This window comes from Parafannyhessea umbonata, assembly GCF_900111255.1.
In the GTDB taxonomy this organism is placed as follows: domain Bacteria; phylum Actinomycetota; class Coriobacteriia; order Coriobacteriales; family Atopobiaceae; genus Olsenella_J; species Olsenella_J umbonata_A.
Genome location: NZ_FOGP01000001.1, coordinates 328,386 through 386,056, shown reverse-complemented (window position 1 = coordinate 386,056; position 57,671 = coordinate 328,386). Strand labels below are relative to the sequence as shown.

The window sequence follows — 57,671 nt, the reverse complement described above, 5'->3', positions numbered from 1 at the left end:
TGGATCGAGCGTATGGCCGACGGCGCGGCCTACGTCGAGGTTCCCGCCCGCACGCGCCGGGACGAGCCGGTCGTCGTGGCCGTCACCGACGACAAGCCCTTCAAGGACACCGGCGTCATGGTGCGCGAGGGCGCAAGCGTCCGCATCATCGTGAGCACGAGCTCCCGGCAGGAGGCCACCTCGACCGTGGCCACCACCGCAGCGGCCCTTCGCGTCATCGCAGAGCGTGGCGCCAAGGTCGAGATCGTCCAGATCGTCGCCTCCGGCGAGGGTCGCCAGCACCTCGAGGCCATCGGGGTCGAGGCCGCGGACGACGCGCGCGTCAGCATCCGCCAGTACGCGCTGGGCGGCGCCAAGGTCGCCCTGGGCATCGCCGCGAACCTTGCCGGCAAGTCCTCTCGCATCGACCTGACCTGCCGTTACGTAGCAGGTGGCAGCGAGCTTCTGGACATCAACCACGTCGTGCGCATGCGCGGGCGCGACACCCGCAGCGAGATCCAGTCCACGGGCATCCTGGGCGACTCGGCCCGCAAGACCATGCGCGAGACCATCGACCTCATCCACGGCGCCAAGGGCGCCAAGGGCAACGAGGCCGAGACCGTCCTGGTGACCGGCGACGGCGTCACCAACAAGACCCTGCCCTCCATCCTCTGCGACGAGGAGGACGTCCAGGGCAACCACGGCGCGACCATCGGCTCTCTGAGTCCCGAGCAGATCGACTACCTCAAGGCCCGCGGCCTTTCGGAGGACGACATCGACACGCTGTTCACCCGCGCCCTGTTCGACGACGCCCTGAACCACGCCGAGGTTGCATCCGCCCGCACGGCCGTCATCGCGCGCGGAACCCACGTCCTGGGCGATGCCTTCGAGGACGAGGCCTTGTCCTTCTCCCCCGCCGAGGCAGCAGGCGATGCGGAAGACAACACCGACGCAAGCAGCAACGAATAGACAGCGAGAGGTAGCATGCTAAGCGAATCACAGCTCAAAGATATCGAGCAGAGCCCGTACAAGAAGGACTTCCCCCTGCTCGCCAAGAACCCCGGCATCACGTTCCTCGACAGCGCCGCGACCTCGCAGCGCCCCGAGGCCGTGCTCGCTGCCGAGCGCGACTTCTACGAGACGATGAACGCCAACCCGCTGCGCGGCCTGTACCGCCTCTCGGTCGCCGCGACTGCGGCCATCGAGGACGCCCGCAACCACATCGCGAGCTTCATCGGCGCAACCGACGAGGCCGGCAAGCCGCAGGGCAGCCAGGTCGTCTTCACGCGCAACGCCTCCGAGTCGCTCAACCTGGTTGCCAACAGCCTGGGGCGCTCGGTCCTGCGGCCAGGCGACGAGGTCGTCATCTCGATCATGGAGCACCACTCCAACATCATCCCCTGGCAGCAGGTCTGTGCCGCAACCGGCGCCAAGCTCGTTTACCTGCGCCTGGACGACGACTACGCCATCACCCAGCAGGAGATCGAGGAGAAGATCGGTCCCAGGGCCAAGATTGTCTCGGTCACGCACGTCTCAAACGTCCTTGGCGTCGAGAACGACATTCCCGCCATCGCCGCGCGCGCCCACGAGATGGGCGCTTACATGGTGGTCGACGGCGCGCAGTCCGTCCCGCACCTGAAGGTCAACGTGCGCGAGCTCAACTGCGACCTGATGGCGTTTTCCGCCCACAAGCTGGGCGGCCCCATGGGCATCGGCGTACTGTGGGGCAAGTCCGAGATTCTCGACCAGATGCCGCCGTTCCTCACGGGCGGCGAGATGATCGACTCGGTCACCGAGACCGGCGCCGTCTGGGCCCCCGTTCCGCAGAAGTTCGAGGCCGGCACGCAGGACGCGGCAGGCTCCTACGCCTTTGACGCAGACCTCACCTACCTGGAGGGCCTCGGCATGGAGCGCATCGAGCAGCGTGAGCGCGAGCTCGCCTGCTACCTGTGCGACTCGCTCGCTGCCTTGGACTACGTCGACGTGATCGGCCCGCGCGACGGCTCGCGCCACGTGGGTGCCGTCGCCTTCAACGTTCACGGCATCCACCCGCACGACGTGTCCTCGATTCTGGACGGCTCCGGCATCTGCATCCGCGCCGGCCACCACTGCGCGCAGCCGCTCCTCTCGTACCTCGACGTGCAGATGGGCAGCACCTGCCGCGCCTCAGTCGCGTTCTACAACGACAAGGCGGACATCGACAGGTTCATCAACGGACTCGACACGGTTTGGACGATCTTCAATGGCTAACATGGCTGCCGGCGTGACCGGCCTCTACAACGCGGAGTTCATGGACCACGTGAACCACCCTGACTACAAGTACCAGATGGACGGCGCCACCTTCACGCACGAGGGGGTCAACCCATCCTGCGGAGACGAGCTGACCTTCTCGGTGCGCATGGCAGACGACGGCACCATCGACGAGGCCGCCTACCAGGGCCACGGTTGCGCCATCAGCCAGGCCTCGGCCGACATGATGAGTGACCTCATGGTCGGCAAGACCCCCGCCGAGGCCATCGAGCTGTGCCGCCTGTTCATGGCGATGGTGCGTGGCGAGGAGACCAACGACGAGCGCATCGAGGAGCTCGAGGACGCCGCGATGCTTCGCGACATCTCGCACATGCCCGCACGCGTCAAGTGCGCCGAGCTCGCCTGGCGCACCCTGAGCGAGATGCTCGAGGCAAACGCGTTGCCCACGGTCGCCGCGTCGACGGATAGCGACTCGGAATAGCTCAAGACCATCGGAGAGGATCATGGCTGGCATGTTCTCGACAAAGGGGCGCTACGCGCTCAGGATCATGGGAGACCTCGCGACCCACCCGGGCTGGGTCTCGCTGGGAGACGTCTCGCGACGCCAGGGAATCTCGCGCAAGTACCTCGAACAGGTCGTCTCGCTGATGCACAAGGCAGGCTTCGTGGAGAGCCTCCGCGGCAAGGGCGGCGGCTACCGCCTGACGCGCGACCCCTCCCAGTACACCCTTGGCGCAATCCTTCGCGCGGCGGAGGGCTCGCTCGCACCGGTATCGTGCCTGGACTGCACCAACGACAGCATCTGCCCGCAAATCGACACCTGTCCCACTATCACAATGTGGCGCGACCTGGGCAAGGTGACTGCGTCCTACCTGGACAGCAAGACGCTTGCCGACATCGTCGAGGAGATGATGGAACGCGGCACGCTCGAGGCGGAACGCGCAAAGGAGCAGGGTCGCAGGGAAAAGGAATAGGCAACTCGCCGGGGCTGACGCAGGTAACCCGCCCGAACATTTTTTAAGATTGACCTGCCCGCCGCGAGCGGGCATGTTTTTTGCGGGCTACGCCGGACAGCCGAGGACACGATAGCGCGAAGACACGCGGACGCCCTGAAAGGCAGTGACCACCGTCTCCCAACTGGAGCCAGCCAAGGGAGGTCAAGGATTTGGACCGTAGCGCGTTTTTCGCGGCGGCGTCGCGTACGCCGCGCCTAAGACGGGGAGTCGCTAGGCCTGGCGGTGCCGGCGCCCGTCGTGCCGCGCGCTTCTGAGCAGTTCCCCGACAGGCGAAGCAAGGTCATAGAAACCCTCGGCAAAAAATACAGCTACGGCCTGCACCTGATTCGCTCTTTTCTCACCTACGTGACACAACAGTGGCCCTGTGCCGCATTTTTGCCCCAGGCATGCGCTCGCGATGATTTGTGCGACAGCAAAAAAACCGGCGTCCCGAAGGACGCCGGCCAAGTTCAAGATGCCAAACAATAAGTCGTTCGGCTAACTGTTCCAGACAATCGCTTGCCTAGGCAGCCGATAGCTTAGTTCCAAGCCTTGCCAGTGGAGCCGAACTCCTCGATGAGTTCCTTGGTACGGGCGACGATAGCCTCGCGACCAGGCTTGAGGAGCTTGCGGGGGTCATAGCCCTTGCCCTTGAGGTCAGCGCCGGACTCAACGTACTCGCGGGTCGCCTTAGCGAAGGCAACCTGGAGGTCGGTGTTAACGTTGATCTTGGAGATGCCGAGGGAGATGGCCTTCTGGACCTGGTCAACGGGGATGCCGGTGCCACCGTGGAGGACGAGGGGAAGGTCACCGGTCTCGGCCTTGATCTCGCTCAGACGCTCGAAGGAGAGGCCAGCCCAGTTCTCGGGATAGAGGCCGTGGATGTTGCCGATGCCACAAGCAAGGAAGTCAACGCCGAGATCAGCGATGGCCTTGCACTCCTTGGGGTCAGCGAGCTCGCCGGTGGAGGCGACGCCGTCCTCGACGCCACCGATGCCGCCGACCTCAGCCTCGATGGAGATGCCCTTGGAGTGGGCAAGCTTCACGAGCTCAGCGGTACGGTCGAGGTTGATCTGGAAGGTCTCCTCGTGGGAGCCATCATACATGATGGAGGTGAAGCCGGCCTCGATAGCCTGGAAGCACTGCTCGTAGGAGCCGTGATCAAGGTGAAGGGCGACGGGAACGGTGATCTTCTTCTCCTCGACCAGGTCGTGGACGATGTGAGAGACGACCTTGAAGCTGGTCTGCCACTTAGCAGCGCCACCGGTGCACTGGATGATGAGCGGCGACTGGAGCTCCTCTGCGGCGTCCAGGATCGAGCTGGCCCACTCAAGGTTGTTGGTGTTGAAAGCACCAATGCCATAGTGGCCCTTCTCGGCGGACTGAAGCATAGCAGTAGCGTTGACGAGCATGTGTACCTCCATTGAGATATGGGTGGTTTAACTCAGCTGCAATTCTAACGCGCGTTGTTTAGCTTGTGTTTGGCACGCCCCGAGATGCATGAAGAATGTGGTCTACCTTCAAACTTGATTCTGATTTCGGTTCATTTCTCCATGGGCGCGAATAGATACCAGGTATTCGATACGCATGCAGCCCTCGGACAGTAGCCCCAGACGCAAAAATATAGGCAAGAAGGGCGCGCCCGACGAATCGGACGCGCCCCCATTCGTGCACTCATTGCCCTGCGAGGATTGAGGCGCTCGCCAGCAAGTGGCGGCGAGGAGCCATCGAGCGCTAGTCCTCCTCGGCGACGCCGTACCAGCCGACGCCCTCATCCCTCCAGCCGGCCTTGACCAGGGAGTCCCTCTCGTAGCCGCTGGCAGTGTAGTTGTGGGCACCGGTGCGGGCGTAGGGGTTGTACTGGCGATACAGGGGCACGCCCTGCTCGTCGTCGGAGTACCAGCCGATGCCCTCGTCGTTCCAGCCGGCAGCAACCAGGCTGTCGCGCTCGGCTGGGCTCACCGTGTAGTGGTGGTCGCTCGTATATGGGTTGTACAGGCGATAGACCGGGGTGTTGGAGTGCTCGGGAGCCTCCCAGCCAACGCCCTCGTACTTCCAGCCGAGGCCGACGTTCATGATCATCTCGTCGAAGTTGGCGGTATAGAAGTGCTCGCTCGTGTAGGGGTTGTACAGGCGGTACATCGAGCCCGTCTTCTGCTTGACGGGCTTCTCGACAACCTCGATCTTGGCGCTTTCCGAGATGACGGAGTTGCCATTGTCGTCCGAAACGATAACGCGGTAGAAGGTCGTGCCCAGGTCGGCCGTCTGCGGCGCGTAGGTGTCGCTGCTGCCGCAGTCGCTCCAGTTGCTCTCATCGGTCGACTTCTGCCACTTGTAGCTCAGATTGTCGCTGGAGCCGCTCTTTGCGCTCACCGTCAGGGCAGGCGTGCCCTCGTTCTGGAAGGCTGTCGCGGATGCGGGCTGACGGTCGATGGTCAGGGTGAAGGCGTCGGCGTAGCCCAGCGGCTCGGCGAGCTTGCCGTCGGCCGTGAGGTCCGAGGCGGCAAACGGCTGCGAGAAGTCGCCGGCCCTCAAATAGGCGCGAATCTCCTCGAGCAGCTTGTGGGTCTTCTCGAAGGTGTCGCGCGAGACGACAGCGTGAGCTCTGTTGGCAAGTGCCGTGCGCGCCTCGGTACCCTGAGCCGCGACGACATAGGAGTCGACCGTCTTCTGCTCCTCGATGATCTCCTTCTGCAGGGCGTCGAGGTAGGCGTGGGCACCGGTGGCAACCGTATCGCGGTGATTGTAGGCGAGCGTGTTGATGTCCATCAGAACGTAGTCCAGGTTCACCTGGTCGCCGTCGGCCATCGCCGTCTGCTCGTTCTGGGCGATATTGCCGGCATCGCCGCCCTCTTTCTGGATACCGACGTGCCCGACGGAGAAGTTTGCCTCGTTGGGATACAGCTCGGTGTCGACGTTGGTCAGAAGGTTAGAGTAGGACGGGACGAAGACCGTAAACTCGGAGCGGGACAGACCCTCCCACTGGATGGTCGCGACCTCCGGGTCGCTCGTCGCGTACTCGTCGCGTACCTGGAACATGTGGCTCTCGGTGTTGCGGTTGCTGCCGATGGCGTAGAAGCCCGCGTTCGCGTTGGCGTCGACATCGGTACCCTCGCCGCGGCAGGCGAAGACGCGCAGCGCGGTGAACGTGTCAATCGAGGCATTGGTGGGCGAGAAGAACAGCTGGTTGTTGTCGATGCTCTTCACTCCCTTGCCAGCCACGAGCGTGTAGCCGCCAAGGTTCGCGTCGCCAAAGTACTTGTGGCCCTGGACGTAGCGAATGTTCTGGCCATAGCCCTGCTCGACGGAGGTCTTGCCGTAAGAGGCGGCGACGTTCATCCTGCCGTTGGTCTCGACATAGGTGTTGGCCTTCTGTGCCGTCTGGGCCATGTTGGCAGAGTGCAGGCAGACACTCTGGTCCTCAAGGTCGACGTCAAACTGAAGGTTGCTCATATTCGGGTTGATCGAGACCAGGTTGCTTGCGCACTTGACCGCGCACCACTGGTGCCCGGAGAGCTGCATGAAGATCCAGGTCTCGTTGGCATCGCCGATAACGATCTGGTTGCAGTCCTGGGAGCCCTGCTGATCGATGACCTTGCCCAGGAGCTCGACGCCCTCGCGAGCGGTGGTCGCCTGCGACAGGACGAAATCCGCAATGCTGTACTCGCCGATGCCGGGGTCGACGCACGGGTCGACAGCCGCGACGGCGTCGTTCATGTTCGTGGTCAGCGTGGAGGAAAGGCTCACGCCCTTCTCGTTGGTACCCGCCTCCGAATAGGCCTTGGCGTCAGGATCGCCCTGGCTGGTCCAGTTGTCGGGCGTGTCACGCACATAGGTGTAGCGGAACGTGGGGCCGGTAATCTCGTAGCGGAACGAGTCAGCAGGTTTGCTATCATTCTCGTGGCTCTGGATGACCTTGCCGTTATCGGTGGCGGGCTCGATGCCGAACACCTTGCCGTAGCGGTTCGAGTAGTCCTCGGAGCGGCCGAAGTAGGTGTCCCCGTCGCTCGTCAGCTGGTTGCCGATGGTCACCTGCGTGCATGCGAGCGCCTGGACGGCCGGGAGCCCCGCCATGATCGCCGCGAGCGCCGTTGACGTGACAAGCTTTGCAATTCTTCCCCTCTTGTACATACCTGTCTCCCTCCGGCGGACGTGGTCCGCCACGCTGCATTTCAGAAGCAATCGTTACAATAAGGTAACAATCCTTAAAGAAAGCTAATCCGCTTGCGAGCGTTGCGTTTTTGCCGCCCAGCGTCCGAATGCGAGAAGTGCAGAGGCCACCGGGCAGAACCGTCGTCCGTCCGCAGGTTCTTAAATGCTCCCTCGCAAGTACAAATAACAGGCGGGAGACTAGAGCTTGTTATGTCTTCGTGTAATTGCCGAGAGCGCGAGACGCGAACCTATAGTGGGGTATCCAAATTAGAGGTATGTTCCGGGCACCTAGCCCGAGCCAGAGCGAAAGAGCAAGGAGTCTTTCTCGTGGGAAACCAGCAAAACCAGTCCGAGCGACAGACACAGGAGGCGTCCCGGGCGCAGGACGACGAGCCCAAGAAGGGCGTGTTCTCGGAGTTCTCGATGACTTCCGTTGTCGCAAGTGCGCTCGCGGCGGTTACGTCCTTCGCGCTGCAGAGCAAGATCGGCCTTGCCGGATCGATCATCGGAGTCGGCGTCGCGGCAGCGGCGACGGCCGTGGCTACGCAGGTGTACAAGGGCATGCTCGCCGCATCGGCCGAAAAGATCAAGGCAATACCTGACCAGGACCGCCTCTCGCCCGGCATGACCCAGAGGATGCAGGCGACCGACGCCGGCAACAGAAGCGCCGCAGACCAGAGCGCCACCTACTACGACACCGTCACCGGGCAGGACGTCACGGCAGACCAGATCGACCCCGAGCACACCGTCATCAGGCACCTTCCCCACGAGCTGGAGCAAGACCTGACGCCCTTGGGCGGCTCCGGCGAGTACGCCGAGACCGGCACCCCCATCGCCTCGGACGACATGAGCCAGGCCGCGGCCCAGCGTCGTGCGAAGAGGCTGCGCAGAGGCGCCGCCATCGTGACCGTAATCGTCGCCATCGCCGCGGTGTTGGCGTACGCGCTGGTCATCACCGTAGCAACCTCAGGCCAGGGCATCGGCAGCACCGAGCCAATCATATCCCCCACCACTACCGACCCGACCGAGTCCGGCCCCTACGAGCCTCTGAGCAAGGCGACCGGATCCTCCAGCGAGGAGGGCAAGTCCGAGGCGACGGCTTCCGAGGGAGAGAAGACTGCGGAGAACAAGTCCGAGTCTGAGAGCACGTCCTCCAACTCGAGCAAGGGCGAGGGCACGAGCGAATCCGAAGGCGCCTCCGCGTCCAACGGCTCGAGCTCGCACTCGAACGGCAAGGGCGAGTCCGGAAGTGGCTCCGGCAGCTCGAACGGCACCGGGTCAGGCAGCTCGGGCAGCGGCTCCAACAGCGGCTCCGCCAGCGGAAACACAGGCAGCTCCTCGGGCAGCAAGGGCGAGTCCGGAAGCGGCTCAGGCTCCGCGAACGGCTCCGGCTCGACCAGCGGCTCGGGCAGCTCCACAGGGTCATCATCTGCGGGAGGCACCACAAGCTCCGCCTCGAAGGGTTAGGTAGACTATGCTAGGCAGCGCAATTCGCGTGCAAGCGCCTCTCTTTTGGGTGTGCGGCCAGGCGGCTCCGCGACCCGCGACCGCATCGGTCCGGACGCACCAGAGCCACCACCCGCAGGGAGCGCACGACGCAGAGTGCCCCTGGCAATAGCACGGTTGTTAAGTGCGGCGCGGCCGGCATTGTGCCAGTCGCGCCGCTTTCGTAGAAAGGCAGTGCAAGCATGCAGCGTCCCAACGCATGGAGCGACTACTCCGAGCAGCAGCTCGAGGCGGTCCAGAAGTTTGCCGGCGAGTATCGCCAGTTCATCTCGGACAACAAGATCGAGCGAGAGATCTGCTCCGCGTCCATCGCCATGGCGCGCCAGGCCGGCTACCGCGACCTCGCGGAACTCGTCGAGTCCGGCGAGCCCCTCAAGGCGGGCGACAAGGTCTACGCCTCCAACCACGGCAAGGGCGTCCTGCTGGTCCAGCTGGGCACTATGCCCCTCGCCGAGGGCCTCAACATCCTGGGCGCGCACATCGACTCGCCGCGCCTGGACGTCAAGCAGAACCCCATGGACGAGAAGAACGAGATCGTCACGCTCGACACCCACTACTATGGCGGCATCAAGAAGTACCAGTGGGTCACCATTCCCCTGGCCCTGCACGGCGTCATCGTAAAGACCGACGGCACCGTCGTGCCCGTGACCATCGGCGAGGCGGCAGACGACCCCGTGTTCTGCGTCTCCGACATCCTCATCCACCTCTCAAAGGACCAGATGGGCAAGACCGCTGCCGACGCCATCGAGGGCGAGATGCTCGACGTCATCATCGGCAACCGCCCGGTCAAGCTGGACGACAAGAAGGAGAACAAGACACCTGTCAAGACCGCCCTCCTCGACCTGCTCAAGACCAACCTCGAGATCGAGGAGGAGGACTTCCTCTCGGCAGAGCTCGAGGTCGTGCCTGCGGGGCCCGCTCGTGACATGGGCCTGGACCGCTCGATGATCCTAGGCTACGGCCACGACGACAGCTCCTGCGCCTACCCCAGCCTCGTCGCCCAACTCGAGTGCGAGGCTCCGCAGAAGACCGCCGTCACCATCCTGGTCGACAAGGAGGAGATTGGCTCCGTGGGCGCCACGGGCATGACCAGTCGATTCTTCGAGGACGCCATGGCCGAGATCCTCGAGCTCGCGGGCGAAGGCGGCGAGCTCAACCTGCGCCGCTGCCTGCGCAGGTCCCGCATGCTCTCCAGTGACGTCTCCGCGGCGTTCGACCCCACCTTTGCCTCGGTCTTCGAGCTCAAGAACTCCTGCTTCATGGGCCACGGCCTGACCTTCAACAAGTACACCGGAAGCCGCGGCAAGAGCGGCTCCAACGACGCCGACGCCGAGTACATGGCCGAGATCCGCGGCTGCATGGACAAGGCAGGCGTCCACTACCAGACCGCCGAGCTTGGCAAGGTCGACGCCGGCGGCGGCGGAACCATCGCCTACATCCTCGCGAAGTACGGCATGAACGTCATCGACTGCGGTGTGCCCGTGCTCAGCATGCACGCACCCTGGGAGACCATCAGCAAGGCCGACGTCTACGAGGCCTACAAGGGCTACGAGGCCTTCCTCAAGCTGGCCTAGCTTGGCAGATGGCCTGGCTCGACCGGCCGGCCCGGCAAGTCGAGCCACCACCATCCACCCTCACTATCCGCATGGGCGAGAAGGACAGACGCCACGTCCTTCTCGCCCGAAAGACGACAAGGCACTCCCTCATGAATCTTGGAACGTTTCTGGCGGCGCTCATACCCCTGGTCGGCATCGGTGCGCTCGCCTTTCTGATTCGCTGGCAGACGCAGGAGGGCGAGGGCGGCGTCGACCGCTCCCCCTCCAGGCGCGCCAGGGCCTGGGCCATCAGCTTCATGGCAATCCTCCTGGTGGGCTCCGTGCTCCAGCTGGTGGGACTCTACAGCGGTGACCCCGGCACGCTCGCGCTCTTCTCGCTCGCCGCCACCGTGGCCGGCTCCGCCGCGCTGCAGCGCGACCGCATCGGCCGCAAGATCGACGGCTTCCTGGGAAGCGGCCTGCGTCGCGGCGCCATCCTCCTGGTGCGCGACCTAGTGATCGTGCTCCTGGTCTCGGCCATCGCGTTCTACGCCCACGAGATCTCGTGGAACGACAGCATCTCGTGGATGGACGCCACCTCCCGCCTGTGGGAGCAGGGCATGATCACCCTCGCCATGCTCATGATGTACTTCCTGTTCCAGCACCGCAGCTGGGGCTGCAACTTCCTGCTGGTCGCGCTGTTCCTGATTGGCGTCGCCGAGTACTACGTCATCGTCCTCAAGGGCAGCGCCATCATGCCCGGCGACCTGTTTGCGCTGGGCACCGCGGCCGCGGTCAGCGGAGGCCTGAACTTCTCGTTCGGACCGAGCGTCCTCCTCGCCGCAGCCATCACCTGCCTGGGCCTGGGCGTGCTCGCCTTCGTCTCGCCCGTCGCCAGTGCCGAGTCCGGCTCCACGGTCGGAGCCGCTGCCAAGGCCGGCTCCGATGCCGAGGACGCCGCCGCCAAGGGTCGCATCGCCCGTCGCGTCCTGGCCCTCGTGCTCAACCTTGTCCTTGCGGCCGCATGCTGCATGGGCACCGTCGCCTGCACGCAGGGCGCGCACGGCTACATTGCCGGCAACAAGACCAAGTTCTGGGAGCCCGTCAAGGCATATCGCGCCAATGGCTTCCTGACCAGCTTCGTCTCGATAGCCTACGAGATGCCCATCCGCAAGCCGGAGGGCTACAGCACCGAGGCCGCCGAGCAGATCCAGAGCACCTACGCCTCGAAGGCCGAGGCGGACGTCGCCAGCTGGAAGAAGTACCAGGCCGCCAACGCTCAGTTCGGCACCAAGCAGCCGGCGATCGTCTGCATCATGAACGAGACCTTCGCCGACATCAGCGTCCTGGGCAACTTCGGCTACACCGGCCCCGCCTTCTACAACTCGATGGACGACTGCCTCATGCGCGGCAAGCTCTACACCTCCGTGCTGGGTGGAGGCACCTGCAACTCCGAGTTCGAGTTCCTGACTGGCAACAGCATGGCCTACGTGGGCACCGGCAAGTACCCTTACAACCTCTACAGCATGGACAAGGTGGAGACGCTCGCCAGCCAGCTGAAGGACCTGGGCTACAGCACCACCGCCATCCACCCCAACCTGGCCAGCAACTGGAAGCGTGACAAGGTCTACCAGCAGTTCGGCTTCGACCAATTCATCGACATCAACGGCTTCCAGAACGCTCCGTGCTTCCACAGCGGCGTCACGGACGCGGCGACCTACGACAAGGTCCTCGACATCCTGAAGAACAATGACGGTCCGCAGTTCATCTTCGACGTCACGATGCAGAACCACACGGGCTACGACCAGTTCAACATTCCCCAGGAGCTACTGACGAACTACTCGATCCCCAACCAGTCGGACTATGACAACGCGCAGCTCAACGAGTACCTCACGTGCATCCAGCAGTCCGACAAGGACCTGCAGTACCTCATCGGTGAGCTCAAGAAGCTCGATCGCCCCGTCATCCTGCTGTTCTTCGGAGACCACCAGCCGTCAATCTCGCAGTGGGAGAACGATCGCATCACCCCCGCCGAGAATCCTGACTCGCTCGACCACATCATGAAGACCTACCAGACGACCTACATCGTCTGGGCCAACTACGACGTGGCTGAAAACAGCCAAACCAGCGAGAACAGGGCAACGAGCGTCAACTACCTCAGTGCCATCCTCGCCCAGCAGGCCGGCATCCCCCTGACCGACTACCAGAAGGCCAACCTGGGCATGTCCCAAACGATGCCCGCAATCTCGGCAATCGGCGCCATGGACGCCGACGGCCACTACTACGAGACCACGGACACCACGTCTCCCCTGGCCTCGCAGATCTCCGACCTCGAGAACATCAACTACCTCAACTTTGGTTCGAGGGTCTAAGGACGGATTCGCTCAACCGTGCCGACCAAGCGGTCTGGCGCATCACAAGCGAGCGCCGGCTCCAATACCACGGAGTCGGCGCTACTTCTTTTTTTCGCTCCCGTCGGCGTCGGTGCGAAGATCGTCATGGGTGGAACTTGGCGCAGCGCGCCGACCGGCCACCCCTTCGGTCACCCAAATCGGCTCGTGGCAGCTCTCTGGGCTTGGTTTTGCCAGGCAATCATGGAAGGAAGAGCTGCTTCTGACCGATTATGGTGACCGCAGGGGTTTCCGACGGCCGATTAGGGTGACCGAGAGCTGCTTCCAGCCGATTCGGGTGACCGCCCGCACCGCTCGGCATTCCTCGCGCAGAGACAGCAACCAACAGGGGCTGGTCCGTCACCGGACCCGCCCCCTCTCCTACGCCCCCAGCGCCTCCAACACCTCGCGCTTGCACGCGAGGAACTCATGCGACAACGCGAACTCCTCGAACGAGACGCCCTCAGGGCGCCCCACGCGAACCTCGGCGCTCACGCGGCTCGGCACGCCGGCGCGCGGATCGCCCGTCAGGACGTAGATGCGCTGCGCCATGCCGACGGCCTCGTCCACGTCGTGGGTGATGGTCAGCGTCGCCAGACGCAGCTCGCGGGCCATGTCGCAGTACCACGAGCGCATCTCCGCGCGCGTGATGGCGTCGAGCGCCGAGAAGGGCTCGTCCAGCAGCAGCACATCATTGCCCATCAGATAGGTCCGCAGGAACGCAGCGCGCTGGCGCATGCCGCCAGAGAGCTCGCTCGGCCAGCTGTCCTCGCACCCCTCCAGGCCGAAGCGCCCAAACAGAGGGCGGGCCTTGGCTCGCGCCTCTCCCACGCTCTCGCCAGAGAGGACCAACGGAAGGCACACGTTGTCGATGATGCGCTTGCTGGGAAGCAGCAGGTCCTTCTGGAGCATGTAGCTGACGTCCCCCGGCACGCCCGTCACGTCGCGCCCGTGCAGCAAGACGCTGCCCGCGCGCGGCCGCGTGAGCCCCGAGAGCGCATGCAAGATCGTCGTCTTGCCGCAGCCGGATCGGCCGACCAGGCAGACGGACTCCCCCACGCCCACATGAAGGCTCACGCCACGCACGACGGGAGCCTCGTCTCCGGACCATGCCAACGTGAGCCGGCGCGCCTCAAGCGCAGGCACCTCGTCCACGACGCCCCTCATTGTCGTCTCTTCCTTGCCCACTACTGCTCCAGATAGTCCATTGTCCAGCCTGCGCCCGTGTCGAGCTGCTTCTCGACGAGACCCTTCTCGTTAAGCCACAAGAAGTACCTCGCCCAGCGGTCCGCATCGATGACTCCCCACGTGGGCGCGTCCGCCTGGTACTGCCCCGCCAGGAACAGCGCACTCTGCTTCGCCAGGGCGGCGTCCATCTCGGGAACGGCGGCGCACAGGAGGTCAGCGCTTGCCTCCGGGTCCTTGATGGCGTCCTCGTAGCCGCGGCGTACCGCGCGCAGGAAAGCCTTCACCACGTCCGGGTTCTGCTGGGCATAGTCGCCGTTGGCCGCGATGACCGGGGTGTAGAAGTCGAACACGTCGTCCATGTCGCGAAAGTTGAAGTAGTTCACGTCGTAGCCCTGGAGCGCGGCGTTCTGGACCGCCCATCCCTCGTAGACCCAGACGGTGTCGAACATGTCGCCTCTCAGGCCGGCGACCTCGTCGTCCACGCTGTAGGGAACCATCTTCACCTTCGAGTAGTCACCGCCATCGTCCTCGACGATCTGCTTGATGGTCGCCTGCTCGATGGGCATGTCCCAGGTGGCGTACACGTGGTCGCACATGCCGCGCGCCGAAGTTATCCCATCGGCCTTGCGACTCATGATGCCCGAGGTGTTGTGCTGGATGATGGCCGCCACGGCGACGATTGGCACCGGGCTGTCCGAGGCTAGCACGTTGGCGATGTAGTCCTGGTAGCTCACGCCCAGCTGGGCCTCGCCGGAGCCGATCATGGCCTCGGCGGTGTCCTCAGCCGGCTGGACAATCTCAACCTCGAGCCCCTCGTCGGCAAAGTAGCCCTTCTGCTGGGCAACGTAGACCCCCGTGTGATTGGTGTTGGGGGTGTAGTCAAGGCAGAAGGTGAGCTTGGTCACCGAGTCCTTCCCAGACTTCGCGGACGTATCCGAGCCGCCGGTCGCACCCGAGTTGTCGTAGGCTCCGCAGCCCGCAAGGCCCAGCGCCGCGGCAAGCGCCGTGCCGCGCACGAACGCACGGCGAGAAATGCGCGAGCCACCCGCCCCGCAACCGCCTGCTCTAATGCCAGCCACCTGCTCGTTCCTAGTCTTCATGGTCGTTCCTTTCCGCCCGCTTCCAGGGCATGAGAGCGCGCTGCAGGAGGCTCACGAGCCCCATCAGCGCAAGGGAGAGTGCAGAGATGATCACAATCACCGCAAACATGCGGTCGTACGAGAAGGACTTGCGCACGCGCGTCATATACACGCCCAGGCCCGAGAAGCCACCCAGCCACTCGGCAATCACCGCACCCACGATCGCGTAGGTCGCGCTGATGCGCAGTCCGCTAAACAGATGGTCCATCGCCGCGGGCAGTTTGACCTGCCAGAAGATCTGCCAGCGCGTGGCCCGCATGGTGCGCATCAGGTCGATCATGTCGGGGTCGACCGACCTGAAGCCCGTCACCAGCGAGACGGTGACGGGAAAGAAGGTCGAGAGCACCACGAGCACGACCTTGGGCGCGAGCCCATAGCCAAACCACAGCACCAGCAGCGGAGCGATGGCCACCGTCGGGATGGTCTGCGACACCGTCATGAGCGGGTCCAGCGCCAGGGCGACGGTCTGGAACCGGTCCATGGCGACGGCCACCGCGAATCCCACGGCAACGCCGATGGCCAGGCCAAGGGCGGCCTCGACCAGCGTGGTCACGGCATGCGAGAAGAGCAGGCACCTATCGCCCGCGATAGCCGACAGCACCTGCGTGGGGCTGGGCAGCAGATAGTTGGGGACGAGTCCGACCACGACCGCCAGCTGCCACAGCACCAGCAGGGCCACGACGGTCAGGGCAGGAATCACGACACGGAGCGCGCGGCGGGACGTGCGCGCCACTACGCCACCACCGAGGAGTCTCCGCCCGCGAACTCGGAGTCGGTCTGGTGGTACTTCCCGATCTTGCGCTCGGTGGTCATGACTTCGCCCTCGGGGCGATAGCTGATCTTCACGTACGAGGCGCTCTCGGCGCATCCCGCAGCGGCACCCGCCTTGAGGCAAGTCTTGATAAGGTCCATGCACGCGTCAAAGTCGCCCTCGACGGTGGTCTCGAACGGGCCTACGTAGTAGTCGAGCCCTGAGGCATCGATTGCCGCGATCACCTCGTCGACGATGCGACACACCTCCTCGTCGGACCCCGCGTTCATGGGAAGGTACTGGATAGCAACGGAACAGTTCATCTTTCTCCTTCCAGGCACCAAAAAAGGCGCCACGACTTCGTAGGCGCCCGAACATGCGGTGCTCTGGTCCCTACGCCGGCATTACCCGGATCAGGTGGAGGGTCGGGCCCGCAATGGGACCCCTCTCAGCCGGCGTGCGCCAGCTCCCCTATCAGGTTGTAATGGTAGCGCAACGCGGCTTTGACGTCCACGTGCGTCGACCTCGCGCGCGAGAGCCGCGAAGCGGCTCCGCGTGTTAGCACGTATCCTTTCGAACGTGACCCCGCCTGCATGGCTGAAACGATATTGCCGCAAAGCACAAGGTCGAAACGACAAAGCTCTCGCAACAACTTGCTCTAAGCTGCTCTAAGCTGCTCGCCCACAGGACCTCCATCTATTAGAGGCAGCGCAGTCATTTCATATCTGACAACCGAACGGGAACACCCAACCGACTCGCCCCGTCCAGGTACGTATATATGCGCATACATCAGCGAAGCCGTCCAAAGATCAAAGCCCGTAGACCCCCTTCAGAAAGCTGGCCGCCTCGAGAATCCTTGGTCTCTCCTTGCGCCTCACAGTGCGTGCGTACCCATCGAGTCCATCGAGAAACTCGATCACATCGGCCACGATGGCATCGGGAAGGGCGCACGAGTCCCCGTCCGTTAGCAAATCAGAAAGACTTAAGACGTCTGAGCGATGCTTCGTGAGGTTTTTCCTCCTCACATGCTCACCGGCATCATGACGCCTATTCAGGTCCATATGGGCCCGCATCTTCAGCGGGATGATGTGGAGGACATCCGGCACGGGTACGCCATGCCTGTTGACGATTCCCTGGCGGACGAACTCGAAGTAGTTTTCATCAAGTAGGATGGCAGAGAGGCTCGAGAGGTCGCCGTCGAAGGGCATGGGGACAACTTCAACCCCCTCATCCACGGGCCATGGGGCTTTCGAGAACAGCTCTATCTCTGCGGGCAGCTTCGCCTCCGCACCGTCAACCTCTGCGGGCAGGGTGAACCGATAGTACCGCATGCTGCCATCCTCGCGGACGCCGCATGCGTAGCCTCCCGTGCGGACGAACGACCATAGCGCCCTCCCAAACGCCACGTCATCGGTGGCGGCCATGACCACCACGTCGAGGTCCTTCGTCGGGCGAAAGTCCTGCGGCGTCCCCTCGAAGAGCAGGCTGCATGCCCCGCCGCCTATGAGCACGTACTTGTCCTCGAAGCCAGCCATGGCGTCGCGGAACGCGTCTATCCCGGCCACTACCGACATATCTCCTCCCTCAGCTGGTCGACTGCGTCCGCCACCCGCACGTCATCCTCGTACCTGCCCTTAAGCGACAGGTAGAGGGACAGCGCGCCGACGGAACCAAGTCCCCCGATGGAGTGGGCTCGCAAATCAATCGGGAAGTCGTCCCAGTACCCCCACGCCTCGACCTCCGTCCCTTCCTCGTCCCACCAGGGGAGCTCAACGCCCGCATCGCCTAGAGAGGCCATCATCCCGGCCAAGCCCTCCTGGGGGATGGCGACGGTCGGATAGGCCTCGGCAACAGAGAGGTCACTCATCCGCCCTAGCGCCGAGAGGCCGGAGAGGCGCGCACCCACACCGCGAAGCTCGTCAGGACCGACTCCATACGAGATGCGGAAACGACGCGACACGGGAGACCTGAGATACGGCTCGAAACGGTCGAGGAGTGCCGCCTTTCCCATTCCGCTGGAGCAAAGCTTCGTCGAACGCCCCGCACGCCTCACCACCTCCGGGCATATCGCTTCGATCTCCGCCAGGTACTTGCTGACGCTCGACCGGCTCTTCCCCACCCTCTTTGAGAGCTCGCCCGCGCTTACGTCATCCCAGCCCCCCTCGATGAGGTTGACGACGACCCGCTGGGCCTGGGGGGAAAGCGGCGACGGCCTCCTCCCCCGCGATGCCTCCTGCACGACGAGGCCTGCGAACGGCAGGTAGGCATTCCTCTCGTCCTGGACGAACGGAATCTGCCTTGATGCGAGCCATTCCTTCTGCCAGTAGTCCAGCGACGGGCTGACTGCCACCACAGGTAGGTCGCACACCGAGCGAAGCGAGTCGATCGCCCCCTTCAACAACTTGAGGTCGGGCCTAGCTCTCGACCCGACAGCAACGAACCTCACATTCGAGGCGACGCCGTTGAGGGCGAACGTCCCCGTCTCGAGCTCGCGCGTATACATACGTGGCAGCGGGGGCACCTCCGCGTCACCGACGGGGTCAACGTAGAGGGCAAGTAGCTCTTCTGGCATATAGTCAAGCATGTCTGCTCCATCTCGATATTTCAACGTTATTTTACTTATAAAGTGAAATGCGCGTCAACCAACGAAACGAGCCGCCAAGACGACCGTCCAGTCCAATTGGCACGGCATTCCCTTGACCAACTGCGATCCGATAATCTAGCCACGGACATGTAGGGCACTGGGGCTCGGGGCTCCAGCGGTCTCCTTTGCAAATTGGCAATATCGGGCGTGCGCCAACAATCTTGATCAAGTTGAGCGACGCCATCAGATACATGAAAGCGATTGGCTCTTGTTACGCTGCGCCAACCGAGCCTTCCTCAGCGTCAGAGCATACCGTCCGCCGATTCGACGTTCCCTCGAAATGAGCGTTCTTTTGTCGGCTGGACCGATTTTTGGGAATCGGCTGGACTGCGCATAAAAACAGCCGCTCTACCTGCGGCTGAAATACATAGTCGAGTAATGCGCATTACCCAGATCAGGTTGGAGGGTCAGGGCCGCGATGGGCCCAATCTCAGCCGGCGTGCGCCAGCTCCCCTTTTCGGAACGTAATGTAGCACTCATTTCGCAAGGCACGGTCCAGGGTGCCCCGAGATTAACGGTGCGTTACCCCGCAACGCGCCGCCGTCTCCCACAATGAGTTAGCCTAATCTTACAAGCGTCGCGACAAGTAGCTTCGAGCGCCATCGCCGCCGCATTCGCCCCGAGGGCCAAGCGCTTCTCCCCTGGCGCTACTCGCAACGCTTCCTCTCGGGAAAGATCCACCAGCAGGAGACGACGGCGACCACGACGTAGGCCACCACGGGACAGAGGCCGCCGAAGAGGGCGGCAAGTGTGTACGTGAGCAGGCTGATGACGTTGCGCGCGCTCAAGCGGAACTCGCCCCTCTTGCCGGCCTCGCAGACAATGAGGTAGTACATGAGGTGGAAGGCGACGCAGGCGAGCGCCATGTCGGCGAAGTAGAGCGAGACCGGCACCCACGAGGTGGGATACGCGCCGACCCACGCCGTGGCGAACGGGATGAACGACATCACGAGCAGCCACACGTTGTTGCACCACAGGATGCCCAGGTTCACCTGCTCGGCGTCGTGCAGGATCTGGTGGTGGTTGACCCAGTAGATTGCCACGAACGCAAAGCTGAGTACGTAGCTCAGGATGGTCGGCGCCAGCGCAAGCAGGTCCGCTAGCCTGTCGCCCGAGGGAATGCTCAGCTCGAGCACCATGATGGTGATGACGATGGCAAGGACGCCGTCGCTGAACGCCTCGAGGCGGTTCTTATCCATGGGGTCCTCCTTACAACGAGCTGGTGGCCAAAGCAGGTCGGCGGCCAGTGCAGGCCGGCAGCTATATTAAGCCGGTGGTCTCGTCGAGACCGAGCGCGATGTTCATATTCTGCACCGCAGCGCCGGACGCGCCCTTGCCAAGGTTGTCGAACAGTGCCGTTACGGTGGTCTGGCGGTCGTTTCCGCACACCACGATGCGCAGCTCGTTGGTTCCGGCGAGCTCGTTAGCGTACAGGGTGGGCCCGTTCTGCCCCAGGGGAACGACGCTCACCAGGCGATGGCCGGCGTAGTGGTCCGCCAGGCAGGCGTGGACCTCGGCCGTGGAGGGCGAGCCGGAAAGCAGCTCGTTGCGCAGCATGACCGTGGTCGCCATGCCCTTGTAGTAGTCGTCGACCACAGGAAGAAACACGGGCTCGTCGGAGAGCCCGCAGACCTTCTGCATCTCGGGCAGGTGCTTGTGGGCGAGCGTCAGGCCGTAGATGCCCGGGGCGTCAAAGCTCGCGGGGCGCCCCTCCTGCTCGTAGGCGGCGATCATGCGCTTGCCGCCGCCCGAGTAGCCCGTCAGCGAGAAGCAGGTGAGCGGATAGTCTGCGGGAAGGGTCCCCGCCTGGACGAGCGGCGCCACGCAGGAGATGAAGCCCGTGGCGTGGCAGCCGGGATTCGCGATGTGCCTCGAGGCGGCAATGGCGGCGCGCTGCGCGGAGCTCAGCTCGGGAAAGCCGTACGTCCAGCCGTCGGCGGTGCGGTGCGCCGTAGATGCGTCAATCACGCGGACGTCAGGGTTCTCGATGAGCGAGACGGCCTCGCGCGCGGCATCGTCCGGAAGGCACAGGAACACGACGTCCGCCTCATTCAGGAAGCGGCGTCGCTCCCCAATATCGTGGCGCTTCTCATTGGAAATTCGCAGGAGCTCGAGGTCGTCGCGCGCGCCGATGCGCTCGAAGATCTGCAGCCCCGTCGTCCCGCTCTGCCCGTCGATGTACACCTTCGCCTTGGCCATGGGGCCTCCCGTCTCGAAGCGGCTCGTTTCGCCCATTCTAGGGCGCCAGGCGGCCACCCGGAGCAAGCGGATTCATCCCGAAACATGGCACCGGCGCCCCTACCTCGCGTTCCGAAGAAATGAGTCAGGTTTGAAAACAAACGGAGAAAATCGTTGCATCCTCCGTTCGCTAAAGTATTCTTCAGATTCACATACGCGGTATAAGTGCATATTCGATACTGTAGATGCAATAACGGAGATGTTCTACGAGTATGGAAATACATATTAGTTTCTGGAGTCAGACAATCCCGGCGAGAATCGCCTCCCTACGTGGCAGAGACCCGCGACGACGATCCTAACGACCTTCGGCCGGTCGGCCAGAGTGCACGGCCTGGCCCGGCCGCAACACGTAACAGGACAGCGCAGTACCACAACGGAATCGAGACTCCATGGGCAGCTACTCCACAATAACCGTACCGCCAACCATAACCGACCCCGCCTCCTTCGGGTTCGCCAGCTGCGAGGGCGGCGTCTGCGCCGCAGCGGGAATCAAGGCGGCAGGCGTGCACGCGAACTTCCGCCGCAACCCCAACTTGAAGGACCTAGCGCTCGTCGTCGCAGATGAGACCTGCGTCTGCGCGACGACCTTCACCAAGAATCGCTTCTGCTCCGCACCGGTCCAGGTCTCGCGTCAGCGCGCGGCATCCGGCCACGCGCGAGCGATCGTCCTCAACTCGGGCAATGCCAACGCCGCCACCGGCGAGCAAGGCCTCGAGGTCGCCCGCGCCTCCGCAGAGATCGTCGCGCGGGAGGTCGGCTGCGACGCAGAGGAGGTGCTCCTGGCATCGACGGGCGTCATCGGCAAGCCGATGAAGCTCGAGCTCTTTCAGAGGGGCGTCCCCGCAGCGGCGGCAAGGCTCGACCACTCCCCCAAGGCGTCGCACGACGCGGCCTGCGCGATCATGACGCGCGACACCGTGCCCAAGGAGACCTCGATGGTCGGCGAGGTCTTCTGCGGCAAGGGTGGCGAGCCGGTAACCGTCCACGTGGGCGGCATCGTGAAGGGCTCGGGCATGATCGAGCCGAACATGGCGACCATGCTCTGCGTCCTCTCCACCGACGCGGCACTCACCGTCGAGGCGGCGCAGGCGGCGCTCTCCGCCGCAGTCAACGTGACCTACAACAAGGTCACCGTCGACTCGGACACCTCCACCAACGACTCCTGCTTCCTTTTGGCCACGGGCGCGGCAGGCGTAGAGCCCATCGAGGTGGGTACGCCCGCCTTCGAGCAGCTTGCGGCAGCGGTGCGCTGCGCCTGCGAGGACCTCGCCCGCAAGATCGCCGCGGACGGCGAGGGCGCGACCAAGCTCGTGACCGTCGACGTCGTGGGCGCCAAGACCGAGAAGGACGCGGACACCGTGGCCCGCGCCATCGCGAACTCGCCCCTGGTCAAGACCGCCATCTTCGGCCACGACGCCAACTGGGGCCGCATCGCCGGAGCTGCCGGCAAGTGCGGCGTCGAGTTCGACCAGTCGGACGTCGACATCGACTTCATGGGCGTACCCGTGTGTAGGGGCGGCCTCACCGTCCCCATGGACGAGGACGACATGCTGCGGCGCTTCGAGGAGCCCGAGATCACCATTGCCGTCGACCTGGGCATGGGCAAGGAGAGCGCGCGCATCTGGACCTGCGACCTCACCCACGACTACGTGGCCATCAACGGCGCCTACCGCAAGTAGCGCCGCGCGCAATACGACGGCAGACCACCCACCAAGGAGGAATACATGCGCAAGCATGCGGCACAGGAGCGCGCGAAGGCGCTCACGAAGGCAGAGGTCCTGGTCGAGGCCCTGCCCTGGATCCACAAGCACAGCGGGAGGACCATCGTCGTCAAGTATGGCGGGGCCGCCATGGAGGACGAGGAGCTCATGCGCCAGGTTGTCGGAGACCTCGAGCTGCTCAAGCTCGTGGGCATGCGCGTGGTGCTCGTGCACGGCGGCGGCAAGGCCATCAATAGCCTCCTGGGCGACCTTCAACTTCCCGTCGCCTTCAAGAACGGGCTGCGCGTCACCGACGACGCGACCATGGAGGTCGTTCAGATGGCGCTCATCGGCAAGGTCAACCAGCAACTGGTCTGGGAGCTCAACCGCTACGGCAACGTCGCCATAGGCGTATCTGGCGCCGACGGCAAGACCTTCGTCGCCCGCCAGGCCGACCCCGAGCTCGGGCGCGTCGGCGAGGTCGAGAGCGTGAACACCCATCTGATCGAGGCCATCCTCAACGACGGTTACATGCCCGTCGTCGCGAGCGTGGGCTCGGGCGAGGACGGCTTCTACAACATCAACGCCGACGTCGCCGCAAGCAAGGTCGCACAGGCGCTCGGTGCGCACACCATCGTCTACCTGACCGACGTCGACGGGCTCTACGGCGACCGGTCGGACGAGAACAGCCTGGTAGCAACGATGACCAAGGCCGAGGCACACGAACTTCTCGACAGTGGGACGCTCGAGTCGGGCATGATCCCCAAGATGCGCTCCATCGTCGAGGCACTCGACTCGGGCGTGAGCGACGTGCGCATCCTGAACGGGACCTTCCCGCACGCGCTGCTGCTCGAGATCTTCACCAACGAGGACGTGGGCACGATGTTCGTGCAGGGAGAGGAGTAACCATGGACCAGAGGAACGCAGCGGGCGCAGGCTCCTTCGAGACGGCCAAGGCGCTCGACGACACGTACGTAATGAACACCTACGGTCGCCTTCCCGTCGAGTTCGTCAGGGGCTCGGGGGCGGAGCTCGCAGACAGCGCCGGCAAGACCTACCTGGACTTCCTGGGAGGCATCGGCGCAGCGAGCCTGGGCCACGCCAACCCCGTGGTGGCGAGGGCCGTAAAGGACCAGCTCGACCGCGTGTGGCAGGTCGGCAACTACTTCTACGTCGAGAACCGCGGCGAGCTCGCGCAGGCGCTCTCGGAGCTGCTCTCGACCACGACCGACGAGGTCGGGCATCCGACGGGCTCCACGGGCAGCACGTGGAAGACCTTCTTCAGCAACTCCGGTGCCGAATCGAACGAGGGTGCCATCAAGGTGGCACGCCGCTGGGGCGAGCGCAAGCTTGACGGGGCCGCGACCATCGTCACGGCGCGCAAGAGCTTCCACGGCCGTACGCTCGCCACGCTTGCGGCGACGGGGCAGGACGTGTTCCACAAGAGCTTCAGGCCCCTGCCCGAGGGGTTCTGCTCGGTCCCCCTGAACGACCTCGCGGCGCTCGACCAGGCGCTGGGCTCGACCAGCGCCTGCGCCGTCATGCTCGAGTGCGTCCAGGGCGAGGGCGGCGTCTGGCCGGCCGACCCCGACTACCTGCGCGGAGTTCGCGAGCTCTGCGACGGCCACGGCGTCCTGCTGGTGATCGACGAGGTCCAGACGGGCTTCTTCCGCTGCGGAGCGCCGTTCTCGTACCAGCTCGCGGGCATCGAGCCGGACGTCGTGAGCATGGCCAAGGGCATCGGCGGAGGCTTCCCCATGGGCGCAGTCGCCGCAAGGGAGAAGTGCGCAGACCTCCTGGCCCCGGGCGACCACGGCTCCACGTTCGGCGGCAACGCGCTTGCGGCCGCCGCAGGAAGGGCAACGCTCCAGCAGATGGCCGAGCTGGACATCGGCGAGCACGTCATCGAGGTTGGCGCGCACCTGGCGGAGCGCCTCGCCAAGCTCCCCCACGTGAGCGAGGTCCGTGGGCACGGCCTGATGCGCGGGGCCCAGCTCGACGTGCCCATCGCCACGCCGATCGTCGAGCGCGGGCTCGAGCGCGGGCTCGTGCTCAACCACATCGGCGACTCCATCCTGCGCTTCCTGCCTCCGCTGGTCATCACCAGCGAGCAGATCGACGCCGCGATGGACGAGCTCGAGAGACTCATCGGTCAGATGGCCTAGATTCGTCCGCGAGCGGGGTCGGCGCATCCGTGTCGGTCCCGCTTTTGTAACCCGTCTGTTAACGCACTTGCCAAATTGTCAACGCTTGTCATACTTACCCACAAGCCACGGCCCCCTTTGGAGGATCACACCATGACCAAGAGCCCCGACATGCTCTCTTGCGCCGCGCCCGTGCGCTGCGCCGGTCGATGGTGGCACGGCGAGGCCTGATTCGGGGTACTGAGGCTGTCGCCATCGCGCGCGTAGGGCCCTTGGTATTCCGAGGGCTTTTTTCATGCCGCGCGGGCGTGGCGCCCGATTCCAGCACTTCTCCTTTACGTCTTCGCGGCATGCGGCACGAAAAATCGCGCGCAACCCATCACGGCAGCCCGCCGACGACGAAAGGAACGATCATGGCACAGACGACTCCCTACCGCACCTACCTCGACGAGGACCAGATTCCCACCGCCTGGTACAACCTGCGCGCAGACATGCCCACCAAGCCCGAGCCCATGCGCCTGCCCGACGGCACCGTGGCGCAGTTCGAGCACATCGCGCCCGTCTTCGCAGACGAGCTCGTCCGCCAGGAGCTTGACGACCAGACGGCCTTCTTCGAGATTCCCGCAGGCGTGCGCGAGATGTACAAGGTCTACCGACCGAGCCCGCTCTGTCGCGCCTACAACCTAGAGCGCGCGCTCGGGACGCCCGCGAGGATCTACTACAAGTTCGAGGGCAACAACACCAGCGGATCGCACAAGCTCAACTCGGCGCTCGCGCAGGCCTACTACGCCCACGAGCAGGGCCTCACGACCATCACCACCGAGACCGGCGCCGGCCAGTGGGGCACGGCCCTCTCCGAGGCGGCCGCGCACTACGGCCTGGACTGCGACGTCTTCATGGTCCGCGCGAGCTACGAGCAGAAGCCCTTCCGCCGCAGCGTGATGCAGACCTTCGGTGCCAACGTCACCCCCTCGCCCTCGCAGGAGACCGAGATCGGCCGCAAGATGTACGCCAACGAGGCCAACCGCTCCGGCTCGCTCGGAACCGCGATATCCGAGGCCGTCGAGCGCGCGCTGCACGTACCCGAGAACCGCGGTCGCTACCAGCTGGGCTCCGTCCTCAACCAGGTCGTGCTGCACCAGTCCGTCATCGGCCTCGAGAGCTACACGGCACTCGAGCGCCTGGGCGAGTACCCCGACGTCGTGGTCGGCTGCGCAGGCGGCGGCTCGAACCTGGGCGGGCTCATCGCGCCGTTCATGCGCGACAAGCTCGACGGCACGCACCCCGACACCCGCTTCATCGCGGTCGAGCCCAAGAGCTGCCCGAGCCTCACCCGCGGCCGCTTTGCCTACGACTTCGCCGACACGGGCCAGACCTGCCCGCTCGTGAAGATGTACACCCTGGGCAACGGCTTCATCCCCAGCCCCGACCACGCGGGCGGCCTTCGCTACCACGGCATGAGCCCCATCATCAGCCAGCTCAGGCACGACGGCCACCTAGATGCCGTCGCAGTGGCCCAGACGGAGGTCTTCGCGGCGGCCGAGCGGTTCGCGAAGCTCGAGACCATCCTCCCCGCCCCCGAGAGCAGCCACGCCATCAAGGTCGCGATCGACGAGGCGCTCAAGGCAAAGGAGAGCGGAGAAGAGAAGGTCATCCTCTTCGGCCTCACCGGCACCGGCTACTTCGACATGACCGCCTACGAGTCCTTCAACAACAAAACGATGGTGGACCACGTGCCCAGCGACGAGGAGCTCGAGGCGGGCTTCTCGACCATCCCCGCCATCCCCGGCGTCCAGGCTGCCGGAGGCCTTCCCCTGGAATAGCGAGCGCGTCAACAGGAACTGGCATTAGGCAAGCGGACGGCGTCACCCCCCCAGGGTGGCGCCGTTCCTCGTGTACGAGGCGGGCATTTTGCTCCCAGGCGGCCTCTTGTCTTGCCGATTTAATACCAGTAACTGAAATACTAATGGTTATGACAAATCGAATTAACCAAGGCGACACGTCGGGACAACCCAGCCCCGCATATCCTAAGGCACAATCGGTGAGCAAGAAACATGCCGTTTTTAGTGCAACGAAGGCGTGGTGATTGGACGAATGGGCAAGTTTTCCCGACAAGCGCACGACCCCTAACTTAACGCTGACACTATTTAGGATTTGTGCAATCATGCGATTGTGCGAATGAACTTGGTCTGTGGTTGCAACCAGTCTTACGCCTCTCGAGGGCAACGAAAAGAGAGGGCTGGGTCAGATGGCAGGTCGTCGCGCCGGAACCTTGCGCGGAACGATTCCGGCATCTTGGGCAGGGGACCATCCGAGCCGCAAGGCCTCGTTCCAGGGGACGAGAGAATGGAGCAGCGAATGTCCGAACCAAACATCTACCTCACCAGAATCGACAACAGGCTCATCCACGGCCAGGTGGGCGTCACGTGGACGCGCACCCTGGGCGTCAACCTCATCCTCGTCGCCGACGACGAGGCGGCCCACGACGAGGTCGTGCAGGAGATCATGAGCATGACCCTGCAGACCGCGGGCGTAGGCGTCAGGTTCTGGACGGTCGAGAAGACCATATCGACCATCCACAAGGCGGCGCCGAGCCAGAAGATCTTCATCGTCGTCAGGACGCCCCGCCAGGTGCGCCAGCTCGTCGAGGGCGGGGTCCCCATCAAGGAGCTCAACGTCGGCAACATGCACTTCTCGGAGGGCAAGCGCGCAATCACGAAGAAGGTCTACGTCGACGACCAAGACCTCGAGGACTTCAAGGCCATCGAGGACGCCGGGGTCGACGTCTACATCCAGGACGTTCCGGGTGCCGCGAAGGAGCGCATCCGTTACGACGTTTAGTTCCACGCAGGCAGTTCCAGAAAGAAGGAGGTACGAGCATGCCAGTCACGCTCGAGCAGGGATTGGCCCTCACCTTGATGGCCATCATCTGCGGAATTGACTTCTGGCTTGAGGGCTTCTACATCTTCAGGCCAATCATCGTCTCGTCGGTCACCGGACTGATCCTGGGTGACCCCACGACGGGAATCATCTGCGGCGGCATCACCGAGCTCGCGTTCGCGGGCCTCACGCCCGCCGGCGGCACTCAGCCGCCCAACCCGGTCCTGGCAGGAGTGATGTCGGTCGTCATCGCGCACACGACGGGGACCGAGCCCGCGGCCGCGATGTCGCTCTCGCTTCCGTTCAGCTTCCTCATGCAGTACGTGATCCTGCTCTGCTACTCGGCGTTCTCGTTCTTCATGGGACCGACCGACGCGGCGGCCAAGAGCGGTGACACGGCCGGCGTCGTGAGGGTGAACGTCATCTGCACGGCAATCGTGGCCCTTCTCTACGGCATCGTCGTCTTCCTGTGCGCCTACGTCGCCCAGGACGCGATGAAGACGCTCGTCGAGAACCTGCCCGAGTGGCTCGCGCACGGCTTCGCGGTCACCGGCGGCGTGCTTCCCGCAATCGGCTTCGCGATGCTCCTGAACGTCATGTTCACCGTCGAGTTCCTGCCGTTCCTCCTGATCGGATTCGTCATGGCATCGTTCCTGAACTTCTCGAACCTGCTGCCCGTGGCCATCGTCGGCCTCGCCCTCGCGCTGTTCGTGTACACGATCGACGACAGCCACGACAAGGCGATAAAGGCAGCGCTCGCAACGGCACGTCAGAGCTTTGGTGGGGAGGATGAGGAAGATGGCATCTAGCGAGAAGAGGCTCGTGGAGGACTCCCCCGCCAAGGAGGAGGGCAAGGTCCTCACGCACGCAGACATCACGAAGATGGCGTACAGGACGGTCTTCCTGCAGGCGTCATTCAACTACGAGAGGATGCAGGCCGGCGGCTGGCTGCTCACCATGCTGCCCTACCTCAAGCGCATCTACAAGGACGACCCGCAGGGACTCGCCGACGCAATGTCGGACAACCTCGAGTTCATCAACACGAGCCCGCACGTCGTCGGCTTCCTCAACGGCCTGCTCCTCGCGATGGAGGAGGCTCACCAGCCCCGCAGCACCATCAGGAGCATCAAGGTGGCCCTCTTCCCGCCGATCGCGGGAATCGGCGACGCCATCTTCTGGTTCACGCTCCTGCCCATCCTGGCAGGCATCTGCTCGTCGATGGCCATGGAGGGAAGCCCCGTCGGCCCGGTCCTGTTCTTCCTGGTCTACCTTGCCCTCTTCCTCGTCAGGCCGCTGTGGGCCCACATGGGATACGGTCTGGGCGTCAAGGCCATCGGAAAGCTCAGGGAGGCATCCGCCAAGGTCGGCAAGGCGGCGACCGTGCTGGGCTGCACCGTGCTGGGCGGCCTCATTGCTTCGTACGTGAGCATCAGCATCCAGACCGTCGCGACCATCAACGAGGGCGCGAGCGTGGCCATCCAGACCGACGTGCTGGACAAGATCTTCCCCAACATGCTGTCCTTCGGCTACGTCTTCCTCATGTACTACTTCATCAAGAAGCGCCAGGCCAACCCGGTCGTCCTCATCCTGGTGACCTTCGCGCTCAGCATCCTGCTTTCGTTCTTCGGCATCCTGTAGGGAGACAGGAAGAATAGAGCGGCTCTCGCCTGGGCGAGAAGAGCAAGGCGGCACCGGCCGGATGGTCGGTGCCGCCTTTGGCATATGGGTTCGCGTCGAGCGCGGGCCGCGATTACTTGTTCGAGAGCACGACGCTGCGAGAGGTGACGTAGGTCACGACGAAGTACGCGCAGTAGACGCCGATGAGGGCAACCACGAAGGGCACGAGGGCGACATCGAACGAGCGGATGCCGGTCTCCTCCACGACGAGCCCGACCTGCCCCAGGGCCACGAGGGAGTGGCAGCCCGCAATGACCAGGGGAATGAGGAAGAACGCCAGGCTCTGGACGAAGAGCGACTTGGACATCATGGACCTAGAGCAACCCAGCTCTGAGAGGACACGGTAGTTCTGGGCGGAGTCGGCGCAACCGGAGAGCTGCTGGATCGCCAGGATGGCCGCCACGGCGATGACGAGCACGAAGCCGATGTAGACGGCGAGGTACGCGATGATGCCGCTCAGGCCCATCGCGGCTTCCAACTGACCGGTGAACGTCACGAACTCGTGGCCCGTGTAGAAGTTGGTGCCGGAATCGGTCTCGTCGATCACGTCCGTCAGGGCCTCATCGGCCTTGGCTCCCCAGTCGTCTCCCGCTTTTGCATCCACGTTGTAGCGGCACGAGAGCGAGGAGCCGGCTGCCCGGGCGCCTTCGAGGAGGTTGTCGGGGACGACGACGATGCCCGTGTTGAAGACCGCGCCGCACATCGCGGCCGACCTGTCCACGAGAGGTTCGGACTCGACGGGGGTAAGCACTTCTCCCCCGACGGTGAAGGTGAGGCCCGAGGCGAGGGCGGAGCGGTAGAAATCCTTCAGCGTGTTGGAGCCATTCGAGGTGAGGATGTAGCCGCTCTGGCCAAGCGAGACCTCGGGCAGGCCCAGGTAGCGACGCTGGGCATTGAACTCGGACTCCTTGACGAACCAGATTGGGTAGTCGCCGAAGGTGAAGCTCGAGTAGTCGACGCCGGGTACGGGCAGGCCCGTGGAGTTCGCGACGTCGGCGACCGTGACGGCCCCGGTCTCGGGGAGGCTCTCGTAGTACGACATGCGCAGGACCGTGTCGGAGACGTCAGAGACGCTCATGCCACGCGACGCCAGCATCGCGTCGATGTCGGGAGTGGCGGGGGCGCCTGCGGGAGGAGTGCCCTGGGGGTCGCTCCTGACGTTGAAGTAGAGGTCGACTGGCATGTTCTGGCGGATCGCCTCCATCGCGGACTGGCAGATAGCGAGGCCACCGGTCATGCTGGTGATCGCGAGGAACAGCACCATGGAGACAACCGCCATAGAGGCGGAGACCGTGTTCACGCGAGAGGAAATCTGCCTCAGCGTGAATGTGTTGATGCCCCGCAGGTACGATCCGCGGAACGCCTTGCCCACGTAGAGCAGCAGGCCCGAGAGGGCGAAGCAGAGCGCTACGGTGCCCACGGTGACCATGAGCGTGGTGACGCCGAAGGCGGGCATCTCGTCTCCGCCGCCGACGGGAAGGCCGTCGTGAATGAGCCTGACGTACGACCAGCCGATGAGGCCGATCCCGATGACGCCCAGGACGATGCTCGCGGGCAGGCTGCGCACGCGCGAACTCTCGTTCTGGCGATGGGCGCCCATGAGGTCGATCAGCTTGACCTTGCGCAGGGCACGCAGGTTGAACAGCAGCGTGACCGCGAAAATCAGAAGGAAGCAGAAGAGCGTGAAGAGGGCCGCGTCGGTCGAGAACATGAAGCTGAAGTTGGTCACGCAGTCGTTGAACAGCGCCGCGGTGACGAAGACCAGCAGCTGCGACAGAAGGACGCCCAGGCCCAGGCCGACCAAGAACGACAGGGCCGACGCGGCGATGGTCTCGAAGAAGAGGATGAGGGACACCTGCCCCCTCGTGCAGCCAAGAAGCTGGTACAGGCCGAGCTCGCGCTTCCTGCGGCGCACCAGGTAGTTGTTGGCGTAGACCATGAGGAAGCCCAGCACGCACGCAAGGAAGACCGTCACGTAGCGTATGAGTATCCCGATGGACTTCACCATCTCGCGCGTGTCCTTCGAGAGGAAGCCCGCCTGGTTCGCGATGGTGTTGAACGCGTAGAACACGCAGACGCCCAGGACGAGCGTCACGAAGTAGACGGCATAGTCGCGCACGGACTTGCGGACGTTGCCCAGGGCAATCTTAAAGAGCATCGTCCATACCTCCCCCGATAGTGGCAACGACGCCCATGATCTGCGAGAAGAACTCCTTGCGCGACTGGTTGCCGTGGCGGAGCTCGGTAAAGATCCGACCGTCGCGGATGAACAGGACGCGCTGGCAGTAGCTCGCCGCAAAACTGTCGTGCGTGACCATAATGATGGTCGAGTTCAGCTGCTTGTTGAGGGCGTCGAAGCGCTCGAGCAGGAGTTTGGAGTTCTTGGAGTCGAGAGCTCCGGTGGGCTCGTCGGCCAAAACGAGCGTGGGATTTCCCACCATGGCGCGACAGGCTGCGACGCGCTGCTTCTGGCCACCGGAGACCTGGTAGGGGAACTTGTCGAGCACCTCGCTCACGCCGAGGGCGCGCGCCATGGCCTCGATGCGCTGGTCTATCTGCGGCACGGGGACGCGGGCGATGGAGAGGGGCAGGGCAACGTTCTCGCGGCAGGTCAGGGTGTCGAGGAGGTTGGAGTCCTGGAAGACGAAGCCAAGCTGCTCGCGGCGGAACTTGGCGAGGTCGCGCGACCTCATCTTCGTGACGTCGACACCACCCACGCTCACGACGCCCGACGTGGGACGGTCGATGGTGGCAATGCAGTTGAGCAGCGTGGTCTTGCCGGAACCGGAGGGTCCCATGATGGCGACGAACTCGCCGCGGTCCACGTCGAAGCTGACTCCGTCGAGAGCGCGCGTGGTGCTTCCGCGCTTGCCGCCGTACACCTTCTGGACGTCGGCCACTCGCAATGCGTTTGTCATCGTTAAAGCCTTTCTGATGTCGGTAGTTCCAGATGGCACGACATCATGATGCACGGAAGCGCGGCACGCTGCCATCGATGCTCCTTACGCCTTGGTGACACTTTTGTAAGGAAGCGTCTCCGCAGGTGAAAGGCACCGAGAATGCCAGCCTAGTCCAAGTAGTCCACGTAGTGGGACCTGTCGGCGGGAAAGGCCAGCGTGACGCGCGTCCACGAGCCGGGCTCCGACTCGATCGAGACGCCCAGTCCCATCTTGCCGCAGAGGCGCCTGGTCAGGAACAGGCCCAGACCCGTCGACTTGCTCTGTCCGCCCAGGCGACCGTTCTTGCCCACGAAGCCCTTGTCGAACACCCGCGGAAGGTCCTGGGGCTCGATGCCCAGTCCGTTGTCCTCCACGCGCAGAAGGACCAACTCCCTCGCCTCGCCGACTGAGTCGCGCGAGGCGAGGAGCCTCAGGCTCGGCGTACGGCTCGAGCCCTCCGGGGCACGGTACTTGGCCGCGTTCTCGAACAGCTGTCCCAGGATGAACGCAACCCACTTGGGATCGGCGAAGACCGGGACGTCAAGCCCTTCTCGCTCGACGGACATGCCCGCGTCGATAAGGGTGCGCGCATGGGCGCGCAGCGCATCCGAGACGATGTCCCGGAGCATGACCTCGCGGATGGAGTAGTCGCGGTCGACGGTGGCGGAACGGGCGTAGAAGAGCGCCTGCTCGACGTAGCCGTCGATGCGGATGAGCTCGCGGGATATGTCGGAGGAGACCTTGCCGGGGTTGTTGTCGACGATGAGGCGGGCGGCAGCTATGGGGGTCTTGGCCTCGTGCACCCAGGCCTCGATATACTCGCGGTACTCCGAGGCCTCCCTCATCGCGGACGTTGCGCGGGCGTAGCCCTCGCGCGAGACGGCGTCGAGCGCCTGCCAGCAGACCTTGCCCTCGGCAAAGCCAGGCTCCTCCACGAGGTCGCTCACCGCAAGGGCGTCGTCCGCCGCGTCGCCTACCGCGCGCGAAACCGAGCGCCAGAAGTCGGAACGCCTGCCGTAGTCGAGCACGAGCCCGAAGACCAGCGCGGCCAGCATGAGGGCGAGGACCAGGACGCGCACGTCCCTCTCGACCCCAACGCCCACGAGCACCACCCAGACCAGGAAGGCCGATAAGAGCGTGGGAACGACCATGAGAGTCCTGTCGCCCAGGTATCGGAAGAATCCCCAGCGCATGCTACACCGAGTAGCCCTGGCCGCGGTGTGTGACCAGATAGTCGGTGACGCCCAGTCTGGCGATCTTCTGGCGCAGGCGGTTCACGTTGACCGTGAGGGTGTTGTCGTCCACGAAGGCCCCGGAGTCCCAGAGCTCCTCCATCAGGGTCTCGCGCGGGACGATGGTCCCGCCAGCGCGCATGAGGGTGCAGAGTATGCGCAGCTCGTTCTTGGTGAGCTCGACGCTCTGGCCGTTCGCGCTTGCAAGCGAGCGCAAGGCGTCCACGCTCAGGCAACCGCTGGTGAGGACGGCGCCAGACATGCCGCCGGCACGGCGCAGCAGCGCGTCGATGCGCGCCAGGAGCACGTGGCTGCTGTAGGGCTTGGCCACGAAGTCGTCGGCGCCCAGCGTCATGCACATGACCTCGTCGACCTCGCCGGTGCGGCTGGTGACGACGATGATGGGGACGTCGGAGCGCGATCGGAGCTCCCGGCAGACCAGGGTCCCGTCCACGCAGGGAAGGTTGAGGTCAAGAAGGACCAGGTCGGGCGAGAAGGACAGTGTCGAGGCCGCGACATCCTCGGTCACGTCGACGGCGACGGCCTCGTGTCCGTTCTTCTGGAGCAGCTCCGCAAGGGCAGCGCGAATGGGCTCGTCATCCTCTACTATCGCGATGCGCGCCATGGTCCTCCCGTCAGTCGCCTGTTCGCAGCAATTATGGCACAGCGCGCAGGCGCGGCAAGGCGCGGGACGGGACGATCCGATGCTGCCGTCAGAGCGCCTTGCCCTTCCTGCCGTCATGCGGGAATCCGTCCATGCAGTAGTGGCGGTAGTACGAGGCGAGGTCGTCTCCGAACACGGCACGCAGGTCGGCGTTGTTGGCGCGGTAGTAGTTGACGTCGAAGTTGCGGCTCGCCGTCCTGCCCTCCGCCATGCCGTACTGCACGAAGTGCTGAAGGGCCTTGCCGTCATCGCCCTGTGCGTAGGTGCGGACGTCGGGGTTCATCTGGAGGTAGTAGCGTGCGTCGAAGACCAGGCCGTAGTCGAAGCCGTCGTAGCGCGTGCCGGTGTTGGCGGCCACGCGGCTGGTGAGCTTGGAAAGGCTCTGGTCGAACCAGGCCATGCGGTTCGAGAGCCAGTCCTTCAGGTACAGCACGTTGTCCTGCCACGTCGCCAGGGGCTTCATGGTGTTGCCAAAGTGGCTCAGGCCAAAGACGACCTCGTTCATGCGTTGGGACGCGGCAATCTCGCTCTGATAGCTCGAGATGCTGCGCAGGATCCCGGACGGACCCTTGGCGTCACCCGCGCCCAGGAGCACGTCTGCGACGAGCGGCCTGAGCTCCTGGGTGTAGAGCGTTCGCACCCGCGCCATGATCGTGGGGTTGCTCACCACCCACTCGCCACTCAGCAGGACGAGGTTCTGGTAGGAGCCGAACGCCGAGTCGCCCAGGTCGGTGCGGATGCCGTAGGCGCCGTCGAAGTCCCACAGGGGCGAGGCGACGAGGACGTTGCCGGAGCCCGTGGAGTCGGACGCCTTGTAGAAGTAGGTCGACGAGCAGAACGCGTCGATGTTCTTGGTGAACTCGCTCACCAGATAGGTCCTGGCAAGGGAGTCAAGTTCGAACGAGAAGCCCTCTCCCAGGTTGAACCTGCCGGCGGAAGCATTGTTGATGGCCTCCTGGACGGCCTCGCTGATGTAGCGCACGACGTTCTGCGAGGCGACCTCGGGACTCTTTACCACGAAGGTGCCGACGCTCGTGTCGAACCAGCACTTCTCGTTCTTGCCGTAGGCGGAGTCGATCTCGAGCAAGTAGCCGCCCGTGATGTCATCGGGATCGGCCACGCCCTGGGCGTAGTGGTACTCGTATCCGTACTTGTTCTTGGCGCTGGCAATCGGGGCGGCGTCGAGGTCAAGCGAGCCGTTGGCCTTCTCGATGGCCTTCTCGAGGTCGTCGATCTCGACGCGGCCGTCACCAATCTCGACCTTCTCGCACAGGACGTAGGTGCCGCGGTACTCGCCGTCGTAGTAGAGGTCGACGGGCTTGCTTTGCACCCCGACCATTCCCAGCTCGAGGGCAAGGTCGTACGAGATGGTGTTGTGCAGCAGCGTGGCATCGTCGGCGTTGGCAAGGAGGACCCACTTCTTCGCCTTGTTTGACTTGTCGCCGGTCTGCAGCAGGTCGGCCTTCTTGCTCAGCTTGACCTGGTAGGGTTTCTTGTCGCTGAAGGCCCAGGTTGAGTTGCCGCGCCCCTTGATGGTCGAGGCCTTGTCGCTCGCGGGGTCGTCCTCGTCGTAGACGACCTTGCCCTTAGCCGTGACCAGCCGGACCGAGACGGAGGCGCTGGTCGCGTGCGACGGGGACCCGTCGACGTAGGGACGCCCCTCCCCGTCGAGGTCGGCACTGCTTACGAAGAGCGCGTCGATGTTGGCGGAGCGCATGACCACGAGCGGGAACGCATAGCCCTTCTCGCCCACGCGCATGCTCAGGCTGAGCCTGCCGTCGGAGCCAAAGGAGCCCAGGGCATCCAGGCCGACCTCCGCGCCCGGCGCGACCTCGAGCCAGCCACCCCTCCCCTTCAGCTGGACCGTGCCCGCCCCGCAGCCCGGCAGGAAGGCGCTCAGGCGGACCGAGTCGCCCGCGAAGCTGGGAAGGAAGAGGTAGGTGACATTGTCCTTGACGGTCGAGACGACGCTGCGCGCCTCACCGGTCTTGGTGCTGACCTCGGCCACAAGATAGGCAGAGCGCTCGGCGTCGGCCGTGTCGAGCGCATACCACGCGACGCCCTCGAGCTGCCAGCCGCTGGCCTTCAGGCTCTGGTGCTCGAAGAGGCTCTGCGTGAAGTTGTGCGAGCCCACGGTCGCGTAGGGGTTGTACTCGCGGTAGACGGCAAGTCCGTCGGCACCGGCGGAGCGCCAGCCGACTCCCTCGTAGTTCCAGCCGGCGTCGCGGAGCATGTCGCGCTCGGCAGACGAGAGCGTGAAGTGGTGGTCGCCGGTAAAGGGGTTGTACAGGCGATAGACCGCATCGCCCTCCTCGGGCGCGACCCAGCCGACGCCCTCGTAGCTCCAGCCGATGCCGTGAAGGTGGTCGCGCTCGAGGGTGCTGGCAGTATAGAAGTGCTCGCCCGTATAGGGGTTGAAGAGTCGGTACATGTCGACGCCGTACGGAGCGACGGCGCGCTCGGGCTCGGCGACAGGATCCGAGGTCGCGGCAGAGGCGGAGCCGTCGGAGGCGGTAGCAAGCGGCGCGGTCGCTTGGGGTGTTTGAGACGCGGCCTTCGCATCCGCTGCGGCGGCAGGCTCGAAGCCGTCGTCCGGGGAGGGATCGCCGGCCGTGGGGACCGAGTCCTCCCGTGCCGTGGGCAAGCCCTTCTCTTCGGACTCGCCCGCATTGCCCCGATCGGCCGCGGCCTGCGCGGCGGGCGTCGAAGCGGATGCGTCAGGGGCGGCCGCTACCTGGGCCGGTGCGGTGAGGGCCTGCTGCGACTCGACGGAGCCCGCCTCGGCGGCGCGTGCGGGAGTCGCGGCAAGCGCGCCCGTCAGGCCGACGGTCGCTGCGAACGTTACGGGAATGACAACGCGGGCGACGCTGGCCGTGGGACGGCGGGGCGCTGCGGCGGAGGGACGGACCATGGAAAGAGCTCCTCAGACGGATAACGCGTGCGTAGCAAAGCCCCATAGAGACTAGCGCATGCGGGGCGTTTGCACACGTAAAACTACGCAAACGCAGATACTCGACAATGCTGGGAGCATACTTTTTGGGCGGCGCCCATGGCCTTGGGGTATGGTAGGGAGCGAACACACGCCCGCAAGAGACAGGAGCGCCATGTCCGATCAGCCCACCAACGCCGAAAAGACGGCCCAGCAGGCCTACGACGACTGGAGGAGGGGAGTCCGCTGGACGCTGGGATGCCTTGCCGCGTTCCTGTTCGTGGCCCTCATCGGCTGGGACAGGGTGGAGGTCGCCACGCATGGATGCTCAGGCGTGGTAACCGTCTGGGTGTGGTGCGCTCCGCTAGCGCTGACGCTGCTGGGCTGCTTCATGGCGATGGCGTTCCTCGCCATGCTCAAGAACGGCATCCGGAAGGTCCTCGACGGGGACTGCGATGCCCAGAAGATGCTCGAGGTCGCCGCCATCTGCCTTGACCGCACGCACCTCCCGGCCTCGCGGCGCAGATCCAAGTGCCTCTACGCCGTCTGCTCGCACGAGCTCGGATACAACGACGTCGCGTTCCAGTGGGCCAACGAGGTCATCTGCGACGCCGGGGCAAGCCTCTCGCAGAGGCTCTCGGCCCTCTCGGTAATCGGGGCCGTATACGGGGCCGCCGGCAAAGCCGAGGAGCTGCGTCGCGTCCGTGACGACGCCGCGGCATGCGTGGCGCGCAGCAGGGTGAGGGGCCAGGCGCTCGAGAGCCGCCAGAACATCGTCCGCGCAATGGATGCGCGCCTTGCCCAGCTCACCGGAGACGCCAACGCCTGGCGCACGCACCTTGAGCGCGAGAGCATGGGAGCGTCACAGCAACGCATGCGCGTCCACGCGACGTTCCAGCTCGCGATCCAGTACGAGAGGGACGCCCGGGAGGCCAGGGCCACAGGCGACGAGGCGCGCGCCCGCGAGCTCGAGGCCATCGCAGGCGAGAAGTACGCCCGCGTCGCGCGCTTCGGGGGCACCCTTGCCTGCGCACGACAGGCACATGCCTGGCTGGACGCCAGACAGGCGTAGGCAGAACCGATCGCGGGCAGGCAGGGCTGGGCGCTTCTCCCCTGGCGGCACGAGAGCCTCTTCCCTAGCGCTCGAGGTCTTCGGGACCGAGGTTCTTACCGATAAGGCCCACGTAGGCGCCGGCCGTGGCGTCGTCGGTGCCCTCGCAGGTGACGACCCACTTGTCGTTCTTGAAGAGGATCCTGCCGTCGCCGTAGCCCGGCTGGTCAGCGGGGTCGCTGAGCCCCGTGCCCTTGGGCAGCGCCGCGAGCATGGTGAGCGCGCCTTCGGGGTTGTCGCCCATGGGCGCGTAGTGGAGCGTGCCCGCAAAGAGCTCGACCATCGTGTTGGCGGGGACCAGGTACGCCACGGCGTCCTCGGTACGCATCGTAAAGTCGGGACCCAGCTGGTCGCGCGTGCCCAGGAACATGATCACGTCGCGCGACGGCAGGTTGAACTCGCTCGCGCGATGGTACTCCAGGCTGTTCATCCGCAGGTTGTGGCCGGATATGAAGCCAAGCTGAACGGGATTCTCGCCAAACAGGGCACTTGCCAGCTGATGCGCGCCCGGAAGGGCCCAAAGCTCGGGCGCGTCGGGAACGTAGCCCATCCCCTCGGGCACGGGATGGGCCTCCATCACGTCCACGATGCCCCTCACCAGGTCGGACGGCACGTCGTTCCAGACCCTGCCATAGCGCGCGAAGCTCTTGTCAAAGCACGAAGCGACCCTCATGTGCTCTCCTCTCGGCCGTAGCGAAACCAAGGCAGAGCGTAGGGCACGCGTCCGTGTCGCCTCCCGCGACATTTGTCAGCGTCCGCTCGCGCAAGGCGGGCGGCGTCGGATGCCTAGACGACCAGCTCCACGGTGAGTCTGCCACCCACGCACGTCGCCGAGACGCGGCCGCCGTGGGCTCGGGCGATCCCGCGCACGACCGAAAGGCCGATGCCGTGCCCGCCCGCGTATGAGCGCGCGCCGTCCGACTTGTAGAAGCGGTCGAACAGCTCGGGATGGGGGCCCTCGGCCATGCCCGCGACGTCGTTGGTGACGGCGATGCTCGCCAGGCCCGAGGCGGAGCTGACGGACAGCTCGACGCGTGCGAAGTCGGGAGAGTGCTTGAACGCGTTGTCGAGCAGGATGGACAGCGCCTGCTCCATCATGGCGGTGTCCGCGTAGGCGACCACGTTGGGCTGGATGGCAAACGAGAAGGACTTGCCCTTCGACTGCGCGACCGCCTCGAAGTCCTCGGCAAAGCCCATGGCCACGGTCGAGACGTCGACGTCGCCCAGGCTGAGGGAGCGCTCCCCCTCCTCCACCTTCGCGAGGGCGACCAGCTTGTCGGTAAGGTCCTCGAGACGCTTGGCCTGGTGGTGGACGCTGCGGGTCCATTCGCTCTCGCCGCTCTCGATCTCGATCACGTCCATGGCCGAGGTGATGACGCTGATGGGTGTGCGCAGCTCGTGGGAGGCGTCGGTCACGAACCGCCGCTGGCGCTCCTGGGCCTCCTCGAGGGGCCGGGTGACCCAGAGGATCAGGGGAATCTCCAGAAGCGCGAAGATCAGCAGACCCAGAAGGCCCATCATGATCGAAGCGTAGCGGAACGAGTCGAAGTAGAAGAGGTCGTCGTAGGCAAAGTAGAAGATGATCATCGTGCCGTCGCCCATGGGGACGACGCGATAGCGGTAGACGCCGTCGAAGCCCTCCATCTGGCCGCTGGCGATCACCTCGTTGGCCATGGCCTCCGCGGCGTCGGTGTCCACCGACGCGATGCTGCCCATGTTCGCGTCGACGATCTCGCTGCCGTCGTTGAACGTAACGGTGAAGTACCGGGCGTTGTAGGGAATCTCCTCGAGCGCGACGTCGTTCAGGCGCGTATTGAACCCCTGGTTGGCGTCAAGGTCGTCGTCGGTGATGCCGGCATCGGCGCTCAGGACGCCGCCCTTCGCCTCGATCAGGTCGACGACCGTGTCCACCTGGACAAGGACGTTGTTCCAGACCACCAGGTCGAGCGCCGCCACAACGACTGTCAGGACCAGGGCCGTCGCGACGATGGCCGTCAGGTGCATCTTGCGGCGCATGCGCCCGATCGATCCGCCGTAGTCGCGCTTGAGCCACTCGATGAGCCTACTGCGCATGGTCGTCCCCCTCGGGGGCGCTCAGGCGATAGCCCAGGCCGCGCGCGGTGACGATGTCGACCGTCGAGCCCAGGGAGCGCACCTTCTTTCGCAGGTTCGAGACGGTCACGTAGATGGCGCTCGACTCGGTGTCGCTCAGAATGCCCCACACCTCGCGACGAAGCTGCTCCAGCGTCGTGAGCCCCGAGCCGTGCGCGAACAGGATGGCCGCCACCTTGAGCTCGTTGGCGGTCAGGGACTCGCTCGCAACCCCGCACAGGAGCAGCGAGTCGCCCTCGTCGAGCCGAAGGTCGCCAAAGGCCGGGCGCTTGCGTACGGCGCCGGGGCTCGTGTGGGTTATCGCGCGGATGCGAGCCAGGAGTTCCTTGGCCGCAAAGGGCTTTACCAGGTAGTCGTTGGCTCCGGCGTCGAGGCCCGTAACGCGGTCGTCAATCTCGGCACGGGCCGTTAGCATCATGACGGGAAGGTCCCTCCCCTTCTGGCGCAGCGTCCTCAGCACGGTGAGCCCGTCCACCTTGGGCATCATGATGTCCAGTATGGCCAGGTCGTAGCTCTGGCAGTCAAGCTTGTACAGGGCCTCCTCGCCGTCGGCGGCAGCATCGACCTCGTAGCCCGCGTGAGCCAGGATCGCGCACAGCGCACGCGAGAGCTCGGCCTCGTCCTCGGCCAGCAGCAGCCTCATCGGCTCCATGGCGCCTCCCATCACTATACCGTCGCATGCGCGTCGGGCAGCCCGCCGGCATGCGCCTCCTCTCCACCATCCTACCGTGAGAGTGACCATATTTGTGGACGTGCGCACACACATAGATTCGGCTTAGGTTCGTTCCGTAGCATGGCCAATCGTCGGCGGGACATCGCTGCCCCCGACAAAGCGACCCTCCGCCTACGAGTCAGGAGCAAAGATGAACAACGCAGCAGAGAAGAACGTCAACGTTCTGCTCGACAGGGTCTGCCAGACCGCCCAGACGACACCCCAGGCTCCGGCATACCGCCGACTGGGCTCCGAGCCCGTCAGCTACGCGTCCCTGTGGGAGACGTCGGGCAAGGTCGCGGCACTTCTCGCCCAGCTCGCCCCCAACCGCATGCCCGTCGTGGTCTTCGGCAGCAAGGGCCCTCTCATGGTCGAGGCCTTCCTGGGCTGCCTTCGCTCCGGCCACGCCTACGTGCCCGTCGACGGCTCCATGCCCCTCGCGCGCCTGACCGACATCGCCGCGCAGCTCGAGGCCTGCTGCCAGAGCCCCGTCCTGGTGCTCGCCTGCGACCAGGCCTGCGCCCGTGCCGTCAGCGAGACCGAGCTCACATTCGCCGACCTCGCCAGCTGCCTCGACGGCATCGAGGCCCCCTCTCCCGCGCAGGCCGGGGGCGAGCGCGACCAGTGGGTCGGCGGCGAGGACACCCAATACCTCATCTTCACGTCGGGTTCGACCGGAAGGCCCAAGGGCATCGAGGTCAGCGCCACCGACGTCGACAACTTCGTGGGATGGCTCGAGGGCTTCCCCACCATCCGCGAGGGCGGGCGCACCTTCATGGATCAGGCCCCCTACAGCTTCGATTTGAGCGTGTACCAGCTGGCGGGTGCACTGGCGACCGGCGGGTGCCTGTACGCGATCTCGCCCGAGGCCTCGCATGACTACGCCCTCCTCTTCGAGGAGCTGCGCGACGCCGACCCCGACGTCTGGGTCTCCACCCCGCCCTTTGCGGACCTCTGCCTGGTCGACCACTCCTTCGGAAGCGAGCTCATGCCCAACGTGGGACTCTTCCTCTTCTGCGGCGACACGCTGCGCCACCGCACCGCGCAGAGCCTGAGGGAGCGCTTCCCCAAGGCCCGCGTCGCCAACACCTATGGCCCCACCGAGTCGACCGTCGCCGTCACCTACTGCGAGATCGACGACGACATGCTCGCCTCCAAGGACGCCCTGCCCGTAGGCTTCGCGCGCCCCGGCACCGAGCTGCGCATCATGCGCCGCGCCGAGGACGGCGTCCTTCTGGACGAGTGCGAGGCCGGCGAGACCGGCGAGATCGTCATCGTGGGCGACACCGTCGCCAAGGGCTACCTGGGCGACCCCAAGAAGACCATGGCCGCCTTCGACGAGGACCGTCTCTCGGACGGCACGACCTGCCGCAGCTTCCGCACCGGCGACCTGGGTCATCTGGGCCCCGACGGCAACCTCCACTACGAGGGCCGCATGGGCTCGCTCGTGAAGGTCAACGGCTTCCGCATCGAGTTGGGCGACGTCGAGAACTCCATCGCCGGTCTGGGCGGCATCAAGTCCTGCGCCGTCGTCCCCGTCGAGCGCGGGGGCAGCATCACCTCGCTCAAGGCGTTCGTCGTGCTCGACCACAAGGTGCCCGCGGCCGACGAGTCTCCCCGCGAGCTCCGCCGCCGCCTCGCCGAGCGCGTCCCAGCCTACATGGTCCCGCGCTCCATCAAGGTGCTCGACGACATGCCCCTGACCAACAACGCAAAGATCGACCGCAAGACCCTGATTGCAGGCTAGAACATGACGCTCTTCTCGGACCCCTCGTTCTTCATACTTCTGTCCGGCATCATCGCCGGCGCCGCCGCCCTGGGACTCACGGGGCACTCGCTCAAGCGCTACGGCCTGGTGACCTCCCTGCTCATGCTGGGCCTGGCCTTCTTCCCGACGCCCGTGCAGGGGCTCGCGGCCGCGCTGCACGTGGCAATAGCACTCGTGGCACTGCGCGTCCTTTTGCGCGACCCAAAGGGCAAGGCGCGCTTCCGCCTCTGTCTGGCCGCCGTGCTCGCCCCGCTGGTCATCTACAAGGTCGGCGCCGTCTTCGGCCAGAACCTCCTGGGCTTTTTGGGCATCTCGTACCTGACCTTCCGCGCCGCCCAGATGCTCATCGAGGCCCACGACGGGATCATCAGGGAAGCGTCCCAGCTGGACACCCTGTACTTCCTCGTGTTCTTCCCCACCTTCACCTCGGGGCCGATCGACCGCAGCCGCCGCTTCCAGGAGGACCTCGACCGCCCCATCGAGCGCTCGGAGTACGCCGAGATGCTCGCCAAGGGCATCCTGCTCATCATGGGCGGCATGGTCTACAAAATCGTGTTCGCCGCGGTGTGCAACCGCTACAACGTGGCCGAGGCGTGGGATGCGACGAACTTCTGGTTCTCGCTGCTCATCCAGGTCAAGAACTGCTACGCCTACGGCCTGTACCTGTTCTTCGACTTCGCCGGATACTCGATGATGGCCATCGGCACCAGCCTGTGCCTGGGCATCCGCACGCCGCGCAACTTCCACGCGCCCTTCCTGGCGACGAGCATCAGCGACTTCTGGAAGCGCTGGCACATCACGCTCTCCGAATGGCTGCGCGACTTCGTCTTCATGCGCCTGCTGCGCGGCCTCATGCGCCGCAAGACGTTCAAGAGCCGCCTGACCACCTCGCAGGTCGCCCTGATTTGCAACATGACACTCATGGGCGCCTGGCACGGTCTCACGCCCGACTACCTGCTCTACGGCCTCTACCACGGGCTGCTCCTGGCGGCGAACACCGCGTGGGAGAAGGGCGCCTTCCACAAGCGCCACCGTCACCAGACGTGGTACCGCGTCTGCTCTTGGTTCGTCACCATGCAACTTGTATTCTTTGGCTTCGCCCTGTTCTCCGGGCAGCTGTCCAAGCTCGTGAAAGGAGCATAACCATGTCTGAAGCAACCGCATCCGCCGAGACGCTAGACAAGATCATCGACCTGCTCGAGGAGGTCAGCGGGGAGGACGACGTCCGCGACCACCTGGACGAGGACCTCTTCGACCTCGGCTACCTCGACTCCATGGGGGCCGTCGAGCTCCTGCTCGCCATCGAGGACGAGATGGGTGTCTCCATCGCCCCCACCGAGGTCCCGCGCGAACAGATGAACACCGCGAATCTCATCGCATACCAGGTCGAGCAGAGGCTCGGCTAGGCAGCGCGCACGCAACGATCCAATTCGCATCGGAGTTTCCATGAGCACCACCGCCACGAACACAGACAAGAGGCAGGACGCGGCCGCGGCCCCGGAGGGCACGCCCCTCTCGCCTGAGCCCTCCATGGTCCGCAGGACCTTCCTCGCCGCCACGGCAGGGGGCCTGGCAACGCTGGGGGCAGGCCTCGCCGCCACAAACGCCCTCGTGCTCCCCCAGGCCGTCGAGAACTACAACGACGGGGTCGACGCGGACCAGTGGCGCCTGTTCGACTACGTCTACGGCAACACCAAGTCCGAGTCCTGGGAGTTCACGGCCACCAACATGTCGCGCACGGGCAGGCTCTGCTTCGGCTCGTCTGAGTTCCACTACTCCGCGCCGCTCATCCCCCAGTGCCCGCAGGCCGTGTTCGGCGAGCACAACACCGGCGTCGACCTGACCTACGTGGGCGAGGCCTACGACCAGTCGCTGTGGAACGCCATCGCCGCCGGCGCCTACGCCCAGGCCGACATCCCCAATCGCGACGTGGCGCTGTTCGTCTCTCCGCAGTGGTTCTTCAGGGGCAACGGCGCCCAGAAGAAGTTCAAGTCGAAGTTCTCCTACGAGCTCTACCGCGCGTTCTGCGACAACACGCAGGTCTCCGAGCAGACGCGCTCCTACGTGCATGACCGCCTACTTGCCCTGGGCATCGACAAGGCCACCCTGGCCGACTGCGAGCAGGCGACCCCCATCGACGAGCTGAACGACCTCGTCATCCACGCGCAGAAGGACGCCAAGCTGCGTCTGGGCATCAACGACCTCGTCAGCCAGGCGCCCCTGTTGTCCGAGGAGCGCAGGAGCGGCACCTGGTCCGGAGAGCCCGACTGGGACGCGCTCCTGGCACAGGCCGACGAGACGGGCTGGCAGATGAGCGCCAGCAACGACATGGGCATCTACAACGACTACTGGAAAGCGCACTCTAAGCAGGTCGGCGAGTACAAGCAGAGCTTCGACGACGCCGAGCTCGAGTTCGCGGACTTCCAGGCGCTGCTGGACGTCTGCCGCGAGGCGGGCCTGAGTCCCATCGTCGTGCTGATTCCAATGCACGGCGCCTGGTACGACGACCGCGCCTACATCGACGTGGACGAGCGCCAGGGTTGGTACGACCGCATGATCGACATCTGCGACCAGAACGGCCTGCCCTATGCCGACTTCCAGAGCTGCGAGTACGAGCGCTACTTTTTCTGCGACACGGTCCACCCCGGCTGGAGGGGCTGGGTTCGCATCGAAAAGGCCCTCTACCACCACTTCCTGGGACAGGACGACGAGTTCCTGGGCGGCAAGGGCCACGGGCAGGTGACGGGCCAGGGACTCGTCACCATGGGCGACCAGGCCAAACAGCAAGAGCAGCAGACCGCAGCCGACGGCTCGGACCGGCAGTAGGAAGAAAGCGAGAAGGACATGTCATCCTCGAAGGAGTTCACTCCCCTTGCGGACGCCAAGGAGCGCGTCCTGGCCTATGGAAACAGCCACTGGCGCCTGAGGTGCCTCGGGGCGGCGCTGCTCGTGGTCCTCATGGGAGCGCTGCTGGTGTGGTTCACGTCACTCTCCGGCTTCAACGAGCCCGCGCAGTTCGTCTACGCGGGGTTCTAGGGCGCGCGACGGCCACGGGGCCGCGCACCCATCGACAGGCACGCCACTCGGGGCCGCCTCTGCGCGGCTCCTCTTCATGGCGCGTCCCCGCATCGCTTGCCATGGCGCACCCACCGGCCGTCTGGCATTAGACGCGGCGCCCAACAGCGCTTTTGGCATGGTACATTTGTAAGAAAGTTACATAGCGGCGTTTTCGTCAATCATCTGGCGAAGGCCGTCCAGACACGCAACCCCCACCGCAAGAGGGAGGGCATCATGTCGGCTCGACACATGGCGCAGGGCACGCGACCCAAAGAGACCGCTCGGCTCAACCCCCACGCGAAGCACCCCGCAGCAGTAGAGCCCAAGATGCCCATGCCAGGCCTGCTCAAGTTGATCGTCGCGCTGATCGCCCTTAACCTCATTGCCTGTGCGACGTCGATCGCACTCTGCGTCCTCCAGGGGGAGGCCGCCGCGACCCTCCCCGACGCCATCGTGGGATGCGTGCTCGACCTCGGCCTCCTCGTCGGCGTGATCAGGCGCCAGCCCAACGCGAGGACCATGGGCGTGACGCTGCTTGCCATGAGCATCACGTTCTCGGTGGCGTCCTACGCGGGGACCGCCTCCCCCAACCTCCTGGAGATCGTGGGCGCCAACATTCCCGACCTGCTGCTCCTGCTCTACTTCGCCACGTCGACCAAGTTCAAGATGTACCTGGGCATCATTCCGTCGACCTATAGGGTCGACGGGCGCGGCCTCAGGATATCGCCCAAGACCGGCCGTCCCTATACCCCCGGCATATTGAAGGCGTTCTGCGTCTACCTCACACTGGGGTCGTTTTTCCTGCTCATGACCCTCGTTGCCACCTCGCGCGACATAGTCTCCTACAGTCCCACGCTCCTTCTGCGCTTTGCCGACCTCGTCTTTACGGCGCTCTTCCTGTGGATGACGGTCAGGCACCTGCGCGTGGGACGCGCATGGATCGTCTTCTTCACGCTGTTCAACATGGGCGTCGGGACGCTCGGCCTCTTCGTCACGGGAGAGCTCGAGCCCATCACGCAGGCCGTCAGCATGGTTCCCGACGCACTTCTCCTTGCCTACGCGCTCTTCTCGAGGAAGCTGCGTGGATTCTACACCGAGGACTTCACCCTCGAGCTCGACCGCGAGCTGAGCGAGGACTCCAGCGACCCATGGCACTACAAGATCAGCCGGCGCGGCTGGCCCTTCGTGCGAAACCTGGCAATCTACTACTGCGTGTTCTCGCTCATGGGCCACTGGATGGAGTGCGCGTTCTGCACGCTCATCCGCCTGGGCCTGGTGCACGGCGACTTCGACCCGTCCAACACCATGCTGTGGCGTGACTGGTTCTACCCCTTCCCCATGGAGGGCCTGGCCGTGGTGGGCATCGCGCTGGTGCTCCACCCGCTGTGGCAGTGGCTGCGTCAGCACATCCGCAACAACGTGCCCGTGTACCTGCTGAGCTTCCTGGCGAACATGGCCTTCTGCACCGCCATCGAGTACGTGATGGGACAGTTCGTCAACGCAGACCTGCAGCTCTGGAACTACTCCGACATGCCCTTCAACTTCCAGGGCATGATCTGCCTCCAGAACGCCGTGGGCTTCGGCCTCGTCGCGAGCCTCATCGCCTGGATCGTCTACCCGGTCATGGAGTGGTACATCGCCCGCATACCGCACAACGTCATGAGCGTGGCCTTCGTCGCCATCCTGGCCGCCTATGCCATACCGCAGACGCTCTACCTGACAGACCCGCCCGTGCCCGCAGAGGTGTCGCTCCGGCAGATACTGGACGACCCCGACTCGACGGACGAGGAACGCGCCGAGGCGCAGAGGGACCTTGACAAGCTCGGGGAGCTCGAGCGCCAGAAGGAGGAGGCGCACGCGCAGATCGAGGCGCAGAAGGCAGCCGAGAAGGGCGCGGGCAACCAGCCCTAGCGCCTCGCGCAGGCGCGCGCTACAGCTTGCTCGCGAACGGTGGCAGGAGCCTGAGGAGGCGCGTCAGGACGACGGAGCCCGCGACCCCCACGACGACGATGGTAAGCTGCAGGACGGGAAGCGGCAGCGTCACGAGCGCCGGCACGCGCAGGATGACGTGACCGAAGAGCGGGTGCAGCAGGTAGATGCCGAAGCTGTCACGAGCGAGGGCGCGAGCGAGCCCGCGCTCGCGCATCGGCCGCTCAAGAAGGGACCTGATCGCGACGAACGCCAGCACCGAAAAGGGCAGCGCGAACGCGTACTCCGGAAGCGCCAGCTGGCTTGCCAGCTCGGGGTCGAAGGCGAAGGCCACGAGGTTCGCGGCGAGCGCGAGGGCGCCCGCGCCGATCACCTTGGCGTCGAGCTCAAGATAGTTGCTGGCGTAGTAGCCCGCCAGGTAGTAGACCACGGGCGAACCCGTGCCCAGGAACGCATAGAGCTTCGTTCCCGCCACGAGGTCGATCGTGGGCGCCACGCACAGCAGCGCATAGCCCACGAGCGCGACTATCGCAAGGTCTCGCTGCGTGGCGACCCTGACGTAGGCAGAGAGGATCGGCGTTATCAGGTAGAGCCCGATGAGCGCGTAGACGTACCAGAGGTGCCCCCACGAGAGCCCCTGGAGCAGGTTCAGGAAGGCCGCCTGGAAGGTCAGCAGCCCGTAGAAGCCGAAGCTCGCGACCAGTTCCATGACGCAGAAGGCAAAGCCTATGGTCAAAAGGATGAAGGCCATTCTCCAGACGTAGCGCCCGACCTTCTCGAGCGTCATCTGCCGGCCCGGGTCGAGCAGGAGCGCACCCGACACCATGAAGAACACCGGGACGGCCCAGCGCGTCAGGGGCACGCAGAGGACGTCCTCCGCCAAGAAGAGCGCGGCATTCCCCTGATGAAGCTCGGGCACGAGCCTGGTGGCCACGACCGCATGGAGACATACGACGGCGAGGGCACCCAGTACCCTCGCCCACTCGTAGCTCTGTATTGTCTTGCGCTCGGACATCGAGCCTACTTCAGGCCGCCGTGCTCGGCGACGAAGGACTCGACCTCGTCCCACGTGGGCATTGCCGCCTGGGAGCCAACCTTGCCGACGCAAAGCGCGGCGCAGGCGGAGGCGTAGACCATGCTCTCGCGCAGGTCGCCGCCAAAGGCCAGGTGCGCGACGAGCTCGCCCAGGTAAGCGTCGCCCGCACCCGTGGTGTCGACGGTGTCCACGCGGTAGGTCGGGATCTTTACGTACTTGTCGTCGATGAGGGCTACCGAGCCGCGGCGGCCGAGCGTGATGACGGCGTTCTTGACGCCCTGGGCGTCGAAGTACCACAGGGCGTTCTCGCGGGCCTCGTCGTTGGTGGGGTCGATGCCCGTCAGGAGCTCGCACTCGCTCTCGTTGACGCAGAGGAGGTCGAGGGCCTTGTAGACCTCGGCGGGGATGCTGCGGGCGGGGCTTGCGTTGAGGACCGTGTAGAAGCCGTTGCGCTTGGCGCACAGGATCGACTGCATGGTGGTCTCGAAGTCGCCCTCGAGCTGGGTCAGGAAGATGTTGCCGGTGCCGGAGAGGCCGTGGATGGCGGCGCGAACCTCCTGGTAGGTTATCGAGGCGTTAGCTGCGGGATCGACGACGATGCGGTTGTCGCCCTCGGCGCGGATGACAACCGCGCGGCCCGTCTGCTCGGTCTCGGAGACGCTGACGTTGGTGCAGGCCACGCCGTGGCGCGCGAGGGAGGCCACGAGCGCGCGGCCCTCGGGGTCGTCGCCGACCTTGCCGACCATGAAAGTGTCGGCGCCCATGCGCGCCGCGGCGACGGCCTGGTTGCCGCCCTTGCCGCCGGGCGTCGTGAGGAACTTGTCGCCGATCTCGGTCTCGCCGCGACGAGGGACGGTGCGGCACTGGACGGACATGTCCATGTTCAGGCTACCGAACACGATTACCTTATGCATAGCTACTGCTCCTCTACCTCGCCCGCCATCAGGCGGTCGTACATTGCCTTGTTTGCCGAGAGTTCCACCGCGTCGTCGAGCGGCTCGAGCTCATCTATACCATACTTCCGCTCCATCGCCCGCGCGATGAGATAATCCACGACGCCCGGGTTCTTGGGGAAGAGCGGTCCGTGCACGTAGGTTCCCACGACGTTGTGGTACAGGCAGCCCTCGAAGCCCGAGACGCCGTCGTTGCCGTGGCCGTAGACCACCTTGCCCAAGGGCTCGACGTCGGGTCCCAGGTGCGTGCGGCCGCCGTGGTTCTCGTAGCCCACGATGGGCTGCTCGCAGATGCGGCTCTCCACCACGATGTTGCTTATCAGGCGTGGGTCGCCGCGATCGGTGTAGAGGTCCACGAGCGAGAGGCCGGGGACCTTCTCGTCGCCCATGAGGTAACTCTCGCCCAGAAGCTGGTAGCCACCGCAGACGGCCGCGAGTGCACCGCCGTCCTCCACGAACGCCTTGAGCTCCGCGCGCTCTGCCAGGAGCTTGTCGCAGACGATCTTCTGCTCGCGGTCGGAGCCACCGCCGATGAAGACCAGGTCGACGTCGGCGAACGAGGGCCTGTCGTCTACGTGGACCTCGACGACCTCGGGTATGATGCCGCGCCACTCCAGGCGCTTCCTGAGCACGAGGATGTTGCCGGAGTCGCCGTAGAGGTTCAGGAGCTCCGGGTACAGGTGGGCGATGCGCAGCGAGCGCTTGCCATGCCTAGTCATTGCTCACCCCCACCCTCTCGAGCGTCGCCTTGGCGGGCCAGAGCGCCGAGTAGTTGGTCAACACGTAGAGCGGACGGTCCTTGGGCAGGCTCGCCGCCTGGGCAAGGGCACCCTCGACCAGGGGCGCGATGTCGGCCTCGATGCCGGCGTACTTCATGCGCACCTGGACGTCGCCCGCGCGCGTGCCGCCGCAGATGGCAGTGAGCTCCGCCTGCCCGGCGAGGCGCTCGAAGTCGACGTCCCAGATCCAGGAGATGTCCTTGCCGTCGTTGAAGTTGTCGTTGATGGCGAAGTAGAGCGCCTTGGGGCGCTCGTCCGCCAGAAGGAGCGAGAGGTTCTGGTTGAAGCCCGTGGGGTTCTTCGCCAGGTTCAGGATGACCTCGCGGCCATCGACCACGAAGTGCTGCAGTCGGCCGTTGCGCGGGTTGTAGTCGTCGATGGCGCCTTGGAAGGAGCCTGCACCGACGCCCGCGAGACTTGCCGCGGCGAAGGCCGCGAGCAGGTTGTAAACCATGTACACGCCACCGAAGCCCGCACTGATGTGCGAGCGTTTGCCGTCGTGCACGACATCGAACTCGACGCCCTCGCGGGTGACGCGCACGCCCGTGGCGCAGAAGTCCAGCTGCGGTCGGCAGAAGTCGCACTTGGGGCACGAGAACTTGCCCATCTGGGCGTAGGCGCGGTACTCGTACTCGAGCTCGGCGCCGCAGGCCTGGCAGAAGCGCGCCTCGGGGACGCGGTCGGCCGGAAGGTCAAGGTCTTCTCCGATGCCGAAGGTCAGGACGCGCGTGCCGCTCTTGCGCGCACGCAGCGCGACGCCCATGCACAGCGGGTCGTCGCCGTTGGCGACCAGCACGGTGTTGGGAGACGATGCGAGCGCCGCAGCGATGGTGTCCTGCACGTGGTCGATCTCGCCCGCACGGTCAAGCTGGTCGCGAAAGAGGTTGAGAAGGACCATGTACCTGGGCCTGAGACCCGGAAGGATGTGCACGGTGGAAAGCTCGTCGGCCTCGATGACGGCCCAGTCGGCGGAAGATCCGGGAAGGAGCGCCGAAGCGACGCCGGCGGCCATGTTGGCCCCAGCGCGGTTGCACAGCACGCGCTGGTGGCAGGACTCGATGGCCGCAGCAAGGACGTTGTTGGTGGTCGTCTTGCCGTTGGTGCCGCAGACGACGATCGCGCCCCTGCCCAGCTTGTGGGAGAGGTCGGCGATCAGGTTGCGATCAAGCGCCAGGGCGACGCGGCCCGGCAGCTGCGAGGCGTTGCGGCGAAGCACGCCGTGCAGCCCCCAGTGCGTCAGGCGCCCGGCGCCGACGGCTATGGCGGTGCTTAGACTCACGGCTACTCCTCGACCTCGGGCTCGACGGCGGTCTCGGGGAGCTCGCCGGCGGGCTCGTCGCGGGCCTCGCCGCGACGGGCGGCGACCTCGTCGGCAGTGAGGACGTCCTCGATTCGCAGGTTGACGCCGGCGACGGAGAGCCCCGTCATGCCGGTGACCTCGCGCACGACGGCCTTCTTCACGTCCTCGAAGACCTGCGGCGCATAGGCGCCGTACTCGATCAGCACCGAGATGTTCACACGAACGGCGGCGTCGGGGGTCACCTCGACGGTGACGCCCTTGCGCGGGTCGGAGGCGCCAATGGCGTCCTGCACGCGGTTGAGCCAGCCGCCCTTCATGCCGATGACGCCGGGAACCTCGCGCATCGCGATGGCCACGATCTTCTCGATGACGCCATTGGAGAAGGTGAGCGAGTCCTCGCTGTCCTCGTCGGCATCGACGTCCTCATCGTCCGGCTCGGCCGCGGGGACGACGCCCTCGTCGACGGGCTCGGCGGAGGCCTGGGTCAGGGTCTCGACCTCGACCTCGGGCTCGGCGGGGGCCTCGGCTGCTGGTGTTCCCTTGAGCTCGACGGCCTCGGACTTGGCGGACTTTGCTTTGTTACTCATGCAATCCCCTCTCGGAGGTGATGGTGTTTCCGCTCGGCCGATCGGCTTGGGCGCCGTCGGTCACGCGCGGCTAGTTGTTGTCACCGAAGAACTTGCGGACGGCATTGGCGACGGTAGGGTCACCGTCGACGTACTGGCCTATGGCGAAGCCCACGACGATGCAGATGGTCACGAACAGCGCCTGCCAGAAGCCGATCACGAAGATGAGCACGGCAACGAGCAGGCCGAGAAAGGCGCCGAAGACCGCGTGCTCGTGGCCGGGGAAGTTCTGGCTCAGCCAGTCGCCCACTGCCGTGCGCGCGCCCTTGAACGGGTTGCCCTTGCGTGACGGGCCCGCGCCGGGATCGCCACCCTCGTCCTGGTCGACGTACTCGGCCTCGACCGCCACGGTGGCGTCAGCGGCCTTGCCGCCCGCCGCGGTGGGCTTGGACTCCTTGTGGCCCTCGTCGCCGCTCTCGATAGAGAGCTTTGGCTTCTTCTCTGCCATGGCTACTCCTCCCCCATGGGTGTGTCGTCTGCGTTTGAGCTGTTGTAGCGTGCCATGGGCACGGTGATCTCAGAGGTGTCGGAGGGAGAGGCGGCCACGGCCGGTCCGTCCCCATCCTGCGCGACTGCGGGAACGTCCGCGGCGGGCGCGTCCACGCCGCTGGCGTCGGCATCTGCCTCGGCCTCGATCTCGGAGGTCGGCACGTACTCGACGGCGTCACCGAACTCGAGGTCGACGGCATCGACGTTCTCGCCAACGATGGTGGTCAGGCCCTCGACCAGGCGCTCGTGAAGCTCCGACCCTGCCTCGACGACGTCAACGGTGGCGCTGGGCTGGACGCGGGCGGCAACGCACACGTGGCCGTGCTTGCGGAAGCGGACGCTCACGCGACGGGCGACGAAGGTGCCGTCCTCCTCGATCACGTGCGTGGCCTGGGAGGCGATGGCGTCGCGGGTGACCGTGACCTGGTCGCCGTCGGCCTTGGAGACGATGACCGTCTTGCGGTTGCGCGTGAAGATGGAGCGCAGCAGGCAGACAAGAAGCCCGAATGCCGTGATCGCGACGAGCACCTGCGCCGCGACGTAGTACTCGTCGACGCTCAGGAGCGCCGTTGCCTCGTCTTGCCAGGGTCCGTACCACGGCAGCACGAGGGCGGCAAGCGCCAGCAGTCCGGCCAGGCCGAAAACGAACAGGCTCAGCCGCTTGAAGAAGCCCATCTTCGATACCTCCAAGTCCCCAACCGAGGAAGACCGACCCCCTCGGTGCACATCACCCATTAGGATACCGCACCGCAGGGAAGCATATTCACTCCGCACAAGATGGGCGGCCCCGCGGGGCCGCCCGAAACGTGGCGCTATTCGATTTGAAGCAGCGAGGCTACAGCGCGTTCATGATGTTGAGCAGCTTCGATGCGTACTTGGGGTCGGTCGCCCACTTGCCGTCGCCCAGGTCGGACACGCACGGGGCCGAGCCGCGGCCGAAGGCCTCCACCGCGTTGTTGAAGCGCGGGTCGACGCAGGGGTTGTTGAGCGGGTCTGCCGAGGCGTAGACCTTGAGGTGCTGGGCCTGGGCAAGAAGGCCCGTGGCGACGTCGGGGAAGGTGGCGCCGTGGGCCCCGTCGTCGGTGGCGCCCAGACCGCCGAAGTTGCACTGGTGGGGCTCGACCTGGCCGCCGAACTGCAGGTAGCCGGTCTCGAGCATGACCTGGGCGTACAGGACCTCGGCACGGATGCCCTCGGAGTTGGCCTGCTGGGTGAGAATCGTGCAGAAGGTCGTGATGTCAGGTGCGCCGTACTGCGCGTAGACGTCCGCCGGGTAGGCCGCGCCCTTGGCCGCTACGGTCTTGTTGTAGTGGGCGACCATGCGGTCGACCGAGACCGTGGTCGAGCCCATGATGCTATCGGTGACGGGGTGGCCGACGGCCACGGCATCCCAGCCGACACCCTCGTTGCTCCAACCCGCCTTGACGAGGGAATCCCTCTCGAACGAGCTGCAGGTGTAGTTGTGCGAGCCGGTGCGGGCGTACGGGTTGTACTGGCGGTAGACGGGGACGTCTCCGCCCGAGTACCACTTGATGCCCTCGCCGGACCATCCGTCCTTCTGGAGCTCGTCGTACTCGGCCTTGCTCTGGGTGTAGTGGTGGTCCGAGGTGTAGGGGTTGTACAGGCGATAGACGGGGTCGCCTGAGCTGGGGGCAATCCAGCCCACTCCTTCGTACGTCCATCCGACGCCGCACAGGTGGCTCTTCTCTACCGGGCTCGAGGTGTAGAAGTGCTCGCTCGTGTACTTGTTGTACAGGCGGTACATCTCCACGCCGTTGGTTTCCGCCAGGGCAGGTGTGGCCACGCCCATCGCTCCCACAAGGGAAAGTGCAAGCGCGGCCGCAACAGCATTTGTCTTCTTCAACGTGGCGCTTCCTCTCTGATTGTTCAAACCAAGCGATCAGTTACCAACAAACCATTCCAACCGAATCCTTCGCAGCGTCCCGTTCGCCTCCTTTGTTTCCATGCTGCTGATGCGAACATATCAACAGCTGCCGCCACAGGGAAAAACTGACTGTGACCTTGTCAAATGATGCTCACGAAATCTACCGTCCAAGCCCCAACCCATGCCGTTCGTGGTGGTTGGTGCCGTTCTCGTAACTTTGGCTTGCAAAAAGGGCGGCCCCGCAGGGCCGCCCAAAGAAGGCGTTATGTGGCCAAGTGGCAGAGGCCTACAGCGCGTTCATGATGCGGAGGAGCTTCGAGGCGTAGTTGGGGTCGGTCGCCCACTTGCCGTTGCCCAGATTCGAAACGCGGGGGGCACTGCCACGCTTCACGTACTTGAAGCGACCGTCGACGCAGGCGTTGTTGAGGGGGTCGGTCGAGGCGTAGGCCTTGAGGTGCTGGGTCTGCGCACGGAGCCCCGTCCTCACGTCGGGGAAGGTGGCGCCGTGGGCCCCGTCGTCGGTGGCGCCCAGGCCGCCGAAGTTGCACTGGTAGCTCTGGACCTGCCCGCCGAACTGCAGGTAGCCGGTCTCGTGCACGACCTGTGCGTAGAGTACCTCGGCGCGCACGCCCTCGGCGTTGGCCTCTTGGACCAGGATCTGGCAGAAGGTCGTGATGTCGGGTGCGCCGTACTGCGCGTACACGGCAGAGGGATATGACTTGCCCATTGCCCGGACGGTCTTGTTGTAGTGCTCGGCCATGCGCTCGACCGAGACCGTGGTCGTACCCATGATGTTGTCGGTGACGGGACGCCCCTCGCCGACGGCGAACCAGCCCACGCCCTCGTCCTGCCATCCGGCCGCGACCAGCGAGCTGCCCTCGTAGGAGCTGCAGGTGTAGTTGTGCGAGCCGGTGCGGGCGTACGGGTTGTACTGGCGGTAGACGGCAATCGATCCGCCCGAGTACCACTTGACGCCCTCGCCGGACCAGCCCGCCCTCTGGAGCGCCTCGTACTCGACGAGGCTCCTGGTGTAGTGGTGGTCCGAAGTGTAGGGGTTGTACAGGCGATAGACGGGGTCGCCCGAGGTGGGGGCGACCCAGCCGATTCCCTCGTACGTCCAACCGACGGAGCACAGGTGCCCCATCTCCTCGGAGCTGGCGGTGTAGAGATGCTCGCTCGTGTACTTGTTGTACAGGCGATACATGTCGGCACCGGCCTCCTCCGCCTTGGCGGCGGTGGCCAAACCCATAGTTCCCGCAAGCGAAAGTGCGAGCGCAACTGCTGCGATTAGTCTCTTCTTCACGCGGCGCTTCCTCTCTGTTCAAGTCGCCAGGGCGACGTTTTTCTAAAGACCATACCAGCCGATGCCCTCGGAACGCCATCCCGCCCGGATGAGCGCATTATTTTCGTATGCGCTCGCGGTGTAGTTGTGCGACCCGACAGACACGTAGGGGTTGTACTGGCGGTACAGCGGCGTCGAACCACCCGAGTACCAGCCCACGCCCTCGTAGTTCCAGCCAACCCCGCGCAGTGCGTCCCTCTCGCCCGCCGAGAGCGTGTAGTGATGGTCGCCCGTGTAGGGGTTGTACAGGCGATACACCGGGTCTCCCGTAGACGGTGCCTTCCAGCCCATGCCCTCGTACCTCCAACCGATCGAGGACAGGTGGGCGGACTCCACGGCGCTGGCGGTATAGAAGTGCTCGCTGGAATAGGGGTTGTACAGGCGGTGCATGATGATGCCCGAATCGCTGATCGCGAAGTTCGCCCTGACCGATCCCTCATAGCCGCCCATGCCGGTTATCGTCGCGGTCGCCGTCCCGGGGTTCACGTTGTTGGCGTACGAGACGCTGTAGTCGCGGTTCTGCGTGAGCGTCACACCGTTGAGCACCACGACCGGCGCAGGCGTGAGCGCGGAGCCCGTGTAGCTCTGCGCGACGACGGCGACGTTGGCCGACGAGATGTTGGCGCGCGCGATGGAGAAGTGCACGCTCTTCGAGCCCGTCATGCCGCCGGTGCCGGTTATGGTGAGCGTGGCCGTGCCAGGCCCCACGTTGTTGGCGTACGAGACGTTGTAGTCCCTCCCCTGCCTCAGGGTCGTGCCGTCGAGCCTTACGGTGGGGGCGGGCGTGAGAGCCGAGCCCGTGTAGGTCTGGTTCGCCACGCTCACCTCGGCTGAGGCGACGTTTCGCTGGACGATGGAGAAGTGCCCGGCTGCCGAGTCCTTGTAGTTGGCGAACCCGGAAATGGTGACGGTGCCCGTACCGACGTTGACGTTGTCGGAATACTCGACGGTGTAGTCGACGTTCCTTTGCAGCGTCACGCCGTCCAGGGTCACGGTCGGCTCGGGATACAGCTTCGAGCCGGTGTAGGCTTGGTCGGGCACGCTGACCTTGGCGCCGGCAATGCTCTTGGGCGCGATGGTGAACGCCCCCATCACGAAGCTCGCGTAGCCGCCCTTTCCGTCGACCCTGACCAGACCCCTCCCCGCTCTGACGTTGTTCGAGTACGAAAGCGCGTAGTCCGTCCCCTCCCGCAGGGTGACGCCGTTCATCGTCACCGTCACTGCAGGCGCGAGCTCCGAGCCCGTGTAGGTCGCGTCCGCGACGCTCACCTGCGCAAGCGAGATGTCTCCTCGCGCAATCGTGAAGCCCTTGGTCAGGGTGCCCTGGTAGTTGCCCGTGCCCGTGACCGTGCAGACGCCCGTCCCGGGGTTCGTGTTCCCGCTGTACGAGACGGTGTAGTCGACGCCCTTGCGAAGGGTGACCCCCTCCACCACCACCGTCGGTTCAGGCTCCAGGGCGCTTCCCGTGTAGCTCTGGTTGGCAACCTCGATCGAGCCGGCAGAGACGTCGATCTTCCTCGTGTTGAAGTCGACCGCCTTCGTCCCGCGGTAGTTGCCCCTGAAGGCGACGGTCACCGTGCCCATGTCGCCAGAATAGGAATAGCCAAGGCCATAGTCGGTGCCCGGGGTCAGGACGCGGT

At 65.0% G+C, this 57,671-nt stretch carries 49 protein-coding genes and 1 riboswitch (2 of these 50 cut by a window edge); of the genes, 21 read left to right on the top strand and 28 right to left on the bottom strand.

What is annotated here, in order from left to right; all coding sequences use genetic code 11:
* The 4 genes in view from BMY31_RS01650 to BMY31_RS01635 are tightly spaced (at most 22 nt apart) and all read left to right on the top strand, a layout consistent with a single transcriptional unit that may run on beyond the window.
* A protein-coding gene (locus tag BMY31_RS01650) for a SufB/SufD family protein (protein ID WP_091007662.1) crosses the window boundary here: on the top strand, positions 1 to 948 show its 3' portion. Its footprint begins 207 nt before the window's first position; only the last 948 of its 1,155 coding nucleotides appear in the window; its start codon lies beyond the left edge, outside the window; it ends in the stop codon at positions 946 to 948.
* 15 nt (positions 949 to 963) lie between these two features.
* On the top strand, positions 964 to 2,229 hold the full coding sequence (locus tag BMY31_RS01645) for an aminotransferase class V-fold PLP-dependent enzyme (protein ID WP_091007659.1): 1,266 nt from the start codon (positions 964 to 966) through the stop codon (positions 2,227 to 2,229).
* Positions 2,222 to 2,710 (top strand): Fe-S cluster assembly sulfur transfer protein SufU, encoded by a 489-nt coding sequence (gene sufU, locus BMY31_RS01640; RefSeq protein WP_091007656.1) that lies wholly within the window; start codon positions 2,222 to 2,224, stop codon positions 2,708 to 2,710. Before BMY31_RS01645 ends, sufU begins: the two co-directional genes overlap by 8 nt.
* Positions 2,711 to 2,732: 22 nt before the next feature.
* Positions 2,733 to 3,203 carry an RrF2 family transcriptional regulator gene (locus BMY31_RS01635; RefSeq protein ID WP_078686551.1) on the top strand — a complete coding sequence of 157 codons (471 nt, stop codon included), beginning with the start codon at positions 2,733 to 2,735 and terminating at the stop codon, positions 3,201 to 3,203.
* 560 nt (positions 3,204 to 3,763) lie between these two features.
* Here the strand turns inward: BMY31_RS01635 and fba are convergent.
* On the bottom strand, positions 3,764 to 4,636 hold the full coding sequence (gene fba, locus BMY31_RS01630) for a class II fructose-1,6-bisphosphate aldolase (protein ID WP_078686550.1): 873 nt from the start codon (positions 4,634 to 4,636) through the stop codon (positions 3,764 to 3,766).
* A 322-nt stretch (positions 4,637 to 4,958) separates the two neighbouring features.
* Positions 4,959 to 7,355 carry a C69 family dipeptidase gene (locus BMY31_RS01625; protein WP_091007654.1) on the bottom strand — a complete coding sequence of 799 codons (2,397 nt, stop codon included), beginning with the start codon at positions 7,353 to 7,355 and terminating at the stop codon, positions 4,959 to 4,961.
* 348 nt (positions 7,356 to 7,703) lie between these two features.
* Between BMY31_RS01625 and BMY31_RS01620 the strand changes: the two genes are divergently transcribed.
* The 3 genes from BMY31_RS01620 (at position 7,704) to BMY31_RS01610 (ending at position 12,789) form a co-directional block, all read left to right on the top strand.
* Positions 7,704 to 8,843: a hypothetical protein gene (locus tag BMY31_RS01620; protein WP_091007651.1), complete on the top strand. Its 1,140-nt coding sequence runs from the start codon at positions 7,704 to 7,706 to the stop codon at positions 8,841 to 8,843.
* Positions 8,844 to 9,064: 221 nt separating this feature from the next.
* Complete coding sequence (locus BMY31_RS01615; RefSeq protein WP_091007648.1) at positions 9,065 to 10,456, top strand: aminopeptidase; 1,392 nt, start codon at positions 9,065 to 9,067, stop codon at positions 10,454 to 10,456.
* Positions 10,457 to 10,587: 131 nt separating this feature from the next.
* Positions 10,588 to 12,789, top strand: coding sequence for an LTA synthase family protein (locus tag BMY31_RS01610; protein ID WP_143802909.1), 2,202 nt, complete (start codon positions 10,588 to 10,590; stop codon positions 12,787 to 12,789).
* 399 nt (positions 12,790 to 13,188) lie between these two features.
* On the opposite strand, the gene BMY31_RS01605 is transcribed toward BMY31_RS01610, so the two are convergent.
* The 8 genes from BMY31_RS01605 to argC all read right to left on the bottom strand — a co-directional run bounded on the left by BMY31_RS01605 (position 13,189) and on the right by argC (position 20,728).
* Positions 13,189 to 13,995, bottom strand: a complete 807-nt coding sequence (locus BMY31_RS01605; RefSeq protein WP_307777415.1) for an ABC transporter ATP-binding protein — start codon at positions 13,993 to 13,995, stop codon at positions 13,189 to 13,191.
* Complete coding sequence (locus BMY31_RS01600; protein ID WP_091007639.1) at positions 13,995 to 15,095, bottom strand: ABC transporter substrate-binding protein; 1,101 nt, start codon at positions 15,093 to 15,095, stop codon at positions 13,995 to 13,997. The genes BMY31_RS01605 and BMY31_RS01600 overlap by 1 nt, the downstream gene beginning before the upstream one ends.
* Positions 15,085 to 15,867, bottom strand: coding sequence for an ABC transporter permease (locus tag BMY31_RS01595; protein ID WP_200802600.1), 783 nt, complete (start codon positions 15,865 to 15,867; stop codon positions 15,085 to 15,087). The genes BMY31_RS01600 and BMY31_RS01595 overlap by 11 nt, the downstream gene beginning before the upstream one ends.
* A complete protein-coding gene (locus tag BMY31_RS01590; RefSeq protein WP_078686733.1) occupies positions 15,867 to 16,208 on the bottom strand; it encodes a thiamine-binding protein in 342 nt (113 codons plus the stop codon). Before BMY31_RS01590 ends, BMY31_RS01595 begins: the two co-directional genes overlap by 1 nt.
* 51 nt (positions 16,209 to 16,259) lie before the next feature.
* A riboswitch (TPP riboswitch) is annotated at positions 16,260 to 16,368 on the bottom strand.
* A 326-nt stretch (positions 16,369 to 16,694) separates the two neighbouring features.
* Entirely contained in the window at positions 16,695 to 17,459 is a 765-nt protein-coding gene (locus BMY31_RS01585) for a hypothetical protein (protein WP_091007636.1), read from the bottom strand.
* Complete coding sequence (locus tag BMY31_RS01580) at positions 17,450 to 18,469, bottom strand: hypothetical protein (RefSeq protein ID WP_091007633.1); 1,020 nt, start codon at positions 18,467 to 18,469, stop codon at positions 17,450 to 17,452. Before BMY31_RS01580 ends, BMY31_RS01585 begins: the two co-directional genes overlap by 10 nt.
* A 707-nt stretch (positions 18,470 to 19,176) precedes the next feature.
* Positions 19,177 to 19,728 carry a TMEM175 family protein gene (locus BMY31_RS01575; protein ID WP_091007630.1) on the bottom strand — a complete coding sequence of 184 codons (552 nt, stop codon included), beginning with the start codon at positions 19,726 to 19,728 and terminating at the stop codon, positions 19,177 to 19,179.
* Between the two features lie 61 nt (positions 19,729 to 19,789).
* Complete coding sequence (gene argC / locus BMY31_RS01570) at positions 19,790 to 20,728, bottom strand: N-acetyl-gamma-glutamyl-phosphate reductase (RefSeq protein WP_091007627.1); 939 nt, start codon at positions 20,726 to 20,728, stop codon at positions 19,790 to 19,792.
* 428 nt (positions 20,729 to 21,156) lie between these two features.
* On the opposite strand from argC, the gene argJ reads away from it, so the two are divergent.
* From argJ to agaD, 7 genes are all read left to right on the top strand, one after another.
* Positions 21,157 to 22,446, top strand: a complete 1,290-nt coding sequence (argJ, locus tag BMY31_RS01565; protein ID WP_091007625.1) for a bifunctional glutamate N-acetyltransferase/amino-acid acetyltransferase ArgJ — start codon at positions 21,157 to 21,159, stop codon at positions 22,444 to 22,446.
* Positions 22,447 to 22,491: 45 nt separating this feature from the next.
* Complete coding sequence (argB, locus tag BMY31_RS01560) at positions 22,492 to 23,373, top strand: acetylglutamate kinase (RefSeq protein ID WP_091007622.1); 882 nt, start codon at positions 22,492 to 22,494, stop codon at positions 23,371 to 23,373.
* 2 nt (positions 23,374 to 23,375) lie between these two features.
* Complete coding sequence (locus BMY31_RS01555; RefSeq protein ID WP_257612325.1) at positions 23,376 to 24,632, top strand: acetylornithine/succinylornithine family transaminase; 1,257 nt, start codon at positions 23,376 to 23,378, stop codon at positions 24,630 to 24,632.
* A gap of 392 nt (positions 24,633 to 25,024) precedes the next feature.
* The gene (locus tag BMY31_RS01550) at positions 25,025 to 26,434 is read left to right on the top strand and encodes a TrpB-like pyridoxal phosphate-dependent enzyme (RefSeq protein ID WP_078686523.1); all 1,410 of its coding nucleotides are present in this window, start codon (positions 25,025 to 25,027) and stop codon (positions 26,432 to 26,434) included.
* 535 nt (positions 26,435 to 26,969) lie between these two features.
* A complete protein-coding gene (agaB, locus tag BMY31_RS01545; RefSeq protein ID WP_091007620.1) occupies positions 26,970 to 27,452 on the top strand; it encodes a PTS galactosamine transporter subunit IIB in 483 nt (160 codons plus the stop codon).
* A 38-nt stretch (positions 27,453 to 27,490) separates the two neighbouring features.
* Positions 27,491 to 28,300, top strand: coding sequence for a PTS galactosamine transporter subunit IIC (agaC, locus tag BMY31_RS01540; protein ID WP_078686521.1), 810 nt, complete (start codon positions 27,491 to 27,493; stop codon positions 28,298 to 28,300).
* A complete protein-coding gene (agaD, locus tag BMY31_RS01535; protein ID WP_219334830.1) occupies positions 28,290 to 29,129 on the top strand; it encodes a PTS galactosamine transporter subunit IID in 840 nt (279 codons plus the stop codon). The genes agaC and agaD overlap by 11 nt, the downstream gene beginning before the upstream one ends.
* 112 nt (positions 29,130 to 29,241) lie before the next feature.
* Here agaD and BMY31_RS01530 read toward each other — a convergent pair whose 3' ends face one another.
* The 5 genes from BMY31_RS01530 to BMY31_RS01510 all read right to left on the bottom strand — a co-directional run bounded on the left by BMY31_RS01530 (position 29,242) and on the right by BMY31_RS01510 (position 36,914).
* Complete coding sequence (locus tag BMY31_RS01530) at positions 29,242 to 31,326, bottom strand: FtsX-like permease family protein (protein WP_091007614.1); 2,085 nt, start codon at positions 31,324 to 31,326, stop codon at positions 29,242 to 29,244.
* On the bottom strand, positions 31,316 to 32,086 hold the full coding sequence (locus BMY31_RS01525; protein WP_078686518.1) for an ABC transporter ATP-binding protein: 771 nt from the start codon (positions 32,084 to 32,086) through the stop codon (positions 31,316 to 31,318). The genes BMY31_RS01530 and BMY31_RS01525 overlap by 11 nt, the downstream gene beginning before the upstream one ends.
* Before the next feature lie 149 nt (positions 32,087 to 32,235).
* Complete coding sequence (locus BMY31_RS01520; RefSeq protein ID WP_091007612.1) at positions 32,236 to 33,300, bottom strand: sensor histidine kinase; 1,065 nt, start codon at positions 33,298 to 33,300, stop codon at positions 32,236 to 32,238.
* A 1-nt stretch (position 33,301) separates the two neighbouring features.
* Positions 33,302 to 33,964: a response regulator transcription factor gene (locus BMY31_RS01515; protein WP_091007610.1), complete on the bottom strand. Its 663-nt coding sequence runs from the start codon at positions 33,962 to 33,964 to the stop codon at positions 33,302 to 33,304.
* An 88-nt stretch (positions 33,965 to 34,052) separates the two neighbouring features.
* On the bottom strand, positions 34,053 to 36,914 hold the full coding sequence (locus tag BMY31_RS01510; RefSeq protein WP_091007607.1) for a CotH kinase family protein: 2,862 nt from the start codon (positions 36,912 to 36,914) through the stop codon (positions 34,053 to 34,055).
* Between the two features lie 193 nt (positions 36,915 to 37,107).
* On the opposite strand from BMY31_RS01510, the gene BMY31_RS01505 reads away from it, so the two are divergent.
* A complete protein-coding gene (locus BMY31_RS01505) occupies positions 37,108 to 38,004 on the top strand; it encodes a hypothetical protein (RefSeq protein WP_091007604.1) in 897 nt (298 codons plus the stop codon).
* Between the two features lie 64 nt (positions 38,005 to 38,068).
* Here BMY31_RS01505 and BMY31_RS01500 read toward each other — a convergent pair whose 3' ends face one another.
* The 3 genes from BMY31_RS01500 to BMY31_RS08805 all read right to left on the bottom strand — a co-directional run bounded on the left by BMY31_RS01500 (position 38,069) and on the right by BMY31_RS08805 (position 40,807).
* The gene (locus BMY31_RS01500; protein WP_180371323.1) at positions 38,069 to 38,716 is read right to left on the bottom strand and encodes a DUF4867 family protein; all 648 of its coding nucleotides are present in this window, start codon (positions 38,714 to 38,716) and stop codon (positions 38,069 to 38,071) included.
* 113 nt (positions 38,717 to 38,829) lie between these two features.
* Positions 38,830 to 40,116 carry a sensor histidine kinase gene (locus BMY31_RS01495; RefSeq protein ID WP_091007599.1) on the bottom strand — a complete coding sequence of 429 codons (1,287 nt, stop codon included), beginning with the start codon at positions 40,114 to 40,116 and terminating at the stop codon, positions 38,830 to 38,832.
* On the bottom strand, positions 40,106 to 40,807 hold the full coding sequence (locus tag BMY31_RS08805; RefSeq protein ID WP_180371322.1) for a response regulator transcription factor: 702 nt from the start codon (positions 40,805 to 40,807) through the stop codon (positions 40,106 to 40,108). The genes BMY31_RS01495 and BMY31_RS08805 overlap by 11 nt, the downstream gene beginning before the upstream one ends.
* 211 nt (positions 40,808 to 41,018) lie before the next feature.
* On the opposite strand from BMY31_RS08805, the gene BMY31_RS01485 reads away from it, so the two are divergent.
* The 6 genes from BMY31_RS01485 to BMY31_RS01460 all read left to right on the top strand — a co-directional run bounded on the left by BMY31_RS01485 (position 41,019) and on the right by BMY31_RS01460 (position 47,603).
* A complete protein-coding gene (locus tag BMY31_RS01485; protein ID WP_091007596.1) occupies positions 41,019 to 42,614 on the top strand; it encodes an AMP-binding protein in 1,596 nt (531 codons plus the stop codon).
* 3 nt (positions 42,615 to 42,617) lie between these two features.
* Positions 42,618 to 43,778, top strand: a complete 1,161-nt coding sequence (gene dltB / locus BMY31_RS01480) for a D-alanyl-lipoteichoic acid biosynthesis protein DltB (protein ID WP_091007593.1) — start codon at positions 42,618 to 42,620, stop codon at positions 43,776 to 43,778.
* Positions 43,779 to 43,780: 2 nt separating this feature from the next.
* Positions 43,781 to 44,041: a D-alanine--poly(phosphoribitol) ligase subunit DltC gene (gene dltC / locus BMY31_RS01475; protein WP_078686508.1), complete on the top strand. Its 261-nt coding sequence runs from the start codon at positions 43,781 to 43,783 to the stop codon at positions 44,039 to 44,041.
* A gap of 40 nt (positions 44,042 to 44,081) precedes the next feature.
* The gene (dltD, locus tag BMY31_RS01470) at positions 44,082 to 45,461 is read left to right on the top strand and encodes a D-alanyl-lipoteichoic acid biosynthesis protein DltD (protein ID WP_091007590.1); all 1,380 of its coding nucleotides are present in this window, start codon (positions 44,082 to 44,084) and stop codon (positions 45,459 to 45,461) included.
* Positions 45,462 to 45,479: 18 nt separating this feature from the next.
* Positions 45,480 to 45,671, top strand: a complete 192-nt coding sequence (locus BMY31_RS01465; protein WP_078686506.1) for a hypothetical protein — start codon at positions 45,480 to 45,482, stop codon at positions 45,669 to 45,671.
* Between the two features lie 255 nt (positions 45,672 to 45,926).
* Entirely contained in the window at positions 45,927 to 47,603 is a 1,677-nt protein-coding gene (locus BMY31_RS01460; protein WP_091007588.1) for a putative ABC transporter permease, read from the top strand.
* Between the two features lie 19 nt (positions 47,604 to 47,622).
* Here the strand turns inward: BMY31_RS01460 and BMY31_RS01455 are convergent, their stop codons facing one another.
* The 10 genes from BMY31_RS01455 to BMY31_RS01405 form a co-directional block, all read right to left on the bottom strand.
* Positions 47,623 to 48,636 carry an acyltransferase gene (locus tag BMY31_RS01455; RefSeq protein ID WP_091007586.1) on the bottom strand — a complete coding sequence of 338 codons (1,014 nt, stop codon included), beginning with the start codon at positions 48,634 to 48,636 and terminating at the stop codon, positions 47,623 to 47,625.
* Positions 48,637 to 48,641: 5 nt separating this feature from the next.
* Positions 48,642 to 49,571: a ribokinase gene (locus BMY31_RS01450; protein ID WP_091007583.1), complete on the bottom strand. Its 930-nt coding sequence runs from the start codon at positions 49,569 to 49,571 to the stop codon at positions 48,642 to 48,644.
* Positions 49,572 to 49,573: 2 nt separating this feature from the next.
* Positions 49,574 to 50,329 carry a type 1 glutamine amidotransferase gene (locus tag BMY31_RS01445; RefSeq protein ID WP_078686502.1) on the bottom strand — a complete coding sequence of 252 codons (756 nt, stop codon included), beginning with the start codon at positions 50,327 to 50,329 and terminating at the stop codon, positions 49,574 to 49,576.
* Entirely contained in the window at positions 50,322 to 51,668 is a 1,347-nt protein-coding gene (locus BMY31_RS01440) for a Mur ligase family protein (protein WP_091007581.1), read from the bottom strand. Before BMY31_RS01440 ends, BMY31_RS01445 begins: the two co-directional genes overlap by 8 nt.
* A gap of 2 nt (positions 51,669 to 51,670) precedes the next feature.
* A complete protein-coding gene (locus BMY31_RS01435; RefSeq protein ID WP_078686500.1) occupies positions 51,671 to 52,276 on the bottom strand; it encodes an Asp23/Gls24 family envelope stress response protein in 606 nt (201 codons plus the stop codon).
* Positions 52,277 to 52,346: 70 nt separating this feature from the next.
* Positions 52,347 to 52,763: a DUF2273 domain-containing protein gene (locus BMY31_RS01430; protein WP_091007579.1), complete on the bottom strand. Its 417-nt coding sequence runs from the start codon at positions 52,761 to 52,763 to the stop codon at positions 52,347 to 52,349.
* Between the two features lie 2 nt (positions 52,764 to 52,765).
* The gene (gene amaP / locus BMY31_RS01425) at positions 52,766 to 53,479 is read right to left on the bottom strand and encodes an alkaline shock response membrane anchor protein AmaP (RefSeq protein WP_091007576.1); all 714 of its coding nucleotides are present in this window, start codon (positions 53,477 to 53,479) and stop codon (positions 52,766 to 52,768) included.
* Positions 53,480 to 53,639: 160 nt separating this feature from the next.
* Positions 53,640 to 54,668: a glucosaminidase domain-containing protein gene (locus tag BMY31_RS01420; RefSeq protein ID WP_091007573.1), complete on the bottom strand. Its 1,029-nt coding sequence runs from the start codon at positions 54,666 to 54,668 to the stop codon at positions 53,640 to 53,642.
* A gap of 307 nt (positions 54,669 to 54,975) precedes the next feature.
* On the bottom strand, positions 54,976 to 55,992 hold the full coding sequence (locus tag BMY31_RS08885) for a glucosaminidase domain-containing protein (protein ID WP_219334829.1): 1,017 nt from the start codon (positions 55,990 to 55,992) through the stop codon (positions 54,976 to 54,978).
* 42 nt (positions 55,993 to 56,034) lie between these two features.
* Positions 56,035 to 57,671, bottom strand: the 3' end of a protein-coding gene (locus BMY31_RS01405; RefSeq protein ID WP_091007570.1) for a S8 family serine peptidase. The gene runs 3,742 nt beyond the window's last position; only the last 1,637 of its 5,379 coding nucleotides appear in the window; its start codon lies off the right edge, out of view; the stop codon is at positions 56,035 to 56,037.

Coding starts and splice junctions, on each gene's coding strand:
- BMY31_RS01515 (WP_091007610.1), bottom strand. CDS start 33,964: ATGGCGCGCATCGCGATAGTAGAGGATGACGAGCCCATTCGCGCTGCC.
- argJ (WP_091007625.1), top strand. CDS start 21,157: ATGGGCAGCTACTCCACAATAACCGTACCGCCAACCATAACCGACCCC.
- BMY31_RS01505 (WP_091007604.1), top strand. CDS start 37,108: ATGTCCGATCAGCCCACCAACGCCGAAAAGACGGCCCAGCAGGCCTAC.
- BMY31_RS01460 (WP_091007588.1), top strand. CDS start 45,927: ATGTCGGCTCGACACATGGCGCAGGGCACGCGACCCAAAGAGACCGCT.
- BMY31_RS01430 (WP_091007579.1), bottom strand. CDS start 52,763: ATGGCAGAGAAGAAGCCAAAGCTCTCTATCGAGAGCGGCGACGAGGGC.
- BMY31_RS01590 (WP_078686733.1), bottom strand. CDS start 16,208: ATGAACTGTTCCGTTGCTATCCAGTACCTTCCCATGAACGCGGGGTCC.
- sufU (WP_091007656.1), top strand. CDS start 2,222: ATGGCTAACATGGCTGCCGGCGTGACCGGCCTCTACAACGCGGAGTTC.
- BMY31_RS01645 (WP_091007659.1), top strand. CDS start 964: ATGCTAAGCGAATCACAGCTCAAAGATATCGAGCAGAGCCCGTACAAG.
- BMY31_RS01600 (WP_091007639.1), bottom strand. CDS start 15,095: ATGAAGACTAGGAACGAGCAGGTGGCTGGCATTAGAGCAGGCGGTTGC.
- argB (WP_091007622.1), top strand. CDS start 22,492: ATGCGCAAGCATGCGGCACAGGAGCGCGCGAAGGCGCTCACGAAGGCA.
- BMY31_RS01615 (WP_091007648.1), top strand. CDS start 9,065: ATGCAGCGTCCCAACGCATGGAGCGACTACTCCGAGCAGCAGCTCGAG.
- BMY31_RS01450 (WP_091007583.1), bottom strand. CDS start 49,571: ATGCATAAGGTAATCGTGTTCGGTAGCCTGAACATGGACATGTCCGTC.
- BMY31_RS01635 (WP_078686551.1), top strand. CDS start 2,733: ATGGCTGGCATGTTCTCGACAAAGGGGCGCTACGCGCTCAGGATCATG.
- BMY31_RS01510 (WP_091007607.1), bottom strand. CDS start 36,914: ATGGTCCGTCCCTCCGCCGCAGCGCCCCGCCGTCCCACGGCCAGCGTC.
- BMY31_RS01520 (WP_091007612.1), bottom strand. CDS start 33,300: ATGCGCTGGGGATTCTTCCGATACCTGGGCGACAGGACTCTCATGGTC.
- BMY31_RS01445 (WP_078686502.1), bottom strand. CDS start 50,329: ATGACTAGGCATGGCAAGCGCTCGCTGCGCATCGCCCACCTGTACCCG.
- BMY31_RS01625 (WP_091007654.1), bottom strand. CDS start 7,355: ATGTACAAGAGGGGAAGAATTGCAAAGCTTGTCACGTCAACGGCGCTC.
- BMY31_RS01580 (WP_091007633.1), bottom strand. CDS start 18,469: ATGCTTGACTATATGCCAGAAGAGCTACTTGCCCTCTACGTTGACCCC.
- dltD (WP_091007590.1), top strand. CDS start 44,082: ATGAGCACCACCGCCACGAACACAGACAAGAGGCAGGACGCGGCCGCG.
- amaP (WP_091007576.1), bottom strand. CDS start 53,479: ATGGGCTTCTTCAAGCGGCTGAGCCTGTTCGTTTTCGGCCTGGCCGGA.
- BMY31_RS01455 (WP_091007586.1), bottom strand. CDS start 48,636: ATGTCCGAGCGCAAGACAATACAGAGCTACGAGTGGGCGAGGGTACTG.
- BMY31_RS01575 (WP_091007630.1), bottom strand. CDS start 19,728: ATGGATAAGAACCGCCTCGAGGCGTTCAGCGACGGCGTCCTTGCCATC.
- dltC (WP_078686508.1), top strand. CDS start 43,781: ATGTCTGAAGCAACCGCATCCGCCGAGACGCTAGACAAGATCATCGAC.
- agaB (WP_091007620.1), top strand. CDS start 26,970: ATGTCCGAACCAAACATCTACCTCACCAGAATCGACAACAGGCTCATC.
- dltB (WP_091007593.1), top strand. CDS start 42,618: ATGACGCTCTTCTCGGACCCCTCGTTCTTCATACTTCTGTCCGGCATC.
- agaC (WP_078686521.1), top strand. CDS start 27,491: ATGCCAGTCACGCTCGAGCAGGGATTGGCCCTCACCTTGATGGCCATC.
- BMY31_RS08805 (WP_180371322.1), bottom strand. CDS start 40,807: ATGGAGCCGATGAGGCTGCTGCTGGCCGAGGACGAGGCCGAGCTCTCG.
- BMY31_RS01485 (WP_091007596.1), top strand. CDS start 41,019: ATGAACAACGCAGCAGAGAAGAACGTCAACGTTCTGCTCGACAGGGTC.
- BMY31_RS01435 (WP_078686500.1), bottom strand. CDS start 52,276: ATGAGTAACAAAGCAAAGTCCGCCAAGTCCGAGGCCGTCGAGCTCAAG.
- fba (WP_078686550.1), bottom strand. CDS start 4,636: ATGCTCGTCAACGCTACTGCTATGCTTCAGTCCGCCGAGAAGGGCCAC.
- BMY31_RS01550 (WP_078686523.1), top strand. CDS start 25,025: ATGGCACAGACGACTCCCTACCGCACCTACCTCGACGAGGACCAGATT.
- BMY31_RS01585 (WP_091007636.1), bottom strand. CDS start 17,459: ATGTCGGTAGTGGCCGGGATAGACGCGTTCCGCGACGCCATGGCTGGC.
- agaD (WP_219334830.1), top strand. CDS start 28,290: ATGGCATCTAGCGAGAAGAGGCTCGTGGAGGACTCCCCCGCCAAGGAG.
- BMY31_RS01530 (WP_091007614.1), bottom strand. CDS start 31,326: ATGCTCTTTAAGATTGCCCTGGGCAACGTCCGCAAGTCCGTGCGCGAC.
- BMY31_RS01555 (WP_257612325.1), top strand. CDS start 23,376: ATGGACCAGAGGAACGCAGCGGGCGCAGGCTCCTTCGAGACGGCCAAG.
- BMY31_RS01525 (WP_078686518.1), bottom strand. CDS start 32,086: ATGACAAACGCATTGCGAGTGGCCGACGTCCAGAAGGTGTACGGCGGC.
- BMY31_RS01500 (WP_180371323.1), bottom strand. CDS start 38,716: ATGAGGGTCGCTTCGTGCTTTGACAAGAGCTTCGCGCGCTATGGCAGG.
- BMY31_RS01495 (WP_091007599.1), bottom strand. CDS start 40,116: ATGCGCAGTAGGCTCATCGAGTGGCTCAAGCGCGACTACGGCGGATCG.
- argC (WP_091007627.1), bottom strand. CDS start 20,728: ATGGCCAAGGCGAAGGTGTACATCGACGGGCAGAGCGGGACGACGGGG.
- BMY31_RS01465 (WP_078686506.1), top strand. CDS start 45,480: ATGTCATCCTCGAAGGAGTTCACTCCCCTTGCGGACGCCAAGGAGCGC.
- BMY31_RS01610 (WP_143802909.1), top strand. CDS start 10,588: ATGAATCTTGGAACGTTTCTGGCGGCGCTCATACCCCTGGTCGGCATC.